The organism is Streptomyces sp. NPDC029526, assembly GCF_040637405.1.
In the GTDB taxonomy this organism is placed as follows: Bacteria; Actinomycetota; Actinomycetes; order Streptomycetales; family Streptomycetaceae; genus Streptomyces.
Genome location: NZ_JBEZWE010000018.1, coordinates 56,931 through 105,361, shown reverse-complemented (window position 1 = coordinate 105,361; position 48,431 = coordinate 56,931). Strand labels below are relative to the sequence as shown.

Below are 48,431 nucleotides of genomic sequence, written 5' to 3'. Positions count from 1 at the left end.
GCCGGCCGGGCGTGTGTACCGGCCTGTGGGGCGGGGGGGGTCCGGGGGGGGATCAGATCCCCCCCCCGGGGGGGGGGGCGCCCGCCGGGGGGCCCCGGGGGGGGGGGGGGGGGGGGGGGGGGGGGGGCCCCCCCGGGGGGGCGGGCCCCCCCCCCCCCTCCCCTCCCTCCCCTCCTCCCCCTCCCCGTCCCGCTACCCCCCGCTCCCCTCCCCCGCGCCCTCCGCCGCCCGCACAGCGTCCCGGTAGGCGCGGGCCGCCGCGCGCAGGGCCGCTTCCGGATCGACGCCCTCCGCCTCGGCCCGCACCGCCAGGGCGAGCAGTTCGTAGCCGATGCCCTCGCCCCGGGGCAGGGGGACGTCCAGCCCGGCGGTACGCACCCGGGAGGCCAGCTTGGCGGCGAGGGCCAGGCCGGGCTGGCCGAGGGGGATCCCCTCGGTGACCGAGGTGCGCCGCTTCTCCTCGGCCTTGGTGCGCAGCCAGTGCTCCTTGACCTCCTCGGGGGTGGTCGCGGTGGCGTCGCCGAAGACATGGGGGTGGCGGTGTATGAGTTTGGCGACGATGCCCCCGGCCACGTCGTCCAGGGAGAAGGGCGCCTCAGGGTGCTCCTCGGCTATCCGGGAGTGGAAGACGACCTGGAGGAGGACGTCGCCCAGCTCCTCGCGGAGTTCGACGCGGTCGCCCTCCTCGATGGCCTCGACGAGTTCGTACGCCTCCTCGATGCCGTACTTGGCGAGGCCCTGGTGGGTCTGGAGGGAGGACCACGGGCACTCGGCGCGGATCCTGTCCATGACCTGGACGAGGTCGAGGACCCGGGCGCCCGGCAGGTCGTAGGAGCCGGGGAGCAGTTCCAGCGCGGGCATGCGGACCCGGCCGCTGCCGGCCAGGCGAGCGAGGCCGTCGGTCAGCGCGGGTTCGCCCTCGCCCGTGGCGACGACCGCGACCGTCCGCCCGCCCGCGCAGGCGTCGACGAGTTCCTCGGCGGCCGGGGACGCCTCTTCTACGGCCAGGCCGGCCTCCCGCAGGTACGGCAGCTGCGGGTGGGCGCCGTCCGCGCACAGCACCCGGTCGGCCGCGTGCAGGGCCTGCCAGGCGGGCCAGGACAGCAGGCCGGGGGCGACCCGGTGGCTGGTGGTGAGCAGGACGATGCGGCCGGGGTCGGCGGCGTCGGGGCTGGTCGGCGGGGCACTGTTGGGGTTCACGCTTCGAAACTAACGCACTGCGCCGACGCCCCCGTGAAGTTATCCACAGGGCCGTCGGCGCGGTCGTACTGTCGCACTGCGTCGCACTCGGTCGGGGGGATCCGGCGCGGGCCGACCATCCGGCCATCCGCCCCTCTGCCCCTACACCCCTGCGGCTGCGCGCCCGTCCCGGTCCTGTTCGGCCCGCACCCGTTCCGTTGGGTCCGTTGCCGTGCCGTTGGGTCCGCTGCCGTTCGGCCAGGACCGGTTCCCCTCGGCCCGCTGCCGTCCCGTCCGACCCGTCCATTCCCGTCCGGTCCCGGGCCCGGAGTCGCCCAGCCCCGTCCCGCTTCCCGCTTCCCGCCTCCCGTCTCAGGCGGTCTGCGGGGCGCCCTCGGCGGTGACGTCGCGGAGCCACGGGGTGGTGGCGTCGACGCGGCTGCTCTTCTCCGGGTCCCAGCTGCCGTAGCGCGGGTTGAGGTCGACGTCGAGTTTCTTGCCCGCCTCGGAGAGGGCCTGCCAGAACTCTGGCCTGCTGGTGTCGGTGCCGAGGCTCTCGGCCAGCTTCTGGGCCTTGATCTGGAGGCGGAGGTTGGTGTCGAGACGCTGGGGCGGGATGCCGTACTGCTGGAGCCAGGCCGCTTCCAGCGCCTCGGCGCCGCCCGCCTGCTCCTGGAGGTCGGACCGCAGCTGCTGGACCTCGCGGTCGCTGACGGTCACCCCGGCGTCCTCGGCGGCGCGCTCCAGCACCCGGTCCAGGACCATGCCGTTCAGGGTGTCCCGGGTCAGGCTGCCGGTGCGGGCGACGGCCTGCTCGTACTGCGCCTCGTCGGGCACGGCGGCGCGCTGGGCCTCGCGGATCTGGTCGACCCGCTCCTCCAGCTGCGCGACGGTGATCCGCTGGCCGCCGACGACGGCCGCCGCCCCCGGGTGCGCGTCGTTCCCGCACGCGGTGAGCAGGGGTGCCGCCGTGACGAGCGCGGCGGTGAGCAGGAGCGCGGAGCGACGGCGGCGGTGCAAGGAAACCTCCTGAGGAGCTTGTGCGGCGGTGCACAAAGTCTTGCGATGATCGATGGTAGGCATCGGCCAAGCTCTGGCCAACCCATTCGACCAACGATTCACCGGCACTTCCGGCACCGCCGCGCGCCCGGGAGTCCGGTCCGCCGGGCTGAGGCCGCTATCCGCGCACTTGTCCCAGCCACTCCAGCGTCCGCCGGACCTCGACGGCCGTCGGATGGCCCGGACCCTGGAGGCGTTCGACGTCGTGGAGCAGCCGCATCAGGGTGCTGTGGGCGGCGGCACGGTCGCCGAGGGCGAGCAGGAGGTGGCCGATGCGGCGGCGGACGTCGTGGGCGAGCTCGGGGTCCCCCGAGACGTACTGGTTCTCGAAGTAGCCCAGCAGTGACCGGTATTCGGCGAGGGCGGCGGCCGGCTCGCCGAGCTGTTCCAGGCACTGGGCGGCCTCGTAGCGGTAGCGCAGCGACTGCGGGTCGGCCTGGCCCGCCTCGGCGGCGCGTTCCTCGGCGAGGCGGCGCAGCTCGGGCAGGGCGCGCCGGTACTGGCCGTCGTCCAGCAGGGTGGCCGCGTACTGCTTGCGCAGGGTGCGGACGACCGGGGACTGCTCGCCGTGCTGCTCGGCGGCGACCGGCAGGATGCCGCCGAGGATGTCGACGGCCTGGGTGATCCGGCCCTCGCCGAGGAGCCGCTTGACCTCGTCCACGGCGACGGCGATGTCCGCCTTCTCCGCGTCGGGTGCCGGGGGCGTGGCGGGGGCGGGCTGCGGCGCGGGGGTGCGCGCGCGGTCGGGCCAGGGGGCGTGCGGGCGCAGGAAGGGCCGGGTGGGGTCGAGCGGCGCCCCGGTGGGGGTCCCGCGGGAGGGCAGCAGCAGGGCCAGGTGTTCGTAGACCTCTTGGGCGGAGTCCGGGCGGTGCTGGGGGTCCTTGGACAGCAGGCGCAGCACCAGCGCTTCCAGGGCCTCGGGCACCTCCGGACGGAGCCTGCGGACGGGGACCGGGGGCTCGTAGAGGTGCCGGTGCAGCACGCCGAGGGCGGTGGAGCCGGCGAAGGGCACGTCGCCGCTGAGCAGTTCGTGCATGAGGACGCCGAGCGCGTAGAGGTCCGTGTAGGGGCCGACCGCGCCGCCCATGGCCTGTTCCGGGGCCATGTAGGCGGGCGAGCCGATGGGTGACCCGGTGTGGGTGAGGCGGGTCGTGTCGCTGTCCATGACGGAGGCGACGCCGAGGTCCAGCACGGTGACCGTGCCGTCCTGCTTGATCATGACGTTGCGCGGCTTGAGGTCGCGGTGCACGATCGGCACGGCGTGCACGGCGCTGAGCACGGCGCACAGTTGCGCGGCCACGGCCACCGTCCACTGCCACGGGTAGGGGGCGTTCTCGGCGAGGTGGTCGCCGAGGTCGGCGCCGTCGACGTACTGCATGACGAGGAACAGTTCCTCGCCCTCGCTGCCCGCGTCGTGCACCGTGACCAGGCCCGGGTGGTCGACCTGGGCGGTCACCCGGCACTCGCGCACGAAGCGGCGGCGCAGCTCGTCGGCCTCCTGGCCGGCCACCTTGTCCGGGCGCAGCAGCTTCACCGCCACCCGCCGGTCCAGCCGTTTGTCGTAGGCCGTCCAGACCTGTCCCATGCCGCCCTGTCCGATCAGCGTGGACAGTTCGTAGCGGCCGGCGACGACTCGTCCCGCCGTCACGCTCACCTTCCGTTGCCGTGGGGCCCGCCGGGGCCGTGGTGGCCCTCGGGGCCGTCGTGTCTGCGCAGGTAGTCGCTGAGTTCGTCGAGTTCGGCGCGTACCTGGTCGATGCGTTGTGGCGCGGGGGGCGGTGTCGTCGGCGGCACGGGGCCGGCCGGTCCCGGGTGCGGGGTCTGCTGCGGGGGGACGGGCGGGGCCTGCTGCGGGGGGACGGGGTGCTGCGGGGGCACGGGGTGCTGCGGCACGGGGGGAGTGGAGACGGCCGTGGTCGCGTACGGCGAGGGCGGCGTGGGCTGCGGGTACCCGTACGGGGCCGTCCCGTGGCCCAGCGGGCCCGGGTAGGGGTGCGGCCGGCCGTGGTGGCGGATGTCGACGACGAGGTAGTAGGCGGCGGCACCGATGCCCAGCAGCAGCATCAGGGCCACGGCCATGTCGGTGCGGACGTCCGACTCCGGGAGCGAGCCGACCACCATCAGGAGGGCGATGGACAGCGGGATGCTGACCCATGCGACGGCCCAGTCCAGGGTGCGGCCCCGCAGCAGCGCCACCCGGAACAGCGGTACGCAGGACAGCAGGCCGCACGAGAGGAATCCGGCGAGGGCGATCAGCACGCGCAGGGTGATCACCGTTGCCGCGCTGCGAGGGGGCTGCGGCGCGCCGTGGCCGTACATGACTGCTCCTGAACCGGTGTGGCCGACGAGGACTGTAGTGCGAGCGTCGAAGCTCGGTCGAGCCCTGAGCGTATAGGCCGTGGGGGACAACTGGTCCCGCGTTGTACCGAACCGTTGTCGACCCGATCACTTCCGTCGTCCTCCCGAACGTGCCCCCGGGGGGCGTCCGCGGGGCCGGCCCGGGTGCCGGGCACCGGGACCGCCCAGGCGCCCGGGGGCGTCCCGGGGTCGCCCGGACGGGCGGAGTCCGGGGCGCGCCACGCCCGTTCGGGGTCGGCGCCGGTCCGTACCGTGCCCGGCGTGCCCGGCCGGGCACGGTGCCGGGCCGGTCACGTGCGGGGCCGGGCGCGGCCAGCCCGGGCGGACGGACCGGCCGCGCCCCGTCGTGTCCGACCGCGTTCCCCGCCTTCCGTCGCGGTCAGTCGCGGTCAGTCGTGTTCCGTGCGTTCCGTCGCGGTCAGCCGCGTTCCCGTGCGTTCCGTCGCGGTCAGTCGGGGGCGACGGTGCCGCTGGTCAGACCGTCGTACATTCCCCGGACGAGTTCGTCACCGAGCCGGGCGGCCCGCCGCAGTGCCCGTTCGAACTCGTCCAGGGCGCGGAACCGGGCACCGTAGCGCCGCTGTTCGTCCAGGGGGAGCCGGGGCAGTCGCAGGCGGCGCACGTCGAGCCGGGTGGCGGTGGACGCGTAGCTGCTGGCCCGGCGGTGGTTGGCCGTGCCGCGCAGGAACCCGGCGACGAACCAGGCGTCGAGCGCCGACGGGTCGGGACGCAGGAGGACCAGGTTGCGGCCGAGGACGGCACCGGCGGTCGGACCCTCGACGACCCGGGTGACCGCGCCGCCCCCGAGGACGGGGAGGACGATGTCACCCGGTTCGGTGAGCACGGGCTCCTCGTCGCTCTCGGGCAGCGTCCCCGAGGGGCCGGTTCCGGCGAGGACGTCGTGGTCGGTCAGCACCGGCACGCGGGCGGGCCCGCCGGTGCCGCCGGTATGCATCAGCAGCGCCCCGGCACGCGCCAGTTCGCCGACGGTGGTGAGAGGGCGCCGGTCGAGGGGGGTGGCCGGGGCGGTGTCGGCCGGGACGCCGGTGTCGCGGGTGTGCGGGGGCCGGGGACGTACCGGCGTGGCGGGTGGCGGGGTGAGGCCGGCGGCCAGCCGCAGGGTCTCGCCGAGGCGGTCCCGTACGGCGTCGAGGCACTCCGCGTCGTCCGCCGAGGCCGGGGGCGGCAGATGACGGGCCGGAGCGAGGTCGACGTCGTCGTCGAGCAGGTCGAGGACCGGCACCGAGCGTGCGACGCCGGGCCGTTGGTCGAGGTGCCCGGTGCGGTCGAAGTCCCGCCAGGCGTCCAGCACCGTCTCCCGTACACCCTGCCAGTCCGGCCCGCCGCGCCCCTCACCGGCGAAGCGTCCCGCGTCGGCGAGCAGGATCTCCGGGTGGGCCGGCACCGGTCCGGGGCGGCGCAGCACCCACAGGTGCAGCGGGATGCTGTGCGGCGGCGCCGCGCCGACCGGCAGGGCGATCACGGCCCGCAGCGCGCCCCGGCGCAGCAGGTCGGCGCGGATCCGGCGGCCGGAGCGACGGGAGGCGACGGCGGGCGGCATCAGCAGGACGGCGGTGCCGCCGTCCGCGAGCCGCGCGAGCGCGTGCTGCACCCAGGCCAGCTCGGACTCGGTGCGGGCCGGCAGGCCGTACTCCCAGCGCGGGTCGTAGGCGAGTTCGTCGTGCCCCCAGTTCCGCTCGTTGAACGGCGGGTGGCACAGGACGGCGTCGGCGTGCACGGCCGGGTGGGCGTCGGCGCGGAGGGTGTCGCCCGCGCGGGCGTGCACGGCGCCCCGGGTGTGCAGGGCGAGGCGCAGCGCGGTGAGGGCGGCGAGTTCGGCCGAGGTGTCCTGGGCGTACAGCTCCTGGTCGGGGCGGGGGGTGACGGCGCGCAGCAGGGCGCCCGTGCCGCAGGCGGGGTCCAGGACGGTGCGCGGGGGGCCGGCCGATTCGGCGAGGGCGGCCATGAGGTCGGCGAGACCGCCGGGGGTGAGGGTGTACTGGCGCGGGTTGGCGTCCAGGTGCCGTCCGAGGAGGAACTCGAAGGTCTGCCGGGCGCCGAGCTCGGCGGCCAGCTCGGCGACGCCCCGGAGCAGCGGCACGGAGGGCAGCAGACGAGGCGCGGTGGGGCGGGTGAGAGCCGGCACGGAGCCCGCGGCGGCACGGAGGTCGACTACGTGGCCCGGCCGGGCGTCGAGCACCTCCTTCAGTTTATCCGGCAGCAGCGCCGCGAGGCGTTCGTCGGGGCCGTCGCTCGCGTCCAGCCACTGGGTGGGCCGGTCGTGGATCAGCAGCAGGGCGCACCCCGCGTGGAGCAGCGCGGTGACGGGGCCCTGCGGATGACCCGAGAGCTGCTGCCAGACCCGCTCCCGCAGGGGGACCTCGGCGAGTTTGCCGTGCCGGCGGAGCCATCCCTCCACCTCGGCGAGCGCGAAGGCCGGGCTGGTCTCGGTGCCGCCGACGGGCTTCGGGAAGTCGGCATGGCGGCGGCGCCAGTTGCTGACGGCGGCCCGGCCGACCCCGGCCAGCCGGGCGATGTCGGCGGCGGTCACCTCGCCCGCGCCCTCCCGTTCGGACTGCCGGCCGTCGTGCGGTAGGCCTCCTCCGTCGTGCGGTCCGCCCCGGCTCCCGGGCGGACGCCCGGTCCGCCCGGCGTCGTCCGCGGGCCGGCCCTGCTCTTCCGGACCGCTCCGCCCACTCGGCTCGCGTGTGCTCCGCCCGCCCTGTGCGTCCCGCACCCGTCGGCTCCCCTCGCCCGTGTGACCCGGGGAGCATACCTGTGTACGGCCTTGACCCCACGTGTCGACCGTGAAGGGCACCATCCACGAATCCCGTGTTGACTCGGTTCACAGGCTCTGGTCTGATTGACGCGACGCAACGGCCCGATGCGCCGTCACGTCGCCGCGCCTGCGCGCCGCACCGTCACCGACACCACGTCGAAGGCACCAGCACCACCACCGCCACCGACGCCACGTGACCGTCACGGACGCCGGTCGTCGCGTCATCGCGTCATCGCGTCATCGCTTCATCGCGTCCTTTCACCTGCCGAACCAAGGGATCCTCCATGCGCCGCACCGCCCTCGCCGCCGTCTGCCTCGCCGCCGCCGTCACCGCCGGTCTCACCGGATGCGGCACCCAGGACAAGGAGCCGGACCGGGCGAAGGAACCCTTCGCCGGGCTCACCGGCGGCCAGATCGCCGAGCGCGCCCTGGAGGCCACCACCGGTGCCGAGTCGCTGCGCATGAAGGGCGACATACGGGACGACGAGACCGGCGGCACCCTCCGCATCGACATGGCCCTGAACAAGAAGGGCGAATGCGCCGGCACCATGGGCATGGGCGACGAGGGCACGGCCGAGTTGATCAAGACCGGCGACAGCATCTACATGAAGTACGACGAAGCGTTCCTGCGCGCCCAGAGCGAGGGCGAGCCGAAGGGCGAGGTGGACGCGACCGTGGCCATGCTGGCCGGCAAGTGGACCAAGATGTCGCTCAAGGGGGCGGACGCGGACGACGTCGCCGCCTTCTGCGACCTCGGTGTGGTCCTCGGCGACGCCGAGGACGGCTCCTCCGAGGCCGAGCGCGGGAAGACCACGACCATCGACGGCAAGCGGGCGATCACGCTGACCGAGCAGGACGGCAAGGACGCCTACACCTTCTACGTGGCCACCGAGGGCAAGCCCTACCTGCTCCGGCTCGACAACACCTCCCCCGAGGACCCCGGGTCCATCACCTTCAGCCGGTTCGACGAGCCGGTCCCGGCCCGCAAGCCGTCCGGCCAGGTACTGGATCTCGACGCACTGGGCTGAGCGGGCCGGCCTACGTGCCCAGCGGCCGGCGTGCTCATCGGCCGGCGTGCTCAGCGGCGCCGCCGGCCGTCCCGTTGAGCCGCCGGCCGCCCTGTTCAGCCGCCGCCGGCCGTCCCGTTAAGCCGGCCGTCCCGTTCAACCACCGCACTGCCGCAGCATCATGTCCTTGTCGGCCTTCGTCACCGGCATCTCGTACTTGACGGCGACCTGGGCGAAGCGGACCGCGTACGCGCACCGGACGCCCTTGCTGGGTGGCAGCCAGGACGCCGGGCCGGAGTCCGACTTCTGGGAGTTGGCGCGGCCCTCGACCGGGAGGAGGTTGAGGGCGTCGTTGGCGAGCTGCCGGCGCTTGCTCTCCGCCCAGCGCGAGGCGCCCATCTGCCAGCTGTAGGAGAGCGGCACGACGTGGTCTATCTGGACCTCGGCGGCCTTCTCCTTCTTCCAGGCGATGTCCTTGCCCGTGTACGGGTCGTAGAGGTCCATCGAGACCACCACGCAGTCCGAGCCACTGCGGAATTCGACGTTGCGCCCGTGGAGCTTGAGCAGGTCGTTGCGGGTGTCGCAGCCGTTCCTGGCGAACGGGACGCCGTCGGCCGTGTCCATCCAGGCGTAGCCGAACTCGTCGCGGTCGTAGCCGGTCTTCGGTCCGCGGCCCTTGGTGGCCACCTTCTCGATGAGGGCGACGGCCCGGTCACGGTCCGCCTCTTCCTTCACCGGGGCGAGTCCCGGCTCGGTCCCGTCAGGGTTGTCCAGCGGGCTGACGGCCCGGCCGTCGCCCGCGGCGCCGGCCTCCGGTCCCGATGCGGGGGTGCCGGCGCTGTCGAGCGCCTCGCAGCCCGTGAGGAGGACGACAGCCGCGCACACCGCCGCCCCGGCCCACCGGGTCGCCGCCACCCCTCCCCTGCTCCGACGCCTCACGTACCACGTCACAGTGGCCCCTCCCCTGGTGCTGTCGTGCCCGGCCCATGCGAGCCGGTGGTGCCGGGATCACCGTAGCGAGTCGGAGGTCCAGACCACATCTGGGCGAAAATGCGCATTCCGCACATGTGGCGCGTATGGTCGTAGATGAGTCACCCCGGAAGGAGCTCCTGGATGGGCATCTTCGACAAGTTCAAGAGCAACAAGTCGGCGCAGGAGAAGGCCAAGCAGGCCTCCGACACCGCGGAACAGAAGATCAACGAGAGGACCGGCGGCAAACACGCCAAGCACGTCGACACCGCTCAGCAACAGGCCGAGCGCCGTCTCGGCATGGAGGGCGACCGTACCGACGAGCCGTAGGTCTCCCGCAGCCCTCGGACCGGGACCCACCAGGTGTCGGACGTGACCCGAAGCCGCGCGACCCGAAGCCGCGACCCGAAAGAGCCGCGACCCGAACAGGAAGCCGCCCACGGCCTGCTGCCGTGGGCGGCTTCCTGCGTGTCGCCGTCGCCGTCGCCCCCGCCGCGGGCGGCTCCGTGCAGGTCGGGCCCAGGACCTGATACGGCCGGTCCGGCTCCCGCCGTCCGGTCCCGGCCCTCCCCTCAGGACCCCAGCACCGACGTGAGGAACTCGCCGACCCAGCCCAGCAACTCCCGGCCGACCAACGGCTTCCCGCCCACCCGGGCCGTCTTCGGGCGGGGCACCAGCACCTGGTGCGCGGCCGGCTTGATGACCGTGCCCGGGTAGAGCCGCTTGAGGCGCAGCTCCTGCGACTCCCGCAACTCCACCGGCGCGAAGCGGATGTTGTTGCCCTGCAGCACGACCTCGCCGACCCCGCACGCCCGGGCCAGCATCCGCAGCCCCGCCACCAGCAGCAGGTTCTCCACCGGCTCCGGCAACTTGCCGTACCGGTCGACGAGTTCCTCCCGTACGGCCTTGATGTCCTCCTCGGAGTTGGCGGAGGCGATCGCGCGGTACGCCTGGAGGCGCAGCCGCTCGCCGGGCGCGTAGTCGTGCGGGACGTGCGCGTCGACGGGCAGCTCGATCTTGACCTCGAGCGGCGGCTCCTCCTCGATCTCGCCGGTCTCCAGCTGCCGCCGGTAGTCCGCGACCGCCTCGCCGACCATCCGCACGTACAGGTCGAAGCCGACGCCCGCGATGTGGCCGGACTGCTCGCCGCCGAGCAGGTTGCCGGCGCCGCGGATCTCCAGGTCTTTCATCGCCACGTACATGCCCGCGCCCATCTCGGTGTGCTGGGCGATGGTGGCGAGGCGTTCGTGCGCGGTCTCCGTCAGCGGCTTCTCCGGCGGGTACAGGAAGTACGCGTACCCGCGTTCCCGGCCCCGGCCGACCCGGCCGCGCAGCTGGTGCAGCTGGCTGAGGCCGAAGTTGTCGCCGCGCTCCACGATCAGGGTGTTGGCGTTGGAGATGTCGATGCCGGACTCGACGATCGTCGTCGACACCAGCACGTCGAACTTCTTCTCCCAGAAGTCGACGACGACCTGCTCCAGGGCCGCCTCCGACATCTGGCCGTGCGCGGTGGCGATGCGCGCCTCGGGCACGATCTCACGCAGCCGGGCCGCCGCCCGGTCGATGGACTCGACCCGGTTGTGGATGTAGAAGACCTGACCCTCGCGCAGCAGTTCGCGGCGGATGGCCGCGCCGATCTGCTTCTGCTCGTAGGGCCCGACGAAGGTGAGCACCGGGTGGCGCTCCTCCGGTGGGGTGGTGATCGTCGACATCTCGCGGATGCCGGTCACCGCCATCTCCAGGGTGCGGGGGATGGGGGTGGCGGACATCGTCAGCACGTCGACGTTGGCGCGCAGCTTCTTCAGCTGCTCCTTGTGCTCGACCCCGAAGCGCTGCTCCTCGTCGACGATGACCAGGCCCAGGTCCTTGAACTTCGTCTCCGAGGAGAACAGCCGGTGGGTGCCGATGACGACGTCCACCGAACCGTCCCGCAGCCCCTCCAGGACCGCCTTGGCCTCCGTGTCGCTCTGGAAGCGGGAGAGGGCCTTCACGACGACCGGGAACTGCGCGTACCGCTCGCTGAAGGTGCCGAAGTGCTGCTGCACCAGCAGCGTGGTGGGCACCAGGACGGCGACCTGCTTGCCGTCCTGGACCGCCTTGAAGGCGGCCCGCACCGCGATCTCGGTCTTGCCGTAGCCGACGTCGCCGCAGATCAGGCGGTCCATGGGGACCGTCTTCTCCATGTCCTCCTTGACCTCGGCGATGGTGGTCAGCTGGTCGGGCGTCTCCGCGTAGGGGAAGGCGTCCTCCAGTTCCCGCTGCCAGGGGGTGTCCGGGCCGAACGGGTGCCCGGGGGCGGCCATGCGCGCGCTGTACAGCTTGATCAGGTCGGCGGCGATCTCCTTGACGGCCTTCTTGGCGCGCGCCTTGGTCTTGGTCCAGTCGGCGCCGCCGAGCCGGTGCAGGGTGGGCGCCTCGCCGCCGACGTACTTGGTGATCTGTTCCAGCTGGTCGGTGGGGATGTACAGGCGGTCGCCGGGCTGGCCCCGCTTGGCGGGCGCGTACTCCACGACCAGGTACTCGCGGGTGGCGCCCTGCACGGTGCGCTGCACCATCTCGATGTAGCGGCCCACGCCGTGCTGCTCGTGCACGATGTAGTCGCCCGCCTCCAGGGTGAGCGGGTCGATGGTCTTGCGGCGCCGCGCCGGCATCCGCGCGCCCTCCCGGCCGGACGCCTTCTGCCCGGTCAGGTCGGTCTCGGTGAGCACCGCCAGCTTGAGCGCCGGGTCGACGAAGCCGTGGTCGATGCAGCCGCAGGAGACGTGCACGACGGACGGGGCGATCTCGCCGAGGTCGGCCTCCAGGCGGGCCGCGATGCCCTCCCCGCCCAGCACCTCCACGGTGCGGGACGCCGGGCCGTGCCCCTCGGTGAGGTACACCGTGCGCCAGCCGTCGGCCAGCCAGCCCTTGGTGTCGGCGAGCGCCCGCGCGGTGTCGCCCCGGTAGCTCTCGGGGGCGTGCATGCCGAGCTTCAGGGTGGTCTCGTCGACTTCCTCGTCGGCGGCGAACGGCGACACCGACCACCACATCACGCCCAGCTCGCGCGCCCGCTCACGAACGTCCGCGAGCGGCCACAGGGAGGCGGCGCCGACGTCGATGGGTGCCTCGCCCCCGCCCGCCGTGGCGGCCCAGGACGCCTGCAGGAACTCCTGGGACGTGGCCACCAGGTCCGACGCGCGCGTGCGCACCCGCTCCGGGTCGCACACGACCGCCATCGCGCCCTCGGGCAGCACGTCCAGCAGCAGCTCCATGTCGTCGACGAGGACGGGAGCCAGGGACTCCATGCCCTCCACGGCGATGCCCTCGGCGATCCTGCCGAGCAGGTCCCCCAGCTCGGGGTGCTCCTCGGCGAGTGCCCGGGCGCGCTCGCGCACCTCGTCGGTGAGCAGCAGCTCGCGGCAGGGCGGGGCCCACAGGCCGTGCTCGGCGATCTCCAGGGACCGCTGGTCGGCGACCTTGAAGTAGCGGATCTCCTCGACGTCGTCGCCCCAGAACTCGACCCGCAGGGGGTGCTCCTCGGTGGGCGGGAAGACGTCCAGGATGCCGCCGCGCACGGCGAACTCCCCGCGCTTCTCCACCAGCTCCACGCGCGCGTACGCGGCGGCGGCGAGTGCCTGGACGACCTGCTCCAGGTCGGCGCTCTGCCCGGTGCTCAGCGCCACCGGCTCCAGGTCCCCGAGCCCCTTGACCTGCGGCTGGAGCACGGAACGCACCGGCGCCACGACGACGGAGACGGGACCGGTCTCCGGGTCGTCGGCGCGGGGGTGGGCGAGGCGGCGCAGCACGGCCAGGCGGCGGCCGACGGTGTCGCTGCGCGGGCTGAGCCGCTCGTGCGGCAGCGTCTCCCAGGACGGGTACTCCACGACCCCCTCGGGCGGCAGCAGCGACCGCAGGGCCGCGGCCAGGTCCTCGGCCTCCCGCCCGGTCGCCGTGACCGCCAGGACCGGGCGGCCGGCGTCGCGGGCCAGGGCGGCGACCGCGAAGGGGCGGGCAGCGGGGGGCCCGACCAGGTCGACGTGCATGCGGTTGCCGTCGGTGGCCGCCGCGATCGCTTCCGCGAGGGCGGCGTCCTTGACGACGGCGTCGAGCAGACCGTGCAGGCTCATGCGGGGCGGGATCCCTCCGGGGGGGTGCAACACGACGGGCCCGACACGCGCTGCGGGCCGGGGGTGTCCAGCGTACGACGCCGGGCCCGCTCGTGCGGCGGACTGTGGACCGGGCTGTGGACGGCACGGGTACCCGTGAGGACGTCCGCGATGCCGTGTGACCTGGACCGTCGGCCACGGGCCGGGCGCCGGGACCGGTCCCGGTACCCCGCGGGGGCGGTCACCGCGGGGCGGCCCGGCTCCCGCCGGGGCGGAGACACCAGGACGGGGCTCCCGACGTCCCCGGGGACATCGGGAGCCCCTACGGCGAGGATCGCGAGCCGCGCGCATCGCGGGGCGCGAGCCGCTCGGGCCGGTCGGCCGGGGCGGGGGCCAGGGGCCGGGGCGGGGGCCAGGGGCCGGGCGCGCCCGGCCGCTCCGCCCCGCCGCAACGCGTCCGGCGCCGGGGTCCCGTAGGACTCCCGGCGCCGGGTGTTCCCCCGCAACCCCCGTGTGCGGTGGCCGTGCGGTGGTGGCACGGTGCTCGTGTCGTGCACTGCCGTGCCGTGCCGTGCTGTGCGGGTCGAGGGCGTCGGCCGGTACCGGTACCGGCCGACGCCCTCGGCCCTGCCTAGTCGGTGGCGATGGCGTTCAGGACGTTCATCCGGCCCGCCCGGAAGGCCGGGACCAGGGCGGCGAACAGGCCCACGAAGGCCGATCCGACGAAGACCCCGATGATCGTCGGCCACGGGACGTCCAGGACCTTCAGCCCTTCCAGAGCGAGGAGCTGCTGGGCGGTCGCGCCCCAGCCCAGGCCCAGTCCCAGGCCCAGCAGGGCGCCGAAGAGGGCGATGACGACCGACTCCATCCGGATCATGCGGCGCAGCTGCCGGCGCGAGAGGCCGATGGCCCGCATCAGACCGATCTCCCGGGTCCGCTCCACGACCGACAGGGCCAGGGTGTTCACCACCCCGAGGACCGCGACGACGATCGCCAGGGCCAGCAGGCCGTAGATCATGTTGAGCAGCTGGCCGATCTGGTCCTTCAGCGCCTCCTTGTAGTCGGTCTGGTCGCGCACGTCGTACTTCGGGAACGGGTCCAGGGACTTCTTCAGCGCGGCGTACGCGGCGTCCTTCTGGCCGTCCTCGGCCGCGGCGAACATCATCTGGTTCAGCGGCATCCGGTCGGCCGGGACGTACCGGGACATCGTCTCGATCGACGTGTACATCGCGCCGGCGTCGATGACGCTCTCGCTGCTGGTGATGGCGCGGACCGTCAGGTCACCGGCCGTGCCGTCCCGGAAGGCGACCTTCACCTTCGAGCCGATGGTGATGCCATGGTCCTTCGCGAAGTCCTCGGGGACGGACATCGCGCCGGGCAGGTAGGCGTCCGACAGCTTGCCGGCGACGGTCTCGACCCGCAGGTCGGTCGCGTACGTCGGGTCGGCGGCCGTGATCGAGGAGTCCTTGGTGGTCTTCCCGTCGGGCGTGGTGAAGTCCGCGTCGGTCCACCGGTACTCGGTGACGTGGTCCAGGCCCGGGGTGGCCTTCACGGCCGCGGCGGCCTCCGGGGTGAGCAGCACCCCTTGGTCGTTGCCGATGATGAAGTCCGTGCCGACCGTCTTGTCGAGTTCCTCGGTGGCCGAGGCGACCATGGAGGAGCCGACCACGGACAGGCAGGCGACCAGGGCGAGGCCGATCATCAGGGCGGCGCCGGTCGCGCCGGTGCGGCGCGGGTTGCGCAGCGCGTTGCGCTCCGCCATGCGGCCGACGGGGCCGAAGACCCGCAGCAGGACCGCGCCGAGCACCCGGACCACACCCCCGGCGAGGAGCGGGCCGACGGCGATGAAGCCGACCAGCGTCAGCACCACGCCGAGTCCCAGCCACAGCGAGCCCTCGGTGGCCTTGTCGGCGGAGCCCGCCAGGTAGAGGAAGAGCGCGCCGCCGCCGGTCAGGACCGTGCCGGTGATGCCGCGCACCCAGCCGGCCCGGGCGTCGGCGGGGGCGCCCGCGTCGCGCAGGGCGGCCATCGGGGAGATCCGGCCGGCCCGGCGGGCGGGCAGGTAGGCGGCGAGGACGGTGACGACGATGCCGAGGAACAGGCCGATCGCGGGGGTGGTCCAGGCGACGGTGAGGTCCCTGGTGGACAACTCCATGCCGATGGAGCCCATGAGCTTCATCAGTCCGACCGCCAGGCCGATGCCCGCGGCCACGCCCAGCACCGAGCCGACCAGGCCGAGGAGGAGTGCCTCCGCGAGGACCGAGCGGTTGACCTGCTTGCGGGAGGATCCGATGGCCCGCATCAGGCCGATCTCCCGGGTGCGCTGGGCGACCAGCATGGAGAAGGTGTTGATGATCAGGAAGATGCCGACGAGGAAGGCGATGCCGGCGAAGCCGAGCATGGCGTACTTCATGACGCTCATGAAGCCCTCGACGTCCTTCTGGTTCTCCTCGGCGGTCTCGGCGGCGGTCTGCACCTTGTAGCCGGTGCCGAGCTCGGCCCGCACGTTCTTCTTCAGCTGCTCGTGACTGACGCCGTCGGCGGCGGTGACCTGGACGTTGGTGTAGACGCCGCCCTTGCCGACCAGGGCCTGCTGGGCGGTCTTCGTGTCGAGGAAGAAGATCGCGGCACCGGGGTTGGTGACGGTGAAGTCGGTGATGCCGGAGATCTTGGCGCGGTGGGTGCCGACGGCGCTCATCACGCCGAGCTCGTCACCCAGCTCCAGGCCGTGCTTGTCGGCGGTGTCGGAGTCCACCATGATCTGGTCCGGCCCCTTGGGCGCCTTGCCGGAGGTGATCTCCATGGTGCGGGCGTCGTTGGAGTTCCAGGAGCCGACGATGGTGGGTCCGCCGCTGGTCGGGGACAGGTCGTCGCGGTCGGCGTCGACGACGGTCACCGCGGTGGAGAACACGGTGCCCTCCGCCACCCGCACGCCGTCCGCCTTGCGCACCTCGTCCAGGACGGAGGCCGGGATCACCGGCGGCTTGCCGTTGCGGGAGGTGGTCTCGCCGGTGTTCGAGGCGTCCTTCCCGCTCACCGTGACGTCCGCCGAGGTGGCCGCGAACAGCTTGTCGAAGGTGGTGGACATGGTGTCCGTGAACACCAGGGTGCCGCAGACGAACGCCACCGACAGCAGCACCGCCACCGCCGACAGGGCCATCCGCCCCTTGTGCGCGAAGAAGTTGCGCATCGAGGTCTTCAGGACGGTCATGACGTGCGCCCCCGGGCGTCGAAGTCCTTCATGCGGTCCAGGACCTGCTCGGCGGTCGGCTGGTGCATCTCGTCGACGATGCGGCCGTCCGCCAGGTACAGCACGCGGTCCGCGTAGGAGGCGGCGACCGGGTCGTGGGTGACCATGACGATGGTCTGGCCCAGCTCGTCCACCGAGCGGCGCAGGAAGCCGAGGACCTCCGCGCCCGCCCGGGAGTCGAGGTTCCCGGTCGGCTCGTCACCGAAGATGATCTCCGGCCGGGCCGCCAGCGCCCGCGCCACGGCGACGCGCTGCTGCTGGCCGCCGGACAGCTGCGTCGGCCGGTGCTTCAGCCGCTCCGCGAGCCCGACGGTCTCCACCACCCGGTCCAGCCACGCCTGGTCGGGCTTGCGGCCGGCGATGTCCATGGGCAGCGTGATGTTCTCCAGCGCGTTCAGCGTGGGCAGCAGGTTGAACGCCTGGAAGATGAAACCGACGCGGTCGCGGCGCAGCCGCGTGAGCTTCTTGTCCTTCAGGCCGGTGATCTCGGTCTCGTCCAGGTAGATCTGACCGCTGGTGACGGTGTCGAGCCCGGCGAGGCAGTGCATCAGCGTGGACTTGCCGGACCCCGAGGGGCCCATGATCGCGGTGAACCGCCCGCGGTCGATGTCCACGTCGACGTGGTCGAGGGCGACGACCCGGGTCTCACCCGACCCGTACGCCTTCACGACCTGCCGCGCCCGCGCGGCAACGGCCGTACGCCCTCCAGTGCCCCCGTGCCTGGGAATGGTCACAGCCGATGTCACGGTAAGTCTCCTATGTCGGTCAGCAGATGTGTGCGGTGGTGCCGTCGGCCGCCGTCGTGCCCGGGACGGCCGTCGTGTCTCTCGTGGTGCGGTCTCTCGTGGTGCGACGTGCTTCAGTCTGTCGGCGGGGAGGGGTCGGGCGCCCTGGTGTCCAGCGCAGTCTTCTGCTGAGGAAAACCCCACCCCCGGCCCTGGGCCCAGCCGCCCCCCAGCGGCGTAAAGCCAGGTTAAGGACGCCCCCCGGCCCCGTACGTCCTCCGACGGAACGAACCCTCCCCGAGCCGATGTACGGAGGGACCCCTAAGGGCTCTCCCCCCACGGGCGGAGACGGTCTCGGGGTCGCCTCCGCCGTCGGGTCCGCCCAGACTGCACCCTCCCGCCGCGTCAGGGTCAATGCGAAGCTGTCCCGCGACAGGTAGATGCAAGGGGCACAGAAACCGGACGGGACGGCGACGGGACCGGGACGGGACCGGAAAGGACACCACCGGGACATGCGGGACGGCCACGCAGCACCAGGAGGAGACCCGGCGGTGGACGACACCGGCCCCGTGGCCGCCGGCACCGCGCGCACCGCCGCGACCGACCGGCGCGGGAGGGTCGTCGCCGCCCTGATGCTGGCCATGGCCCTGTCGGCCCTCGACTCGACGATCGTCTCCACCGCCGTCCCCCAGATCGTCGGCGACCTCGGTGGCTTCTCCTACTTCTCCTGGCTCTTCTCCGGTTACCTGCTCGCCGTGACCGTCACGCTCCCCGTCCACGGCAGGCTCTCCGACACCTTCGGCCGCAAACCCGTGCTCGTGGCGGGCGCGGCGGTGTTCCTCCTCGGCTCCCTGCTGTGCGCGCTGGCCTGGAACATGGCGGCCCTGGTCGCGTTCCGCATCGTGCAGGGCCTGGGCGGCGGCGCCCTCCAGGCCACCGTGCAGACCCTCGCCGCCGACCTCTACCCGCTGGAGCAGCGCCCCAGGATCCAGGCCCGGCTGTCCACCGTGTGGGCCGTGTCCTCGGTCGCCGGGCCCGGCCTGGGCGGCGCCCTCGCCACCTACGCCGACTGGCGCTGGATCTTCCTCATCAACCTGCCCATCGGCGCCCTCGCCCTGTGGCTGATCGTCCGTCACCTGCACGAGACGCGGCCGGCCGTGCCGTCCCGGCCGCGCGTCGACTGGCTGGGCGCGTGCACCGTGTTCGCCTGCGGCGGGGCCCTGCTCACCGCGCTCGTGCAGGGCGGGGTCGCCTGGGACTGGCTGTCCGCCCCCTCGCTCGCCCTGTTCGGCACGGGACTCGCGCTGGTGGCGGTCCTGGTCGTCGTGGAACGCCGGGCGGCCGAACCCGTCATCCCCGGCTGGGTGTGGCGGCGCCGCACCATCGCGGCCGTCAACCTCGCCCTCGGCGCCCTCGGCCTGCTGATGATCGCCCCGGCCGTGTTCCTGCCCACCTACGCCCAGACCGTCCTCGGACTGGCTCCCGTGGCCGCCGGGTTCGTGCTGTCGGTGTGGACCCTGACCTGGCCCGTGTCGGCCGCCCTCAGCCAGCACGTCTACCGCCGGATCGGCTTCCGCGACACCGCCCTGCTCGGCATCGGCGTGGCCGCCCTCACCCTCGCCGCGTTCCCGCTCCTGCCGTATCCGGGCCACGCCTGGCAGCCGATGCTGCTCATGACGGTGCTCGGCGCGGCCCTCGGCCTGTTCCAGCTCCCACTGGTGGTGGGCGTCCAGTCGTCGGTGCGGTGGGAGGAGCGCGGCACGGCCACGGCGTCGGTGCTGTTCTGCCGCCAGACCGGCCAGACCGTCGGCGCGGCCCTCTTCGGCGCCGTCGCCAACGGGGTCCTGGCCGCCCGGCTCGGCGGCTCGGGCGGCCTGGACGCGGTGACCGGCTCCCTCGGCGACGGCGCCGTCCCCGAGGCGACGCGGCGGGCCGTCGCGGACGCCGTCGAGGCGGTCTACCTGGGCGCGGCGGGTGCGGCGGCCCTGGCGTTCCTGGTGCTGCTGGTCCTGGCCCCGCGGACGTTCCCGGTGCTCCGGGACTGAGGCCGCGTAGGCTGCGCGCCATGGCCACCCTGACGCTGGAACGCCTCCGCGCGGAGCACGCGCCCGCCGTGCTGGCCTTCGAGCGCGCCCACCGCGCCCACTTCGCCCGCTCGGTGCCCGACCGGGGCGACGCGTACTTCACCCCGGCCGGTTTCGCCGCCCGGCACGCGGCCCTGCTGGCCGAACAGGACGCGGGAAGCTGCCACTTCCACGTCGTGCTCGACGGGAACGGCACGCTCGTGGCCCGCGTCAACCTCGTCGACGTGGCCGACGGGTCCGCCGAACTCGGGTACCGGGTGGGCGCGGACGCCACCGGCCGGGGCGTGGCGACGGCGGCGGTGGCCGAGGTCTGCCGCCTCGCCGCCCGGTCCTACGGCCTGACCACGCTGACCGCGGCCACCACGCTCGACAACCCGGCGTCCCAGCGCGTCCTGACCCGCAACGGCTTCACCCGCGCCGGGGACACCGTCCTCTCCGGCCGCCCCGGCGTGCGCTACATCCGCCGGGACCTGCCCGCCTGAAGCCCCGGCGTGCGCCCGGTCCGCCGGGACCCGACCGCCTGAGGCCCCTGCCCCCTACGGGTCCCCGCCCCGCCGCTCCGCCGCCCGTCCGACGCACGTTTCGCGCCTCCGCCGCCCGTCCGCCGCCCGTTTCGCGCCTCCGCCGCCCGGCTCCGCACCCCCGGTCCGGCCGCGTCCCACGGCATCCGCACCGTCCACCACCGGCCCCGCACCCACCGAAAAGTCCGAGTTGACGCGGGTAACACCCCTGGTCAGCACGGTCCGGACTCACCGACCGAACAGTTCGGCCAAAACGCAGCGCAGCCCCGTACGCGGGGGTAACGTGCGCGTGGCTCGATCCCACCCCCCACCTCCCTGCCGTCCCCGCACGGACCCGAGCCCGCAAGGAGTACGGGATGTCCTTCGATCCGTACACGTCCCCCTGGGACCCGCCCCCACCGCGGTCCCCGCAGTCTCCCCCCCACCAGGGCGTCCCCGCCCGCCCCGCTCACGACCCCTTCGCCCCGCCCCCGCCCTCCTCCCCCTCCTACGCCACCTACCCGTGGCAGCCGCCGCCCGCCCCGCCGCAGCCGCCGCGGCGCGCCCGGGAACGGACGGCCCTCGGCCACCACAGCGACCTGCGGATCCTGCGCACCGCCTACCGGTGGCAGCGGCGGGTGGCGACCCTCACCGCGCTCGGCTACTTCGTCCTCTTCCTCGTGCTGTCCGCGTTCGCCCCCTCGTTCATGGCGTCCACGGTCACCGACGGCCTCCCGGCCGGACTGCTGCTCGCCCTCATCCAGGTCCCGGTCACCTGGCTGGCCATCGTCCTGTACGAGCGCACCGCCCGGCGGCGCGTCGACCCCCTCGCCGACCTCATCCGCAAGCACGCCGAACTCGACGCCCGCCGGGGGAGACGCGATGAACACCGAATTCAGCGGAAACGCCCAGGCCATGTCCCTCGTCGGCTTCTCCGCCGTCGCCACCGTCACCCTGCTGCTGTGCGTGATGACCGGCCCCGACCGCGACGACCTCGACGAGTTCTACACCGGCTACGGCTCCCTCTCCCCGCTGCGCAACGGGCTGGCCATCGCCGGCGACTACATCTCCGCCGCGACCGTGCTGGGCACCAGCGGCATCATCGCCCTCTTCGGCTACGACGGCACGGTCCTCGCCCTGAGCACCGCCCTGTCCCTGATGCTGCTGATGTTCCTGCTGGCCGAACCCCTGCGCAACGCGGGCCGGTTCACCATGGGCGACGCACTCACCCGGCGCATGCCCGGACGCGGCATACGCATCACCGCCTGCGCGGTCACCCTCGCCGCGCTGCTGCCCCTGATGGTGGTTCAGCTCGCCGGCACCGGACAGCTCCTGGCGTTCATCCTCGGCTTCTCCGGCGAGTCGCTGCAGACCGGCTGCATCATCGGCGTGGGCGCCCTGATGATCAGCTACGCGGCCATCGGCGGCATGAAGGGCACCGCCCTCATCCAGTTCCTGAAGATGGTGATCCTGCTCGGCTCCGGCCTCGTCGTCGCCGCGCTGATTCTGCACCGCTTCGACTGGAGCCCCGGAGCCCTGTTCGGCGCCGCCGCCGACCGCAGCGGCGTGGGGGACGCCTTCCTCTCCTCCGGCCTGCAGTTCACCGGCAGCGCCCACCCCCGCCTGGACATGATCAGCTCACACCTGACGGTCGTCCTCGGCGGCGCCTGCCTCCCCCACGTCACCATGCGCATGTACACCGCCTCCAGCGCCCGGCAGGTACGCCGCTCCATGACCTGGGCGGTCTCCACCGTCGCCCTGTTCGTCCTCGTCCTCACCGTGGTCGGCTTCGGCGCCACCGCCATGATCGGACGGGAGACGATCGCCGGCGTCGACCCGCAGGGCAACACCGCCTACCTGCTCGGCTCGCAGGCCGCGTTCGGCGCGGAGGTGTCCACCGCCGAAACCTTTCTCTTCACCACCATCACCACCGCCATCTTCCTCACCCTGCTCGCCTCCGTCGCCGGCATGATCCTCGCCTGCGCCAACTCCCTCGCCCACGACGTCTTCGCCTCCCGCGTACAGGAGATGTCCCCCCGCCGCGAGATGACCCTGGCCCGCCTCTCCGCCCTCGCCGTCGGCGCCCCGGCCATCCTCATCGCCACGCAGGTGCAGCACCGCAGCCTCCACCCCCTGATCACCCTGGCGTTCTGCCTCGGCGCCTCCGCCATCGCCCCCGCCCTCGTCTACAGCCTCTTCTGGCGCCGCTACACCCGCACCGGCCTGCTCGCCACCCTCATCGGCGGCACCCTCGCCGTCCTGCTGCTCATGCCGGGCACCAACCTCGTCTCCGGATCACCCGTGGCCGCCTTCCCCGAGGCCGACTTCGCCTGGCTGCCGCTCACCACCCCCGGCATCCTCACCGTCCCCATCGGCTTCGCCTGCGGCTGGCTCGGCACGCTCGTCTCCGGCCGCGCCCGCTCCGAGGAACACCGCCGCCGGTACGAGGAGGTCGAGGGCTGGATCCTCGCCGGCGCCGCCCGCCGCAAGGACTGACCCCCGCCGGCGGAAACGGGGCCGGGCCCGGTCGGAACACTCCGACCGGGCCCGGCCCGTCGCACCTCAGGGACGGCGCCTCACAGCAGCCCGTCCCACATCTGCTCCAGCAGCACCGACCACCAGCTCTCCGGCGACCCCAGCGCCGCCGGGTCCAGCGCGGCCAACTGCGCCTGGAAATCGACGGTCCAGCGGCCCGCCTGCTCCTGGTTCAGCCCGAACCGCAGCCGCCACATCCGCCCCAGCAGCGCGAGGCAGCGCGCGAACTCCAGCAGCCCCGTGTTCACGAACTGCGGCGGCACGGACGTCCCGCCCGGACCCGCCTCCACCGGCACCGCGACGATGTTCGCCGTGCCGTACTGGACACAGAGCGCCTTGCCGAAGTCGCTGCCCATCACCAGGTACGACCCCGCGTCCGGCGCCGGCTGCACCCCCCGCTCCGCCGCCAGCTCCGCCAGCGTCGGCACCGGACGGCCCGGCTGCGCCTGCGCCCAGAAGAACGGCCCCATGTCCAGCGGCAGACCGGCCACCACCAGGGTGTGCGCCACCACCGGCGGCACCCCCTGCCGGGACACCGCCGCCTGCTCGAACCGGAACACCCCCGGGCCGAACGCCGCCGCCAGCTCCTGCGCGACCGCCTCCGGCGGCACCGGAGGCACCGGCGGCACCGGAGGAATCGGCGCCCGCACCGGGGCCGGGCGCGCCGGGCCGTCCGCCACCTGGTGCAACTCACCCTGGTGCGCCAGCAGTTGCTGCATGCCCTGCTGCCGGCTCGCATGATCCGTGCCGTACGGGGCGATGCTGGTGATCCGCGCCTGCGGCCACTGCTCCCGGATCATCCGCGCGCAGTACGCGCCCGGCAGCTCGCACGACTCCAGCTCCGTGTGCAGCTCCAGCACCTGGTCCGGGGGCACGTTCATGCCCCGCAGCTCGTGGAAGATCTGCCACTCCGGGTGCGGCGTGCCCGGCGCCGAACGCCGGATCAGCTGCTGCTCGGAACCGTCCTGCGCCCGGTAGCGCAGCACCGCCTGGTAGCCCGGGCCGACGGTCGGCAGCCCCGTCGGCTGCGGCGGGTAGCCGTAGGCCGGCGGCTGCCCGGGCACCGGACCGCCCGGCGGCATCCCGTGGACGCCACCCGGCGCACCGGGCACGCCCTGCGGCGGAGTGCCGGGCACCCCCGGCGCGGGCGGCGGCGGGGGCGGCACGGGCGCACCGGGCCCGGCGACCGGCGGACCGGCCAGCACGGTCTCGGCATGGTGCACGGGCCCGGTACCGCCCGGCGCACCGGGGGCCGCGGGCGCACCGGGAGCTCCGGGAGCCCCGGGCGCGCCCGGGGGCTGCGGGCCGCCGCCCGGCTGCTGCGGCCCCGGGCCGGCCAGCATCGTCGCCGCGTGGTGCACCCCGCCCGGCGGCGTACCGGGCGCGTTCGGCGGGCCCGGGGGCGGCGGGGCCGGCGGACCGGACGGCCCACGGCCCCCGGCCGAGCCCTGTGACGCGTCCGGGACCCCGCCCTGCGAGGCGTCCGGGGCCCCGGCCCCGTCGAGCCGCAACGCCGAGCCCAGCTGCGTCGGCACGTACGCGCCGGAATCCCCGGCACCACCCGGCCCACCGGACGAGCCGGACGACGCGCCCGGCGCACCCGGGGGCGGCGGAGGCGGCGGAGGGGTGCCGCCGGGCCGCGCGCCCGGGGTGCCCGGGGCGCCCGGCGGGGGCGGAGTCGTCGGCCCCGTGCCCCGGCGCGGCGGCGGGGTGGCCTTGCTGGTCGCGGCGTCGGCGATGTCCCCGGCGTTCGGCGGCAGCGGCCGCTGCGGGGCCGCCGCCCCGCCCTGCGAGGTGTCGTAGGGGGAACCCGCCCGGGTGGGCGGCGGCGGGGGCGTCACGCCCCGTCGCGCGTCCGCGCCCGCCGGCCCCTGGGCCCCGGCGTCCGGCACCGCCGGCGCGAGCGCCGTGGGCGGCAACTGGCTGCCGCCGGACATCAGGGCCGTCTGGGCGTCCGCCGTCGCCGACGGGCCCGGCGGCGCGTCCTCGCCGGACTCGCTCAGCGACGGCGCGAACACGGTGTCGGGCAGCGGGACCGACCGGTCCTCACCGGCGTCCGCGGTGGTGTCGGTACCGGCCCACGGCGTCGCCCCGGCGTCCCCGCCCGGCACCGCGTCCCGCGGCTCCCCGCCACCCCCGGCCGCCGGCCAGGCGGTCCCGCCGCCGGACGAGGCACCCGGGACGGGGGCGGGGGCGGGGGCCGCGGTCCCGGAGGACGACGGAGCGGGAGAAGGAGAAGAGGACGAAGGAGCGGGAGAAGAAGAGGAGGAGCCGGGCGCGGCGTCGGCGACGGGCACCTCCGTCGCCCGGGTCGGCGCGGGCACCCCGGGCACCTCGGTGCCCCGCCCGGACGTCCCCTGCGTCCCCTGCGGACCCCGCGACCCCGTGTCGCCGCCGCCGGTCCCGCCGGCCGCACCGCCCCCGGTGTCACCGGACCCGGCGGCAGCAGCCGCCCCGGAGGACGCGTCCCCGCGACGGCCCGGAATGCCCATCCGGTCCGCCGCCTCCTGCAACCACTCCGGCGGACTCAGCAGGAACGACGTCTGGTTCAGATCCACCCGGGCGGCCGGCGCGGGCGCCGGCTCCGGCTGCTCCTCCGCACGGCCGTACTCCTCCTCGAACCGGCGGATCACCTCGCCCACCGGCAGCGCCGGCCACAACGTGGCCTCACCGCTGTCCCGGGCGATCACCAGCCGGTGCGCACCCCCGTCCGAACGCGGACCGTCCGCACGGTCCTCCGCCCACACCACGAACCCCAGGTCGAACTCCCGCACCCGCACCTCACGGTGCTGGTACGCCGGCACATCGCCGTTGACCCACTCCTCCGCGCGCTCCTGCGCCTGCGCGAACGTCACCATCGCTACAGCTCACTCCCCGCGGAAGAAACCGGGACGACCTCCGCGAAGCCGCCGTCCACCATCAGGTTCGCCACCGTCTCCAGCTCCGGCGGCGACCCCGCCAGCCGCGACAGGAACACGTCGAAGTCGTCCCCGCACGGCAGCAGCAGCCGCTCCACCCGCTCGGCCGGAGGCAACGCCGGGTCCACGTCCCGCACGTCGTCGTACGCGCAGAACCACACCGACCCCACACGGTCACCGCGCACCTTCACCGCCAGCAGACCGCCCTGCACGAAACCGACGCACAGATAGTCCTTCGTCAGGTGATCACGCAGACACTTGTTGACGTACACGAGGTCGTTGACCGCCGCCTCGTCCCGCACCGTGAAGAACGGCTGGTCCACCAGCAGCCCCAGCTCGGCGTCCAGCGCCGTACCCACCGGGGCGCAGCCGCCCGCCGCCTTCAGGAACGACCGGTACGCACCCGGCAGCCGGTACCCCAGGTCCTCCTCGACCCCCAGCACCTGCGCCTCCGTCACCGCCACACCCGACTTCGGCAGCCCGAAGTGCGCCGGCCGCGTCTCCTGCAACGGACGCGTGCCCCGCTTCGCCTGGTCCACGGGCGACGTCGCCACCCCACCGTGATGCCGCAGCAGCGCCTTCACCTCGACCGGCACCAGCTCCAGCCGGCGCGAGTCCACCACGTGGTGCCACGTCCAGCCGTGCGGCGTCGCCACCGCCGGCACCGTGTCCCACAGCGGGTGGCCGCTCGCCGCCAGGGCGGCGTTCGCCGACACGTAGTCCGTCAGCCGCAGCTCGTCGACACCGAAGCCCTCCGGCGGCTCCGCGATCCGCGCCGCAGCCCGCGCGTAGGGCGAGAAGTCGGGGTAACCGCGCTCGTCCACCCGCACCCCTCTCGGGTGGCGGGCCGCCCGCACCGGATCCGGGAAGTGCACGACCTGCCCGGCGTAGGCCGCGTTCGGCGGCGCGGCGTGTCCCCCGGCCTGGCGGCCGGGAGGTGCCCCCAGCCCGAGCCGACCTGTCGTCATGGCGGTTGCCCCCTGCGGCACTCTGTACGACCCGCACGACCACGAGTGGACCACTACGGAACGTATTCGACTCTCACGTCTGTTTCGACTGCTTACCGTCCCGCACCCCGCCGGCACCCCCCACACAGACGTGCGGCGCACCGCGGGAATCGCGGTGCCGACAGCCTAAGCGGTACGACGACACCGGTCACCGGCACCGGCCCCCGACCCCTCCGCTTCCGTGACCAACCGTCACCCTCCGGTGACAGCCCGCCCAAACCCGGGCGTGTCGTTCCGCCCCAGCTTCCGCATCCGCCACGCTGTTTGGCACTCTGTGACCACCGGGGGATGCTCGGGAGGGGAAGACGAACGTGAACATGGCGCAAACGGGACTGCACACCGGGCACACCGGCGACCCCCGAACCGGCGACCCCCGCCTCGACTGGAGCGCCGCCGACGCCACCCCCGCCCCCCTCCTCCACCACCGCCGCGACGGCATCCTGCCCACCGTCGCCGCCGCCCTCTCCGTCCGCGGCGCCACCCTCACCGGCACCCCCGCCCGCGCCGACACACCCCCCGCACTGCACCCCCTGGTCCAGGACTTCCTCGACGCCCTCACCAGCGCCCAACGCGACCGCTTCACCGGCCGGTGCGCGGAAACCCTCCTCATCTCCCGCCACCTCACCACCGCCGACGCCGCCCGCAGCAAGCGCGCCGCACGCAAGCCCATGACCAACGGCGAGGCCCGCAAAGCCCTCAAACACGCCAAACTCACCACCCGCCGCATCCGCGAGGACGGCGACCCCCTCCACGGCTCCTTCGCCACCCCCTGCCGCGCCTGCACCGCCCTCAGCGCCCACTTCGGCGTCCGCATAGTCGACCCCGGCACCACCCGCGACTGACCCGCCGCCGGCCCCGACCGCACGGTCGGCCGCACGGCCGCCCCGCACCACAGCCTCCGCGCGTGACACCCGCACCACCGGGCCCACCGAACCGGCCCCTGTCCCCGTCCCCGACGAACGAACGGCAGATGCACACCGACAGCGCCCCCGCCCCCCGCCCCTCGACCCCGATCGAGCAGGGGGCACCCGCAGCCCGCTTCCCCGAACCCGTCGACGCCGCCCTGCGCACCGCGGGCTGGCAGCCGGGACGCTGGGACATCAAGCAAGCCGAGATCTGGGCCGACTCCCTGCGCGACCACACCTCACCCGCCGGGCACCGCCACCACGTCTTCCCCGCGGCCGTCGAAGCCTGGGCCGAATTCGGCGGACTCTCCCTCCACCCCACCGCACCCGGCCGGCAGGTCGCCCCCGCCGCCCTCCACCTCGACCCGCTCCACGGCCTCCACCTCGCCCGCACCCTCGGCGACCTCGGCCGCGCCCTCGACACCCGCCTCAGCCCCCTCGGCGCCGAGACCGACACCGACGCACTCCTCGCCATCGACGCCGAAGGCCGCGTCTACACCCTCGACCACACCGGCGACTGGTACCTCGGCCCCGGCATCGACCACGCCCTCACCGCACTCCTCACCGGCACCCACCCCACCCGCCTCACCACCGGCTGACCCGCCACCCCACCCGCCTCACCACGGGCCGACCCGCCACCCGGCACCCCCACCGCCGGCGGGCCGCAACACCGACGCCGCCGACACACCCGGGGCGGCACCCCCGCACCGCCGAGCCGGGGACGACCGAAACCGCGGCCCGCAGCCCCGGGCCCGCCCTGGGCCGAAGGCCCCAGGCCACCCCAGGTTCGGAAGCCACCCCAGGTCCGGAGGCCCCCAGGCCGGGTCCGGAGGCGCCCCCCAGGTCCCGAGGCACCCCAGGTCCGGACGCCCCACCCCCAGGACCAGCCCACGCCCGAGCACCCGAGCGCCCGAACACCGCCTTCACACCCGAAGGCACCCACACACCCGACGCCACCCCACGCCCTACACCTCCGGAATCACCGCCGACACCCGGAAACCCCCCGCGTCCGTCGGCCCCGACACGAACACCCCGCCCAGCGCCGACACCCGCTCCCTCATCCCCACCAGACCGTTCCCCCCGGACGGCAACCGCGCCGACGACGACGCCTCCGGAGGCGGCTCGTTCTCCACCTGCATCGCGATCTCCGACACCCGGTGCGCCAGACGCACATACGTCTTCGCCCCCGCCGCATGCTTGTGCACGTTCGTCAACGCCTCCTGCACCACCCGATACGCCGTCGACTCCACCCGCGGCGCATACGACCGGCTCTCCCCCACCACCGACAGATCGACCACCATCCCCGCCGCGGCCGACTGCTCCACCAGCTCACCGATCTCCGACAACCGCGGCCCCTGCCCCTCGGTCGCCTCCTCCCCCGCCTGAGCCGCACGCGACGCCGCCGCGGCCGCCGCCTCCCCCACCGCCGCCAACGGCACCGACTCCCGCTCGGCCACCCGACCGGACCGCAGCACCCCCAGCATCTCCCGCAGCTCCGTCAACGCCTGCCGCCCCATGTCCCCCACCAGCGCGGCGTTCCGCACCGCCTTCTCCGGATCCTTCCGCGCCACCGCCTGCAACGCCGCCGCATGCACCACCATCAGCGACACCCGGTGCGCCACCACGTCGTGCATCTCCCGCGCGATCCGCGTCCGCTCCTCGCTCCTGGCCCACTCCGCGCGCTCCTCCGCACGCTCAGCCAGCAACTGCAGCTCCCGCTCCAGACTGTCCGCCCGCTCCCGCAGACTCTCCATCAACCGGCGCCGCGCACCCACATACAGACCGAGCAGCACCGGCGGCGCCGTCAAGCCCAACGCCGTCGTGATCGACGCGAACGGCAGGAACCAGCCGCCCACGCCCAGATCCTCGCGCGCCATGTCCTGCCGCACCATCACGAACGTCACGATCAGCGTCCCCACCAGCGACATCCCCGCCAGCAGCCCGATCACCCGCCGCGGCAGCTCCGACGCCGCCAGCGTGTACAGACCCACCACCACCAGCACGAACCCCATCTGGGCCGGGGTCACCGCGATCGCCACCAGCACCACGACGACCGGCCACTTCCGGCGCACCACCAGCACGGACCCCGCCAGCAGCCCGAACAGCACCCCCACGGCCACCGGGATCCCGGTCTCCCGCGCGAACGGCACCCCCTCCAGCCCGCACTCCAGCGCGGACACCACCGCCAGCCCCACATCCAACGCCGCACCGCGCCGCCGCGCCCACCACCAGGGCCCACCGCGGGCCGTCACCTGCTCTTCCCCCGTCGCGGTCATGCCTCCAGCCTACGGGCGGCCACCCCCGCATTTCCGGGGACTTTCCGCTCCTGGTCCACACCACACAGGGTGACCGTTCGGATGCGTTACGACCTGAATTCCCTCGAACTGCTGAATCGCTCACCGTTCGAACCCGGAAGGGATCATTCCGGCCGGACGGTGGGGAGGTGACACACGTACACGGCAAATACGCCGACTTCGAGGGCCTGCGCGACCAGGCGGTGGCGCTGCGCCGGGCGGGGCTCAGCCGGCGCCAGATCCGCGACCGCCTCCACGTCGACAACAACGACATCCTCAACCGCCTCCTCCAGGGCGAGCCCGCCCCGGAGTGGACCACACGACCGAACGCGAAGGACGACCTGCGCGCACGGGCCCGCGAGCTCCGCCTCCAGGGCTGGACGTACGACCGCATCCAGGTCGAGCTGGGCTGCTCGAAGAGTTCGATCTCCCTCTGGGTGCGGGACCTGCCGAAGCCGGAGCGCACACGCAGCCGGGAGGATGCCTCGGCGATCGCGAAGCGGGGCTGGGAAGCCACGCTGCGCCTCCGCGAGGAGGAGCGGCAGCGGACGAAGGCGTCCGCTGCGAGCGAGATCGGCGCGCTGAGCGACCGCGACCTGTTCCTCATGGGCGTGGCCCTGTACTGGGCCGAGGGTTCGAAGAGCAAGCCCTACAGCCGCCGGGAACGCGTCACCTTCGTGAACAGCGACCCAGACATGATCACGGTCTTCCTGGCGTGGCTGCGCCTGCTGGACGTGGATCCCACGACATTGAGGTTCGCCGTACAGATCCACGAGAGCGCGGACGTGGCGGCCGCCGAGAAGTACTGGGCCGATCACGTGGGCGTCGACGCGGCGGCCCTGATGAAGACGACACTCAAACGGCACAACCCCCGCACCAACCGGAAGAACACCACCGGCGACTACCGCGGTTGCCTCCGCGTCGACGTGCGGAGCGGAGCGGAGCTCTACCGTCGCATCGAGGGCTGGTGGTACGGCATAGTAGGGGCTGCCACCGCAGCCGGTTCAAAGAATCGGACATAGCGGCCATCCCGGGTCGTCTAAGGGCAAGACGTCAGATTTTGGTTCTGATCATGGGGGTTCGAGTCCTCCCCCGGGAGCTCGGAGGTTCGAGTCCTCCCCCAGGAGCACGAACTCCAGCGGGTCCTCACCGGCAGCAGTCCGGTCGGGGGCCCGCACTCATTCCCCCCACGAACCCCCCGCTATCCTGCGGAGGTCCACCCCCACCCACCACAGCCGAAGGGCATCCCGTGAGCGCCATTCGCCCGGCAGCCGTCGTCGTTCTCGCAGCGGGTGAGGGCACCCGCATGAAGTCGGCCACTCCGAAGGTCCTGCACGACATCTGCGGCCGTTCCCTGGTGGGCCACGTCCTCGCCGCCGCCGGTGAGCTGGAGCCGGAGAACCTGGTCGTCGTCGTGGGGCACGCCCGGGAGCAGGTGACCGAGCACCTCGCCGGGATCGCTCCGGACGTGCGTACCGCCGTGCAGGCGGAGCAGAACGGCACCGGGCACGCGGTGCGGATGGGGCTGGAGGAGCTGGGCGGGGCCGTCGACGGGACGGTGATCGTGGTGTGCGGGGACACGCCGCTGCTGACCGGTGAGACGTTGCGCGGGCTGGCGGCGACGCACGCGGCGGACGGGAACGCGGTGACGGTGCTGACGGCCGAGGTGCCGGACGCGACCGGGTACGGCCGGATCATGCGGGACGAGGCGTCGGGCGCGGTGACGGCGATCGTGGAGCACAAGGACGCGACGGAGGCGCAGCGGTCGGTCCGGGAGATCAATTCGGGTGTGTTCGCGTTCGACGGGCGTCTGCTGGCGGAGGCGTTGGGTCAGGTGCGGACGGACAACAGTCAGGGTGAGGAGTACCTGACGGATGTCCTGGGGATTCTGCGGTCGGCGGGTCATCGGGTGGGGGCGTCGGTGGCGGGTGATCACCGGGAGATCGCGGGGATCAACAACCGGGTGCAGTTGGCGGAGGCGCGGCGGATCCTGAACGACCGGCTGTTGACGGCGGCGATGCTGTCGGGGGTGACGGTGGTGGATCCGGCGTCGACGTGGGTGGATGTGTCGGTGACGTTCGAGCAGGACGTGGTGGTGCATCCGGGGACGCAGTTGCACGGGTCGACGCATTTGGCGGAGGGCTGTGAGGTGGGTCCGAACTCGCGGTTGACGGATACGCGGGTGGGTGCGGGTGCCCGGGTGGACAACACGGTGTCGGTGGACGCGGAGGTGGGTGCGGAGGCGTCGGTGGGTCCGTTCGCGTATCTGCGGCCGGGGACGCGGTTGGGCCGTGGGGGCAAGATCGGCACGTATGTGGAGACGAAGAACGCGTCGATCGGTGAGGGGACGAAGGTTCCGCATCTGTCGTATGTGGGGGATGCGACGATCGGCCAGTTCTCGAACATCGGTGCGGCGAGTGTGTTCGTGAATTATGACGGTGAGCACAAGCACCACACGACGGTGGGGTCGCACTGCAAGACGGGTTCGGACAACATGTTTGTGGCGCCTGTCACGGTCGGGGACGGGGCGTACACGGCTGCGGGCTCGGTGATCACGAAGGATGTGCCGCCCGGTTCGCTGGCTGTGGCCCGTGGTCAGCAGCGGAATATCGAGGGTTGGGTGGCGCGCAAGCGTCCGGGGAGTGCTGCCGCGAAGGCGGCGGAGGCGGCTGCCCGGGAGGCGTCCGGGGAGGGCTGACCGGATGGGCGGGCTGGAAACAGGCGTACCGTGATAAGTGCACATCCGCACCCCACCTGCTGTGATGGCCTCGTTCGCGGGGGCCGGCGGCCGGTGGTGACCGAGCTGCGACACCTCTGAGGAGAAAGTGCTGTGACCGGGATCAAGACGACCGGCGAGAAGAAGTTGATGTTCTTCTCCGGCCGCGCCCACCCCGAGCTTGCCGAGGAGGTCGCCCAGGAGTTGGGTGTCGGGGTCGTCCCGACGAAGGCCTTCGATTTCGCGAATGGCGAGATCTATGTGCGGTATCAGGAGTCGGCGCGGGGTGCCGACTGTTTCCTGATCCAGAGCCACACGGCGCCGATCAACAAGTGGATCATGGAGCAGTTGATCATGATCGACGCGTTGAAGCGTGCGTCGGCCCGGTCGATCACGGTGATCGTGCCGTTCTACGGGTATGCGCGGCAGGACAAGAAGCACCGGGGGCGTGAGCCGATCTCGGCGCGTCTGATCGCCGATCTGATGAAGACGGCGGGGGCGACGCGGGTGCTGACGGTGGATCTGCACACGGATCAGATCCAGGGGTTCTTCGACGGTCCGGTGGATCACCTGTTCGCGTTGCCGCTGCTGGCGGACTACGTGGGCGCGAAGGTGGACCGGGAGAAGCTGACGGTGGTGTCGCCGGACGCGGGCCGGGTGCGGGTGGCGGACCGGTGGTGCGACCGGCTGGGTGCGCCGCTGGCGATCGTGCACAAGCGCCGGGACAAGGACGTGGCGAATCAGGTCACGGTGCACGAGGTGGTCGGCGAGGTGCGCGGCCGGGTGTGTGTGCTCGTGGACGACATGATCGACACGGGTGGCACGATCTGTGCGGCGGCGGACGCGTTGTTCGCGCACGGTGCGGAGGACGTCATCGTGACGGCGACGCACGGTGTGCTGTCGGGTCCGGCGGCGGACCGGCTGAAGAACTCGCGGGTGAGTGAGTTCGTGTTCACGGACACGCTGCCGACGCCGGTGGAGCTGGGCAAGGACCTGGACAAGCTGACGGTGCTGTCGATCGCGCCGACGATCGCGAGCGCGGTGCGTGAGGTGTTCCGGGACGGCTCGGTGACCAGCCTGTTCGACGAGCAGTAAGGGTTCTGCACCGGACCCCGTACGGGGTGCGCACCGGGGTCCGGCCGGGGTTCCGGCCGGACCCCGGTGATCGTTTTGGGTACGGCCTCCCCCTCCGAGTAGACTGCGGCAGTTGCTCGGCGAGGGAGGCCGTGCCGCTTCGTGAGGAGACGGCTCGGCGGTCCGTTATCGACGCGCTCTTCGTAGCAGGCCGTTCGTGGCCGGGTGACCACGTCCGTTTTCTGACTCCGAGGAGTGATGAGCATGGCAGACGTCGTTCTGCACGCCGAGACCCGCAACGAGTTCGGCAAGGGCGCCGCGCGCCGCATCCGCCGTCAGGACAAGGTTCCCGGTGTGGTGTACGAGCACGGTCTGGAGCCGCTGCACGTGTCCCTGCCCGGCCACGAGCTGCTGATGGCGCTGCGTACCCCGAACGTCCTGATCGAGCTGGTCGTGGACGGCAAGGGCAGCCAGCTGGCGATTCCGAAGGCCGTGCAGCGTGACCCGCTGAAGGGTTTCCTGGAGCACGTGGACCTGCTGATGGTGAAGCGCGGCGAGCGCGTCACCGTCGAGATCCCCGTGGTCGCCGAGGGCGAGCTGGCCCCGGGCGGCAACCTGCTGGAGCACGTGCTGTCGTCGGTCTCGGTGGAGATCGAGGCGACGAACATCCCGGACACCCTGCCGGTGTCGGTGCAGGGCCTGGACGCCGGTGCGGCGATCCTCGCCAAGGACCTGGACCTGCCCAAGGGCTCGGTGCTGGTCACCGAGGAGGACGCCACGGTCCTGCAGGTGCTCTCGCCGCAGGCCGAGGAGCTCCCGGGTGACGAGGACGAGGACGCCGAGGTCTGATCGTCCCGGTGTCCGTCTCACGTTCGGCCGCCGCTCCCGTGCGGGGCGGCGGCCGTCGTGTGCGGTGGGCGGGATCGTGGGGCCCATGGGACCCGTGGGCCCCGGAGTGAGGAGACTGGGACGTGACGACCGATGCGGCGGCCCCCTGGCTGGTGGTGGGGCTGGGCAACCCGGGCCCCGAGTACGCGATGAACCGGCACAACGTGGGGTTCATGGTGGCGGATCTGCTGGCCGGGCGGACGGGCGGCCGGTTCAAGCGGGCCGGCAAGGCGCAGGCGCAGGTGGTGGAGGGCCGGATCGGTCCGCCGGGGCCGGGGAGCCGGCGGGTGGTGCTGGTGAAGCCGATGTCGTACATGAACCTGTCGGGCGGTCCGGTGAACGCCCTGCGGGAGTTCTACAAGGTGCCGCCGGAGCGGGTGGTGGCGGTCCACGACGAGCTGGACATCGACTACGGGGTGCTGCGGCTGAAGCTGGGCGGCGGGGACAACGGCCACAACGGGCTGAAGTCGATGACGAAGGCGTTCGGGCGGGAGTACCACCGGGTGCGGTTCGGGATCGGCCGGCCGCCGGGGCGGATGCCGGTGGCGGACTACGTGCTGCGGGACTTCTCGTCGGCGGAACGCAAGGAGCTGGACTACTTCGTGGACCGTGCGGCGGACGCGGTGGAGTGTCTGGTGCTCGACGGTCTGGAGCGGGCGCAGAGTTCCTACAACTCGTGACGGGCCGCTCCGGCTCCGGACGGGCCGCCTCCGGCTCCTGACGGGTCGTCCCGGCCGCTGACGGATCGTTCGTGGTCCCCGATGGATCGTTCTCGCCCCTGATGGATCGTTCCTGGCTCCTGGCGGGTCGCTCCGGCTCACGTCGGGGTTCTCCCCCGCGACGAGGTGGGACTTCTCCCGTCTTGTCCCCCACCCGAGTTGACGCCCCGTACAACAATGGCCAAGGATCCGGCCATGCATTCTGCGGTCGGGCCCCGGCGGAGTACCTCCGTGCTGCGGCTGTGCCGGTTGGCGGCGATGGGCACGGTCACCGTGCTGATCCTGGTCGCGGGGGTGTGGGCGTCGTGGGGGACGGCGCAGCACGTGATGCTGACCAAGGGCCGTGAGCGCGGCACGGTGGAGGTGACGCGCTGCTCGTCCGGGGCGTGCGCGGGGCCGTACGCGCCGCTGTCGCCCGGGTCGCAGCCGCGGTCCGGGGTCGTGCTGGAGGATTCGGTGGCCGTGCGGGAGGGCGCCACGTACACGGTGGTGCTGAAGCCGGGCGGTGCCGAGGCGGTGCGCTCGGGGCCGGCGGGGGTGCTGTTCGCGTGGACGCCGCTGGCGGGTGCGCTGCTGCTGGCGTCGGTGGTGGTGGCGGGCGGTCTGGGCCGGGCGCGGACGGGGTGGGTGATGGCGCTGTCGGGCGCGGGGCTGCTGACGACGGCGTTCCTGCTGGTGTGACCGGGCTCCCCTGACGGCCCACGCGCCTCCCCTTCGTGCTGCGCCCCCGAGGTACGGCACCCCCTCGCGCGACGGTCGCCCCCTCGCCCGGCCGAGGCCCCCGGCCCCCCGGGGCACCCCCTCCCTACGACCGGTGCCCTCACGTACGGCCTCTCCCACCGGTGCCCCCGGCCCCCGCGACGTGCGCGGGGGCCGGGGGCTCCGGTGGGTTCCGGGACGTGGCCGTCCGGTCAGCCCGTGTTGCGCAGGCCCGCGGCGACGCCGTTGACGGTGAGCAGCAGGGCGCGGGAGAGCAGCGGGTCGGCCTCCTGGCCGGCTTCGGCCGCTTCGCGGTGCCGCTTGAGGAGGGCGACCTGGAGGTAGGAGATCGGGTCGAGGTAGGCGTCGCGGATGGCGAAGGTCTGCTTCAGGACGGGGTCGGCGTCCAGCAGTTCCTGCTCGCCGGTGACGCGGAGCACCTCGGTGACGGTCAGTTCGTGCTCGGCGCGGATGGTGTCGAAGATGTGCTTGAGCTCGTCGGGGACGAGGGTGTCGACGTAGTGGCGGGCGATCCGCAGGTCGGTCTTGGCGAGGGTCATCTCGACGTTGGAGATGAAGTTGCGGAAGAAGTGCCACTGCTGGTGCATCTCGTCGAGCACGGTGTCGAGGCCGGCCTCGCGCAGGGCCTTCAGGCCGGAGCCGACGCCGAACCAGCCGGGGACGATCTGGCGGGACTGGGTCCAGCCGAACACCCAGGGGATGGCGCGCAGTCCGTCGAGGGAGACGCCGGAGCCGGGGCGGCGGGAGGGCCGCGAGCCCAGGTGCAGGTCGGCGAGCTGGTCGACGGGGGTGGAGGCGAGGAAGTAGGCGGGCAGACCGGGGTCCTCGACGAGCTTGCGGTAGGCGGTGTGGGCGGCGTCGGAGACGACGTCCATGGCGGCGTCCCAGCGGGCGAGGGCCTCGTCGGACTGGCGGGGCGCGGTGTGCAGGGCGGACGCCTGGAGGGTGGCGGCGACGGAGAGTTCGAGGTTCTCCCGGGCGAGGGCCGGGATGAGGTACTTGTCGGAGATGACCTCGCCCTGTTCGGTGACCTTGATCTCGCCTTCGAGGGTGCCCCAGGGCTGGGCGAGGATGGCGTCGTGGGTGGGGCCGCCGCCGCGGCCGACGGTGCCGCCGCGGCCGTGGAAGAGGCGCAGGCGGACGCCGTAGCGGTGGGCGACGTCGCGCAGGCGGCGCTGGGCGCGGTGGATCTCCCACTGGCTGGTGGTGATGCCGCCGAACTTGGAGGAGTCGGAGTAGCCGAGCATGACCTCCTGGACGTCGTCGCGCAGGGCGACCAGGCGCCGGTAGGAGGGGTCGGCGAGCATGTCCTCCAGGATGGTGTCGGCGGCCCGGAGTTCGTCGGTGGTCTCCAGGAGGGGGACGATGCCGATCTTCGCCCAGCCGGCGTGGAGGTCGATGAGTCCGGCCTCGCGGGCGAGGACGGCGGCGGCGAAGACGTCGTCGGCGCCCTGGCACATGGAGATGATGTAGGACTCGATGACCTCGGGTCCGAAGACCTCCAGGGCGCGCTTGACGGTCTGGAAGACGCCGAGGGTCTTCTCGCCGGCGGCGTCGACGGGGGCCGGGGTGGGGGCGAGGGGCCGGCGGGAGCGGAGTTCCTTGGCGAGCAGCTTGGTGCGGTAGTCGCGGGGCATGTCGGCGTAGCGCCAGGACTCCTCGCCGAGCCGGTCGAACAGCTGGCCGAGGGCGTGGTGGTGGGCGTCGGCGTGTTCGCGGACGTCCATGGTGGCGAGGTGGAGGCCGAAGGCGGCGAGGGTACGGATGGTGCGGGCGAGGCGGCCGTCGGCGAAGAGTCCGCCGCGGTGTTCGCGCAGGGACGTCTGGATGATCCGCAGGTCGGCGAGGAGGCCCTCGGTGCCGAGGTAGTCGCGGCCGGGTTCGTGGGGGGTGCCCTGGGCGAGGCGGAGCTTGGTGTTCTCCAGCTTCTGGCGGATGCAGGTGGCCTTGAGCCGGTAGGGCTCTTCGGCGTTGAGGCGCTTGTAGCGGGGGCTGATGCCGGGGAGGTGGTCGAGGTCGGCCCGCAGGGAGGTGAGGAGTTCCTCGGTGGCTCCGGTGTAGCGGATGGAGTTGGAGAGGAAGCCGCGGAGTTCGTCGATCATCTCCAGGGCGTCGTTGATGCCGTGTTCGTGCTGGAGGATGAGGACGTCCCAGGTCACCTCGGGGGTGACGTTGGGGTTGCCGTCGCGGTCGCCGCCGATCCAGGTGCCGAAGGTGAGGGGGCGGGTGTCGTCGGGCAGGACGACGCCGGCGCGTTCGAGTTCGGCGGTGAGGTCCTCCAGGACCTCGCCGACGGCTCCGGCGTGGAGTTCGTCGAGGTAGTAGATGGCGTTGCGGGCCTCGTCGGCGGGTTCGGGGCGGACGACGCGCAGTTCGTCGGTCTGCCAGACGAGGTCGATGTTCTCGGCGAGGCGGGTGTCGAGGCGGCGCCGGTCGGAGGCGAGGACGGGGGTGTCGAGGAGGGCTGCGATGCGGCGCAGCTTGTTGAGGACGGAGCGGCGGGCGGCCTCGGTGGGGTGGGCGGTGAAGACGGGCCGGATGTTGAGGTGCCGGACCGTGGCGCGCAGGTGTTCGGGGTCGGCGTCCTTGAGGCGGTCGGCGGTGCGGGCCAGCAGGCCGCCCTCGGCGGCGCGGCGGGCGCGCAGTTCGCGGCCGCGGTGCACCTGCTCGGTGACGTTGGCGAGGTGGAAGTAGGTGGAGAAGGCGCGGACCAGCTTGGCGGCCGTTTCCAGCTCGGTGCCGCGCAGGAGTGCGGCGGCGGCCTCGCCGTCCTCGCGGGTGAGTCGGCGGACCTTCTCGACGAGGTCGAGGAGTTCGGGGCCCTCCTGCCGGACGAGGGTCTCTCCGAGGAGGTCACCCAGTCGGCGGATGTCGGCACGCAGCTCGCTGCTCGTCGTGGCCTGGTCGTCGGCACTGCTCACAGGTGCGGCTCCTTGCAGTGTGTGAAGCTCAGCTGGAAGGGCCCGGACGTCGTCCCGTGCGGGGCTGCCGCTTAGGGGGCGGGCATCCGGGAACAAGTTCAGAGCGGACCGCGCTGTCCGACCGGTCTCCAGGATAGGTGTCGGGTCGGACGCGCTGGGCCACGGGCTCTTGCCGCGGGGCGGCACACTGCCATACTTACGTCGGCGTAGGTTACGGGACCGTAGGAAGTTCGCGGTGCCGGTCACCGGGCGCCACCCTCCATCCACACACCCCCCAGGGGACAGGTATGACCTCACGCTCCGATGTGATCGAAGAAGCTTCGAAGAAACCCCGCACGGCCGATGCCGCGCCCTCCGCCACGCTGGGCGGGGAGCGCAAGCGTTCCATCGAGCAGATCACGCTGCTGCTCTTCATCACGGTTCCGTTCCTGGCGCTGCTGGCGGCGGTGCCGCTGGCCTGGGGCTGGGGGGTGAGCTGGCTGGACCTCGGTCTGCTGGTGTTCTTCTACTTCCTCGGGTGCCACGGCATCACCATCGGTTTCCACCGGCACTTCACGCACGGCTCGTTCAAGGCGAAGCGCCCGCTGAAGATCGCGCTGGCGATCGCGGGTTCGATGGCGGTGGAGGGGCCGCTGGTGCGGTGGGTGGCCGACCATCGCAAGCACCACAAGTTCTCGGACGGTGAGGGCGACCCGCATTCGCCGTGGAAGTACGGCGAGACGGTGCCGGCCCTGCTGAAGGGCCTGTGGTGGGCGCACATCGGCTGGATGTTCGACGAGGAGCAGACGCCGCAGGAGAAGTACGCGCCCGACCTGATCAAGGACCCGGCGCTGCGGGCGGTCTCGCGGCAGTTCGTCCTGTGGACGGCGGTGTCGCTGGCGCTGCCGGCGCTGATCGGCGGTCTGGTGACGATGTCGTGGTGGGGGGCGTTCACCGGCTTCTTCTGGGGGTCGCTCGTCCGGGTGGCGTTGCTGCACCACGTGACGTGGTCGATCAACTCGATCTGTCACGCGGTCGGCAAGCGGCCGTTCAGGTCGCGGGACCGTTCGGGCAACGTGTGGTGGCTGGCGGTGCTGTCGTGCGGTGAGTCCTGGCACAACCTGCACCACGCGGACCCGACGTCGGCGCGGCACGGGGTGGAGCGGGGTCAGCTGGACTCCTCGGCCCGGCTGATCCGCTGGTTCGAGCTGGCGGGCTGGGCGTACGACGTGCGGTGGCCGTCACGCTCGCGTATCGATTCCCGCCGCACCGGTGCGGAAGGCGGCTCCCGGCGCGGGAAGGAGCCGGCCGAGGCGGCATGATGGTCGCTGTGGCGACCGACTCGAGCACTCCCAGCAATGACAAGCCGCGGCGGACGCGCCGCACCCGGATGACCGGTGCCGAGCGCCGCCAGCAGCTGCTGGAGATCGGCCGGACGCTGTTCGCGGCGAAGGGTTTCGAGGGCACGTCGGTGGAGGAGATCGCGGCGAAGGCCGGGGTCTCCAAGCCGGTGGTGTACGAGCACTTCGGCGGCAAGGAGGGCCTGTACGCGGTGGTCGTGGACCGCGAGATGCGGCGCCTGCTGGACATGGTGACCGGTTCGCTGACGGCCGGGCATCCGCGGGAGCTGTGCGAGCAGGCGGCGTTCGCGCTGCTGGACTACATCGAGGAGTACACGGACGGGTTCCGCATCCTGGTGCGGGACTCCCCGATCCCGCAGTCGACGGGGTCGTTCGCCTCGCTGATCTCGGACATCGCCACCCAGGTGGAGGACATCCTGGGCCGCGAGTTCAAGAGCCGCGGTTTCGATCCGAAGCTGGCGCCGCTGTACGCGCAGGCGCTGGTGGGGATGGTGGCGCTGACCGGCCAGTGGTGGCTGGACGTGCGCCGGCCGAAGAAGGCGGAGGTGGCCGCGCACCTGGTGAACCTGGCGTGGCACGGGCTGGACGGCCTGGAGCCGAAGCCGCGGCTGATAGGTCACCGGAAGAGCTGAGGGGGCGCCGGTGGTCAGCCGGTGCCTTCCAGGACTTCCAGCCGGTTGCCGACCGGGTCCTCTCAGGAGGAGCGGCGGCGGCCCGGGAGGCCGTCGTCCCAAGTGATGGTCACGCCGTGGGCGGCCGGCCGGGCCGCCCAGGCGTGGAGGGCCGTCACCCGCAGACCGGGGTCGGCCTTCCGCGCGGGCCGGAAGGCGCGCAGCCGTTCCTCGGAGCCGGGCGGGGCGGCGAGCCGCACGTGATCGACGGCGGCGGGCATCACGCCTCCTTGACGGCGACGACGAAGACGCGGCGGAAGGGGAACGCGGTGCCGTGGGGGCCGGCCGGACAGGCGGCCCGCAGGGCCGTCCGGTACTCGGCGACGAAGGCGTCCCGGGCCTGCGGGTCGTCGGCGAGGGCGGTGAGCACGGGCCGCAGCCCGGTGCCCTCGACCCAGACGAGGACGGGGTCCTCCCCCTGCAGCAGGTGCACGTACGTCGTCTCCCACGCGTCGGTCGCGCAGCCCAGGGCGGTCAGCCGCGCCAGGTACGCCTCGGGGCGGAGGACCGCGTCGTCGTGGCGCAGGACGCCGGACAGCCGGTCGCGCCACCGCGGGGAGCCGGCCAGGTCGCGCATCAGGGTGTGGCTGGGGGCGTCGAAGTTGCCGGGCACCTGGAAGGCGAAGGTGCCGCCGGGGGTGAGCGCGTCGATCCAGTCGCGGAACCGCTCGGTGTGGCCGGGGACCCACTGCAGGGTGGCGTTGCTGATGATCAGGTCGCAGGGGTGCTCGGGCGTCCAGGTCCGGGCGTCGGCGTGGGCGACGTCGAGGCGGCCCCCGCCCGGGGTGGGGCCGGCGTGGTCGGCGCGGGCGCGGTCGAGCATCTCGGGTGAGGTGTCGTAGCCGGTGACGTGGGCCGCGGGCCAGCGGGCGGTGAGCAGGGCGGTGGCGTTGCCGGGGCCGCAGCCGAGGTCGGCGATGCGGGGCCGCTCGGAGGGCAGGGCGGGGACGCGGGCGAGGAGGTCGGTGAAGGCGCGGGCGCGGTGGCCGGCGTGACGCAGGTACGGGACGGGGTCCCAGGCGGGGGTCGTCGCGGGCACGGTGCCTCCCGGTGGCCGGTGGTCTTCCGTCCAGCGTCACCCACCCAACATCTCGGCGTCAAGATGCTTGATATCAAGAGACTTCACGTCGACACAACCACTACACTGATCGTCATGGAGGACGAGGTCGATCGGCTGGTCGCAGCGTGGCGCCGGGAGCGCCCGGACCTCGACGTGGAACCGCTCGAAGTGCTCAGCCGGGTGAGCAGGCTCGCCCGGCACCTGGACCGCGCCCGTCGGCTGGCGTTCGCCGAGCACGGCCTGGAGCCCTGGGAGTTCGACGTGCTGACCGCGCTGCGCCGCGCCGGCACCCCCTACCAGCTCTCCCCCGGGCAGCTCCTCACCCAGACGCTCGTCACCTCCGGCACCATGACCAACCGCATCGACCGGCTCGCCAAGAAGTGCCTGGTGGAGCGCCTCCCGGACCCCAGTGACCGGCGCGGCGTCCTGGTCCGTCTCACCGACGTCGGCCGCGACCGCGCCGACCAGGCCCTGGCCGGGCTGCTGGCGCAGGAGCGTGCCATCCTCGCGGAGCTGTCCACCGCCCAGCGCGCCGAACTGGCGGCCCTGCTGCGGCAGCTGACCGCCCCGTTCGACAACATCCCCGGCTGACCGGCGGCCCGCCGCGCGACCGGAGGGGTGCACCGTCAGGCGCTGCTGCTCTCCTCCCGGACGCGGGCCGGCGGGCCCAGGTCGGCGGGGCCGACGCCCGCGCGGCGGGCCAGGGCGACGGCGGCGAGGGTGGAGTGGACGCCCAGTTTGCCGAGGACGTTCTGCATGTGGGTGCGCACGGTGTGCGGGGACAGGTACAGGCGCTCGGCGACCGCCTTGCGCCCCAGGCCGGCGACCATGCACCGCAGGACCTCCCGCTCGCGCGGGGTGAGCGACTCCACCAGCCGTTCGCTCTCGGTGCGGTGCTTGCGGGCCGCGGTCAGCTCGCGCAGCACGCCGGTGAGGAGCGCGGGCGGCAGGTGCGTCTCGTCGCGCAGCACGCCCCGCACGACGGTGAGCAGTCTGCTCAGCGAGCAGTCCTTGGCCACCCAGCCCGAGGCCCCGGCCTGGAGGGCGAGGGCGGCCCGGCGCGGGTCGTCCTTGTCGGCGAGGACGACGGTACGGACCTGGGGGTGGGCCGAGCGCACGCCGCCGACCAGCGCGATCCCGTCCACGAGGCCGTCCTCGTCGCCGTCCTGCACGGGTACGGCGGGACGGCCGCCCGGTGCTCCGCCGCCCAGGTCGGCGTCGACGAGCAGCACGTCGAACCGGCGGCCCTCGGCGGCGGCGCGTTCCAGGCAGCGCAGGGCGGCCGGACCGCTGCCCGCAGCGGACACGTCGACGTCGGGTTCCGCCGCCAGGGCCGCGGCGAGCGACTCGGCGAAGATGCGGTGGTCGTCGACGACCAGGACTCGGATGCGAACCACGAAACCCCCTTCCCCTGGCTCTCCGTAGAGCAGGGGATTACCCCGGCGCCGGGAGACGACACCGCCGGCACACGACGAGAAGCCCTCGCTCCGTCGCGCGGGGACGCCGGACGGACCGCCGCGGGACCCGCCCGGCCGCTGCCGCGCGGTGACCGCACCTGCCGCCCGGGCGTCGTGCCCGGCTGTCCCGCTCTCCGACCGGCACCGGCCCCCACCGGCGCTGTGCTTCAGAGTACGGGCGGGCGCCGGGAGCGGAAGGAGATTTGCAGAACTGGCGCTCCCGCGCGTTTATGGTGAGCCCCATGTTTCGTCTGGAGACAGAAGTCGACAAGGCACGACGTGATCTGCTCCGCAGACGGCTCAGGGACACCAACACGGCGGCCTCCCCGGTGCTGCGCGCGCTGCGCGGGACCCCCGGCGAACGCGCGTCGGCTTTGCACGTGTGGGTGATCGACTCCGACGACGCGCTGGCCGGCGGTCTGGTCGGCCACACCTGGGCGACGTGGCTGCACGTGACGTACCTCTGGGTCGACGCCCGGCACCGCGGGGCGGGCATCGGGTCCCGCATCCTGGCCGAGGCCGAACGCCTCGCGGTCACCGAACGGGGGGCCCGGCACGCCCGGGTGGAGACCTGGGACTTCCAGGCGCCGGACTTCTACCGCCGACGCGGCTACGAGGTGGTGTGCGCGATCCCCGACTACCCGCCGGGGATCACCGAGTACACGCTGACCAAGCCCCTGCGCTGAGCGGGGTCACCGCAGGCGGCGGGCCCCCTCGGAGGGCACCGCCTCGAAGGTGCGCGGCGCGGTGAGGCCGGCCGCGGCGAAGGCCTCCTCGACCGCCTTGGTGACGGCGGGGACGGTGTCCTCGTCGGTGAGGACGATGGCCGAGCCGCCGAAGCCGCCGCCGGTCATCCGGGCGCCGAGGGCACCGGCGGACAGGGCGGTCCGGACGGTCAGGTCGAGTTCCGGGCTGGAGACCCGGAAGTCGTCGCGCAGGGAGGCGTGCCCCTCCACCAGGACGGGCCCGATGGCCCGGGTGTCGCCCGCCCGGAGCAGCGCCACCACCCGCCGCACCCGCTCGTTCTCCGTCACGACGTGGCGGACCAGCCGGCGCACCTCCTCCTCGTCGCCGAGCCGGGCGAGCGCCGCGTCCAGCTCGTCGTGCGGGATGTCGCGCAGCGCGTCGACGCCCAGCAGGGCGGCGCCCCGCTCGCAGCCCTCGCGGCGCCGGCCGTACTCGTTCTGGCTGTGGCTGTGCTCGACACGGGTGTCGACGACGAGCAGGCGCATGCCCTCGGCGGCCAGGTCGAAGGGGATCTGCCGCCGGGTCAGGTCGCGCGTGTCGAGGAACAGCGCGTGGCCGGCCTCGCAGCAGGCGGACGCGGTCTGGTCCATGATGCCGACGGGTGCGCCGACGTAGGCGTTCTCCGCGCGCCGGCACAGCAGGGCGAGGGCGCCGCCGTCCAGGCCGAGGCCGTAGAGGTCGTTCAGGGCGAGGGCGACGGACACCTCCAGGGCCGCCGAGGAGGACAGTCCGGCGCCCGGCGGGACCGTGGAGGACAGGTGGACGTCGGCGCCGGTGACCGGGTGGCCGGCCTCGCGCAGCGCCCAGACCACGCCGGCCGGGTAGGCGGTCCAGGTGCGGTCGGTGCCGGGGGCGAGGTCGTCGACGGCGATCTCGGTGACGGGGGCGCCGATGTCGGCGGAGTGCAGGCGCAGCAGGCCGTCGGTGCGGGCGGAGACGGCCGCCGTGGTGCGGTGGGGCAGGGCGAACGGCATGACGAAGCCGTCGTTGTAGTCGGTGTGCTCGCCGATCAGGTTGACCCGGCCGGGCGCCGCCCACACCCCGTCCGGCTCGGCTCCGTACAGCTCGGTGAAGCCCTGCGTGACCTGCTCTGTCGCCATCACTGCTCCCTCGTCAGGTGCTGTGCGAACTCCCACGCGTCCCGGACGATCGCGGCGAGGTCGGTGCGGGTGGGGGTCCAGCCCAGCCGGGCGCGGGCGGTGTCGGCGGAGGCGACGAGGACCGCGGGGTCGCCGGCCCGGCGGGGGGCGACGACCTCGGGGACGGGGTGGCCGGTGACGCGGCGGACGGTCTCGACGACCTCGCGGACGGAGAAGCCGTTGCCGTTGCCGAGGTTGCACACCAGGTGCTCGCCGGGGACGGCGGCGTCCAGGGCGAGCAGGTGGGCCTCGGCGAGGTCGGCGACGTGGATGTAGTCGCGGACGCAGGTGCCGTCGGGGGTGGGGTAGTCGTCGCCGTAGACGGAGACGGCCTCGCGGCGGCCCTGGGCGACCTGGAGGACGAGGGGGATCAGGTGGGTCTCCGGCTGGTGCCGCTCGCCGTAGGCGCCGTGGGCGCCGGCGACGTTGAAGTAGCGCAGCGAGACGGCGCCCAGGCCGTGGGCCGCGGCCTCGGAGGCGATCATGTGGTCGACGGCCAGCTTGGAGGCGCCGTAGGGGTTGGTGGGGCGGGTGGGCGCGGACTCGGTGACGGGGATCCGGTCGGGTTCGCCATAGGTGGCCGCGGTGGAGGAGAACACCAGCCGCCGCACGCCCGCCTCGCGCATCGCGCCGAGCAGGGCCAGGGTGCCGCCGACGTTGTTGTCCCAGTACTTCTCGGGCCGGACGACCGACTCGCCGACCTGGGAGAAGGCAGCGAAGTGCAGGACGGCGTCGAAGGAGGGGTCCAGCCACTTGGCGGCGTCGCGGATGTCGCCCTCGACGAAGGCGGCCCCGGCGGGGACGCCGGCGCGGAAGCCGGTGGAGAGGTCGTCGAGCACGACGACCTCGTGACCGGCCGTCAGCAGGTGGTCGGCGACGACGCTGCCGACGTATCCCGCGCCCCCGGTGACCAGGTATTTCCCGCTCATGAACTCGCTACCTCCCGCAGTCGCTGGGCCGCCCGTTCCGGCGGCACGTCGTTGATGAACACGTTCATGCCGGATTCGGAACCCGCGAGGAACTTCAGCTTGCCGGAGGTGCGGCGGACGGTGAAAAGCTCGAGGTGCAGGGCGAAGTCGTCGCGGGTGAGCCCGTCGGACTCCACCGGTCCGCGGAACGGTGCCTGGTGCCAGGCGGCGATGTACGGCGTGGGCGGTTCCGCCTCGCCGAAGATGCGGTCGAAGCGCCCCAGCAGTTCCAGGTAGACGCGGGGGAACTCGGCGCGGGCGGCCTCGTCCAGGGCGAGCAGGTCGGGCACCCGCCGCTTGGGGTAGAGGTGCACCTCGTAGGGCCAGTGCGCGGCGTACGGCACGAAGGCGGCCCAGTGTTCACTCTCCAGGGCGACCCGCTCGTCGGCGAGTTCGCGGCGGAGCACCACGTCGAAGAGGTTCTCCCCGCCGGACGCCCGTTTGTGTGCGGCCACCTGGCGGAGCATCAGGGCGGTCCGGGGGGTGGTGAAGGGGTAGGCGTAGATCTGCCCGTGCGGGTGCTGGAGCGTGACACCGATCTCGGCGCCCCGGTTCTCGAAGCAGAAGACCTGTTCGACGGAGGGCAGGTGCGACAGCTCGGCGGTCCGGTCGGTCCAGGCGTCCAGGACGAGGCGGGCCTGCCGCTCGCTCAGGTCGGCGAAGGAGGCGTCGTGGTCCGAGGTGAAGCAGACGACCTCGCAGCGCCCCGAGTCGCCGGCCAGGGACGGGAAGCGGTTCTCGAAGACGACCACGTCGTAGGAGCTGTCGGGGATCTCGCTGAGCCGGTCCCCGCGGGAGGGGCACAGGGGGCACTGGTCGGCGGGCGGGTGGTAGGTGCGGGCCTGGCGGTGGGAGGCGATGGCGACCCGGTCGCCGAGCAGGGGGTCGTGGCGGATCTCGGAGGTGGTGACGGTGGGAGCGAGGGGGCGGCGGTCGGGCGCGTCGCGCACGGTGGCGTCGCTGAGGTCGTAGTAGATGAGCTCACGACCGTCGGCCAGTCGGGTCGAGGTCTTCTTCACGCCGGACGCTCCATTCGGGCCGCTCGGATCGGGACGCCAGTCTCACCGTCTCTTCCAACAGAACCCAACGTACCAAAACACAACCCCTCAGACCTGCTCAACATCACAATCAAACAAAGACCACCATCAGAAGTGTTCATTTTCTGAACGCAGAGGCGTAGGTTCCGCCACGTATCGGTTCGCGCAACGAAGCGAGTACTCATGCACACCCCCACATCCCCCGCCCTGCTCGCCGCCGAGCTGCGGCTGCCGACGAACTGGCTCGACTACACGATCCTCGGGATCTACTTCGTGGTCGTCCTCGGCATCGGCTTCGCCGCCCGCCACTCGGTCAAGACCAGCCTGGACTTCTTCCTCTCCGGACGGTCCCTGCCCGCCTGGATCACCGGCCTGGCGTTCATCGCCGCCAACCTGGGCGCCACCGAGATCCTCGGCATGGCCGCCAACAGCGCGCAGTACGGCGTCTACACCACGCACTGGTACTGGATCGGCGCCATCCCCGCCATGGTCTTCCTGGGCCTGGTGATGATGCCCTTCTACTACGGCAGCAAGGTCCGCTCGGTCCCCGAGTTCCTGCTGCTGCGCTTCGACAAGTCGGCCCACCTGCTCAGCGCGATCCTCTTCGCGGCGGCCGCGATCCTGATCGCCGGGGTGAACCTCTACGCCCTCGCCATCGTCGTGGAGGCCCTGCTGGGCTGGCCCCAGTGGGTGTCCATCGTCGTCGCCGGGTTCTTCGTGCTCGCCTACATCACCCTCGGCGGCCTCTCCTCGGCCATCTACAACGAGGTGCTGCAGTTCTTCGTCATCCTCGCCGCGCTCATCCCGATCACCGTGCTCGGCCTGAAGAGCGTCGGCGGCTGGGACGGCCTGTCCGACTCCCTCACCGCGGCACGCGGCGACAACTTCATGACCGCCTGGGGCGGCACCGGCATCGGCAGCGACAACCCGCTGGGCGCCAACTGGCTGACCATCGTGCTCGGCCTGGGCTTCGTCCTCTCCTTCGGCTACTGGACGACCAACTTCGCCGAGGTGCAGCGCGCGCTGTCCGCGAAGAACCTCTCCGCGGCCCAGCGCACCCCGCTCATCGCCGCCTTCCCGAAGATCTTCATCGTCTTCCTGGTGATGATCCCGGGCCTGGTCGCCGCCGTCCTGGTCCCGCAGATCGGCACCGCCGGGTCGGACCTGCAGTACAACGACGCGATCCCCTACCTGATGCAGCAGCTCCTGCCCAACGGCGTGCTCGGCATCGCGGTGACCGGTCTGCTGGCCGCGTTCATGGCGGGCATGGCGGCGAACGTGTCCTCCTTCAACACCGTCTTCACCGCCGACATCTGGCAC

Annotated in this window: 37 protein-coding genes, 1 tRNA gene and 1 pseudogene (1 of these 39 only partly in view); 20 read left to right on the top strand and 19 right to left on the bottom strand. The window is 73.1% G+C overall.

Annotated elements, in window-relative coordinates:
- Positions 1–192 precede the first annotated feature (192 nt).
- From AB0F01_RS27055 to AB0F01_RS27035, 5 genes are all read right to left on the bottom strand, one after another.
- A complete protein-coding gene (locus tag AB0F01_RS27055) occupies positions 193–1,200 on the bottom strand; it encodes a nucleoside triphosphate pyrophosphohydrolase (protein WP_362100901.1) in 1,008 nt (335 codons plus the stop codon).
- A 351-nt stretch (positions 1,201–1,551) separates the two neighbouring features.
- Positions 1,552–2,199: a SurA N-terminal domain-containing protein gene (locus AB0F01_RS27050; protein ID WP_362100898.1), complete on the bottom strand. Its 648-nt coding sequence runs from the start codon at positions 2,197–2,199 to the stop codon at positions 1,552–1,554.
- A 157-nt stretch (positions 2,200–2,356) separates the two neighbouring features.
- Positions 2,357–3,850 (bottom strand): protein kinase, encoded by a 1,494-nt coding sequence (locus tag AB0F01_RS27045; RefSeq protein WP_362100916.1) that lies wholly within the window; start codon positions 3,848–3,850, stop codon positions 2,357–2,359.
- A 38-nt stretch (positions 3,851–3,888) separates the two neighbouring features.
- Positions 3,889–4,557, bottom strand: a complete 669-nt coding sequence (locus AB0F01_RS27040; RefSeq protein ID WP_362100895.1) for a hypothetical protein — start codon at positions 4,555–4,557, stop codon at positions 3,889–3,891.
- A 487-nt stretch (positions 4,558–5,044) separates the two neighbouring features.
- Positions 5,045–7,147, bottom strand: coding sequence for an N-6 DNA methylase (locus tag AB0F01_RS27035; protein WP_362100893.1), 2,103 nt, complete (start codon positions 7,145–7,147; stop codon positions 5,045–5,047).
- 512 nt (positions 7,148–7,659) lie between these two features.
- On the opposite strand from AB0F01_RS27035, the gene AB0F01_RS27030 reads away from it, so the two are divergent.
- Positions 7,660–8,403: a hypothetical protein gene (locus tag AB0F01_RS27030; RefSeq protein WP_362100890.1), complete on the top strand. Its 744-nt coding sequence runs from the start codon at positions 7,660–7,662 to the stop codon at positions 8,401–8,403.
- A 135-nt stretch (positions 8,404–8,538) separates the two neighbouring features.
- Here AB0F01_RS27030 and AB0F01_RS27025 read toward each other — a convergent pair whose 3' ends face one another.
- The gene (locus tag AB0F01_RS27025) at positions 8,539–9,297 is read right to left on the bottom strand and encodes an HNH endonuclease family protein (protein WP_362100887.1); all 759 of its coding nucleotides are present in this window, start codon (positions 9,295–9,297) and stop codon (positions 8,539–8,541) included.
- A 198-nt stretch (positions 9,298–9,495) separates the two neighbouring features.
- Here AB0F01_RS27025 and AB0F01_RS27020 point away from each other — a divergent pair, with 198 nt between their 5' ends.
- Entirely contained in the window at positions 9,496–9,681 is a 186-nt protein-coding gene (locus AB0F01_RS27020; protein ID WP_362100885.1) for an antitoxin, read from the top strand.
- Between the two features lie 242 nt (positions 9,682–9,923).
- Here the strand turns inward: AB0F01_RS27020 and mfd are convergent, their stop codons facing one another.
- The 3 genes from mfd to AB0F01_RS27005 form a co-directional block, all read right to left on the bottom strand.
- Positions 9,924–13,457: a transcription-repair coupling factor gene (gene mfd / locus AB0F01_RS27015; protein WP_362100882.1), complete on the bottom strand. Its 3,534-nt coding sequence runs from the start codon at positions 13,455–13,457 to the stop codon at positions 9,924–9,926.
- A gap of 610 nt (positions 13,458–14,067) precedes the next feature.
- Positions 14,068–16,647, bottom strand: a complete 2,580-nt coding sequence (locus AB0F01_RS27010) for an FtsX-like permease family protein (protein WP_362100879.1) — start codon at positions 16,645–16,647, stop codon at positions 14,068–14,070.
- Complete coding sequence (locus AB0F01_RS27005; RefSeq protein ID WP_362100878.1) at positions 16,644–17,432, bottom strand: ABC transporter ATP-binding protein; 789 nt, start codon at positions 17,430–17,432, stop codon at positions 16,644–16,646. Before AB0F01_RS27005 ends, AB0F01_RS27010 begins: the two co-directional genes overlap by 4 nt.
- A 491-nt stretch (positions 17,433–17,923) precedes the next feature.
- Here AB0F01_RS27005 and AB0F01_RS27000 point away from each other — a divergent pair, with 491 nt between their 5' ends.
- The 4 genes and pseudogenes from AB0F01_RS27000 to AB0F01_RS26985 all read left to right on the top strand — a co-directional run bounded on the left by AB0F01_RS27000 (position 17,924) and on the right by AB0F01_RS26985 (position 22,491).
- Positions 17,924–19,456, top strand: a complete 1,533-nt coding sequence (locus AB0F01_RS27000; RefSeq protein WP_362100875.1) for an MDR family MFS transporter — start codon at positions 17,924–17,926, stop codon at positions 19,454–19,456.
- A gap of 20 nt (positions 19,457–19,476) precedes the next feature.
- Complete coding sequence (locus tag AB0F01_RS26995) at positions 19,477–19,977, top strand: GNAT family N-acetyltransferase (RefSeq protein ID WP_362100872.1); 501 nt, start codon at positions 19,477–19,479, stop codon at positions 19,975–19,977.
- A 395-nt stretch (positions 19,978–20,372) separates the two neighbouring features.
- Positions 20,373–20,870, top strand: a pseudogene (locus tag AB0F01_RS26990) (DUF485 domain-containing protein); the annotation flags it as partial.
- Between the two features lie 7 nt (positions 20,871–20,877).
- On the top strand, positions 20,878–22,491 hold the full coding sequence (locus AB0F01_RS26985) for a cation acetate symporter (protein ID WP_362100870.1): 1,614 nt from the start codon (positions 20,878–20,880) through the stop codon (positions 22,489–22,491).
- A gap of 80 nt (positions 22,492–22,571) precedes the next feature.
- Here the strand turns inward: AB0F01_RS26985 and AB0F01_RS26980 are convergent, their stop codons facing one another.
- Both AB0F01_RS26980 and AB0F01_RS26975 read right to left on the bottom strand, forming a co-directional pair.
- A complete protein-coding gene (locus tag AB0F01_RS26980) occupies positions 22,572–25,388 on the bottom strand; it encodes an SUKH-4 family immunity protein (RefSeq protein WP_362100868.1) in 2,817 nt (938 codons plus the stop codon).
- Between the two features lie 2 nt (positions 25,389–25,390).
- Entirely contained in the window at positions 25,391–26,416 is a 1,026-nt protein-coding gene (locus AB0F01_RS26975; RefSeq protein WP_362100866.1) for an SMI1/KNR4 family protein, read from the bottom strand.
- 356 nt (positions 26,417–26,772) lie between these two features.
- Here AB0F01_RS26975 and AB0F01_RS26970 point away from each other — a divergent pair, with 356 nt between their 5' ends.
- On the top strand, positions 26,773–27,297 hold the full coding sequence (locus AB0F01_RS26970; RefSeq protein ID WP_362100863.1) for a YwqJ-related putative deaminase: 525 nt from the start codon (positions 26,773–26,775) through the stop codon (positions 27,295–27,297).
- Between the two features lie 128 nt (positions 27,298–27,425).
- Positions 27,426–27,959, top strand: coding sequence for an SUKH-3 domain-containing protein (locus AB0F01_RS26965; protein WP_362100860.1), 534 nt, complete (start codon positions 27,426–27,428; stop codon positions 27,957–27,959).
- Positions 27,960–28,325: 366 nt separating this feature from the next.
- Here AB0F01_RS26965 and AB0F01_RS26960 read toward each other — a convergent pair whose 3' ends face one another.
- Positions 28,326–29,636, bottom strand: a complete 1,311-nt coding sequence (locus tag AB0F01_RS26960) for a histidine kinase (RefSeq protein WP_362100857.1) — start codon at positions 29,634–29,636, stop codon at positions 28,326–28,328.
- Positions 29,637–29,803: 167 nt separating this feature from the next.
- Between AB0F01_RS26960 and AB0F01_RS26955 the strand changes: the two genes are divergently transcribed.
- From AB0F01_RS26955 to AB0F01_RS26925, 7 genes are all read left to right on the top strand, one after another.
- Positions 29,804–30,676 carry a hypothetical protein gene (locus AB0F01_RS26955; protein WP_362100854.1) on the top strand — a complete coding sequence of 291 codons (873 nt, stop codon included), beginning with the start codon at positions 29,804–29,806 and terminating at the stop codon, positions 30,674–30,676.
- Positions 30,677–30,682: 6 nt separating this feature from the next.
- A tRNA-Gln gene (locus AB0F01_RS26950) sits at positions 30,683–30,753 on the top strand.
- A gap of 150 nt (positions 30,754–30,903) precedes the next feature.
- A complete protein-coding gene (gene glmU, locus AB0F01_RS26945) occupies positions 30,904–32,352 on the top strand; it encodes a bifunctional UDP-N-acetylglucosamine diphosphorylase/glucosamine-1-phosphate N-acetyltransferase GlmU (protein ID WP_362100851.1) in 1,449 nt (482 codons plus the stop codon).
- A gap of 132 nt (positions 32,353–32,484) precedes the next feature.
- On the top strand, positions 32,485–33,465 hold the full coding sequence (locus tag AB0F01_RS26940) for a ribose-phosphate diphosphokinase (protein ID WP_362100849.1): 981 nt from the start codon (positions 32,485–32,487) through the stop codon (positions 33,463–33,465).
- A gap of 243 nt (positions 33,466–33,708) precedes the next feature.
- Positions 33,709–34,293: a 50S ribosomal protein L25/general stress protein Ctc gene (locus AB0F01_RS26935; protein ID WP_362100846.1), complete on the top strand. Its 585-nt coding sequence runs from the start codon at positions 33,709–33,711 to the stop codon at positions 34,291–34,293.
- Positions 34,294–34,415: 122 nt separating this feature from the next.
- Entirely contained in the window at positions 34,416–35,012 is a 597-nt protein-coding gene (pth, locus tag AB0F01_RS26930; RefSeq protein WP_362100843.1) for an aminoacyl-tRNA hydrolase, read from the top strand.
- A gap of 234 nt (positions 35,013–35,246) precedes the next feature.
- The gene (locus AB0F01_RS26925) at positions 35,247–35,732 is read left to right on the top strand and encodes a hypothetical protein (RefSeq protein ID WP_362100840.1); all 486 of its coding nucleotides are present in this window, start codon (positions 35,247–35,249) and stop codon (positions 35,730–35,732) included.
- A 230-nt stretch (positions 35,733–35,962) separates the two neighbouring features.
- Here the strand turns inward: AB0F01_RS26925 and ppc are convergent, their stop codons facing one another.
- A complete protein-coding gene (gene ppc / locus AB0F01_RS26920; protein ID WP_362100837.1) occupies positions 35,963–38,692 on the bottom strand; it encodes a phosphoenolpyruvate carboxylase in 2,730 nt (909 codons plus the stop codon).
- A gap of 287 nt (positions 38,693–38,979) precedes the next feature.
- Between ppc and AB0F01_RS26915 the strand changes: the two genes are divergently transcribed.
- A complete protein-coding gene (locus AB0F01_RS26915; protein WP_362100834.1) occupies positions 38,980–39,993 on the top strand; it encodes a fatty acid desaturase in 1,014 nt (337 codons plus the stop codon).
- The gene (locus tag AB0F01_RS26910; RefSeq protein WP_362100831.1) at positions 39,990–40,664 is read left to right on the top strand and encodes a TetR/AcrR family transcriptional regulator; all 675 of its coding nucleotides are present in this window, start codon (positions 39,990–39,992) and stop codon (positions 40,662–40,664) included. The genes AB0F01_RS26915 and AB0F01_RS26910 overlap by 4 nt, the downstream gene beginning before the upstream one ends.
- Before the next feature lie 62 nt (positions 40,665–40,726).
- On the opposite strand, the gene AB0F01_RS26905 is transcribed toward AB0F01_RS26910, so the two are convergent.
- Both AB0F01_RS26905 and AB0F01_RS26900 read right to left on the bottom strand, forming a co-directional pair.
- Positions 40,727–40,924 (bottom strand): hypothetical protein, encoded by a 198-nt coding sequence (locus AB0F01_RS26905; RefSeq protein WP_362100828.1) that lies wholly within the window; start codon positions 40,922–40,924, stop codon positions 40,727–40,729.
- Positions 40,924–41,742: a trans-aconitate 2-methyltransferase gene (locus AB0F01_RS26900; RefSeq protein ID WP_362100826.1), complete on the bottom strand. Its 819-nt coding sequence runs from the start codon at positions 41,740–41,742 to the stop codon at positions 40,924–40,926. Before AB0F01_RS26900 ends, AB0F01_RS26905 begins: the two co-directional genes overlap by 1 nt.
- 114 nt (positions 41,743–41,856) lie before the next feature.
- Between AB0F01_RS26900 and tamR the strand changes: the two genes are divergently transcribed.
- On the top strand, positions 41,857–42,354 hold the full coding sequence (gene tamR / locus AB0F01_RS26895) for a MarR family transcriptional regulator TamR (protein WP_362100824.1): 498 nt from the start codon (positions 41,857–41,859) through the stop codon (positions 42,352–42,354).
- A gap of 35 nt (positions 42,355–42,389) precedes the next feature.
- On the opposite strand, the gene AB0F01_RS26890 is transcribed toward tamR, so the two are convergent.
- Positions 42,390–43,160, bottom strand: coding sequence for a response regulator transcription factor (locus AB0F01_RS26890; protein ID WP_362100821.1), 771 nt, complete (start codon positions 43,158–43,160; stop codon positions 42,390–42,392).
- Positions 43,161–43,450: 290 nt separating this feature from the next.
- Here AB0F01_RS26890 and AB0F01_RS26885 point away from each other — a divergent pair, with 290 nt between their 5' ends.
- Positions 43,451–43,906 (top strand): GNAT family N-acetyltransferase, encoded by a 456-nt coding sequence (locus AB0F01_RS26885; RefSeq protein WP_362100818.1) that lies wholly within the window; start codon positions 43,451–43,453, stop codon positions 43,904–43,906.
- A gap of 6 nt (positions 43,907–43,912) precedes the next feature.
- Here AB0F01_RS26885 and galK read toward each other — a convergent pair whose 3' ends face one another.
- Genes galK through galT form a run of 3 tightly spaced genes read right to left on the bottom strand, consistent with a single transcriptional unit; the run spans position 43,913 to position 47,093 of the window.
- The gene (gene galK / locus AB0F01_RS26880; RefSeq protein WP_362100816.1) at positions 43,913–45,067 is read right to left on the bottom strand and encodes a galactokinase; all 1,155 of its coding nucleotides are present in this window, start codon (positions 45,065–45,067) and stop codon (positions 43,913–43,915) included.
- Entirely contained in the window at positions 45,067–46,035 is a 969-nt protein-coding gene (galE, locus tag AB0F01_RS26875; RefSeq protein ID WP_362100813.1) for a UDP-glucose 4-epimerase GalE, read from the bottom strand. The genes galK and galE overlap by 1 nt, the downstream gene beginning before the upstream one ends.
- Positions 46,032–47,093 (bottom strand): galactose-1-phosphate uridylyltransferase, encoded by a 1,062-nt coding sequence (gene galT, locus AB0F01_RS26870; protein ID WP_362100811.1) that lies wholly within the window; start codon positions 47,091–47,093, stop codon positions 46,032–46,034. The genes galE and galT overlap by 4 nt, the downstream gene beginning before the upstream one ends.
- 201 nt (positions 47,094–47,294) lie before the next feature.
- Here galT and AB0F01_RS26865 point away from each other — a divergent pair, with 201 nt between their 5' ends.
- Positions 47,295–48,431 carry the 5' portion of a sodium:solute symporter family protein gene (locus AB0F01_RS26865; protein ID WP_362100808.1) on the top strand. It continues 552 nt past the right edge of the window, so only the first 1,137 of its 1,689 coding nucleotides appear in the window; the start codon lies at positions 47,295–47,297; its stop codon lies off the right edge, out of view.

Coding starts and splice junctions, on each gene's coding strand:
- AB0F01_RS26885 (WP_362100818.1), top strand. CDS start 43,451: ATGGTGAGCCCCATGTTTCGTCTGGAGACAGAAGTCGACAAGGCACGA.
- AB0F01_RS26995 (WP_362100872.1), top strand. CDS start 19,477: ATGGCCACCCTGACGCTGGAACGCCTCCGCGCGGAGCACGCGCCCGCC.
- AB0F01_RS27000 (WP_362100875.1), top strand. CDS start 17,924: ATGCGGGACGGCCACGCAGCACCAGGAGGAGACCCGGCGGTGGACGAC.
- AB0F01_RS26965 (WP_362100860.1), top strand. CDS start 27,426: ATGCACACCGACAGCGCCCCCGCCCCCCGCCCCTCGACCCCGATCGAG.
- AB0F01_RS27030 (WP_362100890.1), top strand. CDS start 7,660: ATGCGCCGCACCGCCCTCGCCGCCGTCTGCCTCGCCGCCGCCGTCACC.
- AB0F01_RS27010 (WP_362100879.1), bottom strand. CDS start 16,647: ATGACCGTCCTGAAGACCTCGATGCGCAACTTCTTCGCGCACAAGGGG.
- AB0F01_RS26915 (WP_362100834.1), top strand. CDS start 38,980: ATGACCTCACGCTCCGATGTGATCGAAGAAGCTTCGAAGAAACCCCGC.
- AB0F01_RS26925 (WP_362100840.1), top strand. CDS start 35,247: ATGCATTCTGCGGTCGGGCCCCGGCGGAGTACCTCCGTGCTGCGGCTG.
- AB0F01_RS27040 (WP_362100895.1), bottom strand. CDS start 4,557: ATGTACGGCCACGGCGCGCCGCAGCCCCCTCGCAGCGCGGCAACGGTG.
- galK (WP_362100816.1), bottom strand. CDS start 45,067: ATGGCGACAGAGCAGGTCACGCAGGGCTTCACCGAGCTGTACGGAGCC.
- AB0F01_RS26910 (WP_362100831.1), top strand. CDS start 39,990: ATGATGGTCGCTGTGGCGACCGACTCGAGCACTCCCAGCAATGACAAG.
- AB0F01_RS26935 (WP_362100846.1), top strand. CDS start 33,709: ATGGCAGACGTCGTTCTGCACGCCGAGACCCGCAACGAGTTCGGCAAG.
- AB0F01_RS26960 (WP_362100857.1), bottom strand. CDS start 29,636: ATGACCGCGACGGGGGAAGAGCAGGTGACGGCCCGCGGTGGGCCCTGG.
- AB0F01_RS27020 (WP_362100885.1), top strand. CDS start 9,496: ATGGGCATCTTCGACAAGTTCAAGAGCAACAAGTCGGCGCAGGAGAAG.
- galE (WP_362100813.1), bottom strand. CDS start 46,035: ATGAGCGGGAAATACCTGGTCACCGGGGGCGCGGGATACGTCGGCAGC.
- AB0F01_RS26970 (WP_362100863.1), top strand. CDS start 26,773: ATGGCGCAAACGGGACTGCACACCGGGCACACCGGCGACCCCCGAACC.
- mfd (WP_362100882.1), bottom strand. CDS start 13,457: ATGAGCCTGCACGGTCTGCTCGACGCCGTCGTCAAGGACGCCGCCCTC.
- AB0F01_RS26985 (WP_362100870.1), top strand. CDS start 20,878: ATGAACACCGAATTCAGCGGAAACGCCCAGGCCATGTCCCTCGTCGGC.
- tamR (WP_362100824.1), top strand. CDS start 41,857: ATGGAGGACGAGGTCGATCGGCTGGTCGCAGCGTGGCGCCGGGAGCGC.
- AB0F01_RS26905 (WP_362100828.1), bottom strand. CDS start 40,924: ATGCCCGCCGCCGTCGATCACGTGCGGCTCGCCGCCCCGCCCGGCTCC.
- AB0F01_RS26980 (WP_362100868.1), bottom strand. CDS start 25,388: ATGGTGACGTTCGCGCAGGCGCAGGAGCGCGCGGAGGAGTGGGTCAAC.
- AB0F01_RS26975 (WP_362100866.1), bottom strand. CDS start 26,416: ATGACGACAGGTCGGCTCGGGCTGGGGGCACCTCCCGGCCGCCAGGCC.